The sequence below is a fragment of the Flavobacterium sp. W21_SRS_FM3 genome (assembly GCF_052113625.1).
Taxonomy (GTDB): Bacteria; Bacteroidota; Bacteroidia; order Flavobacteriales; family Flavobacteriaceae; genus Flavobacterium.
The window spans coordinates 115,343-158,508 of sequence record NZ_JBGQOD010000008.1 but is presented as its reverse complement, the minus strand read 5'-3'; the positions used below and the strand labels follow the sequence as shown (position 1 = coordinate 158,508).

General features: G+C 32.7%; 48 protein-coding genes (1 of these 48 cut by a window edge). 17 read left to right on the top strand and 31 right to left on the bottom strand.

Annotation, left to right across the window (positions count from 1 at the left end; all coding sequences use genetic code 11):
• Together ACEN2K_RS12745 and ACEN2K_RS12740 are read left to right on the top strand one after the other, a co-directional pair.
• The coding region (locus ACEN2K_RS12745; protein ID WP_441759711.1) for a beta strand repeat-containing protein at nt 1–1,512 on the top strand (1,512 nt) is incomplete at its 5' end.
• 111 nt (nt 1,513–1,623) lie between these two features.
• On the top strand, nt 1,624–2,301 hold the full coding sequence (locus ACEN2K_RS12740; protein ID WP_441759710.1) for a hypothetical protein: 678 nt from the start codon (nt 1,624–1,626) through the stop codon (nt 2,299–2,301).
• 182 nt (nt 2,302–2,483) lie between these two features.
• Here the strand turns inward: ACEN2K_RS12740 and ACEN2K_RS12735 are convergent, their stop codons facing one another.
• The 3 genes from ACEN2K_RS12735 to ACEN2K_RS12725 all read right to left on the bottom strand — a co-directional run bounded on the left by ACEN2K_RS12735 (nt 2,484) and on the right by ACEN2K_RS12725 (nt 4,931).
• Nucleotides 2,484–3,428 (bottom strand): tRNA dihydrouridine synthase, encoded by a 945-nt coding sequence (locus tag ACEN2K_RS12735; protein WP_441759709.1) that lies wholly within the window; start codon nt 3,426–3,428, stop codon nt 2,484–2,486.
• A gap of 181 nt (nt 3,429–3,609) precedes the next feature.
• Entirely contained in the window at nt 3,610–4,401 is a 792-nt protein-coding gene (locus tag ACEN2K_RS12730) for an anti-sigma factor (protein ID WP_441759708.1), read from the bottom strand.
• Entirely contained in the window at nt 4,401–4,931 is a 531-nt protein-coding gene (locus ACEN2K_RS12725; protein WP_441759707.1) for an RNA polymerase sigma factor, read from the bottom strand. Before ACEN2K_RS12725 ends, ACEN2K_RS12730 begins: the two co-directional genes overlap by 1 nt.
• A gap of 231 nt (nt 4,932–5,162) precedes the next feature.
• Between ACEN2K_RS12725 and ACEN2K_RS12720 the strand changes: the two genes are divergently transcribed.
• From ACEN2K_RS12720 to ACEN2K_RS12700, 5 genes are all read left to right on the top strand, one after another.
• Nucleotides 5,163–5,816 (top strand): DUF4331 family protein, encoded by a 654-nt coding sequence (locus ACEN2K_RS12720; RefSeq protein WP_441759706.1) that lies wholly within the window; start codon nt 5,163–5,165, stop codon nt 5,814–5,816.
• 73 nt (nt 5,817–5,889) lie between these two features.
• Nucleotides 5,890–6,441 (top strand): DUF4331 family protein, encoded by a 552-nt coding sequence (locus ACEN2K_RS12715; RefSeq protein ID WP_441759705.1) that lies wholly within the window; start codon nt 5,890–5,892, stop codon nt 6,439–6,441.
• 84 nt (nt 6,442–6,525) lie between these two features.
• The gene (locus ACEN2K_RS12710) at nt 6,526–7,821 is read left to right on the top strand and encodes a tetratricopeptide repeat protein (RefSeq protein WP_441759704.1); all 1,296 of its coding nucleotides are present in this window, start codon (nt 6,526–6,528) and stop codon (nt 7,819–7,821) included.
• Nucleotides 7,822–7,826: 5 nt separating this feature from the next.
• Nucleotides 7,827–10,040 carry a TonB-dependent receptor gene (locus ACEN2K_RS12705; RefSeq protein ID WP_441759703.1) on the top strand — a complete coding sequence of 738 codons (2,214 nt, stop codon included), beginning with the start codon at nt 7,827–7,829 and terminating at the stop codon, nt 10,038–10,040.
• A gap of 152 nt (nt 10,041–10,192) precedes the next feature.
• Nucleotides 10,193–10,780 carry a glutathione peroxidase gene (locus ACEN2K_RS12700; RefSeq protein WP_441759702.1) on the top strand — a complete coding sequence of 196 codons (588 nt, stop codon included), beginning with the start codon at nt 10,193–10,195 and terminating at the stop codon, nt 10,778–10,780.
• A gap of 56 nt (nt 10,781–10,836) precedes the next feature.
• Here the strand turns inward: ACEN2K_RS12700 and ACEN2K_RS12695 are convergent, their stop codons facing one another.
• The gene (locus ACEN2K_RS12695; protein WP_441759701.1) at nt 10,837–11,334 is read right to left on the bottom strand and encodes a GNAT family N-acetyltransferase; all 498 of its coding nucleotides are present in this window, start codon (nt 11,332–11,334) and stop codon (nt 10,837–10,839) included.
• Nucleotides 11,335–11,472: 138 nt separating this feature from the next.
• On the opposite strand from ACEN2K_RS12695, the gene menD reads away from it, so the two are divergent.
• Both menD and ACEN2K_RS12685 read left to right on the top strand, forming a co-directional pair.
• Nucleotides 11,473–13,134: a 2-succinyl-5-enolpyruvyl-6-hydroxy-3-cyclohexene-1-carboxylic-acid synthase gene (gene menD / locus ACEN2K_RS12690; RefSeq protein WP_441759700.1), complete on the top strand. Its 1,662-nt coding sequence runs from the start codon at nt 11,473–11,475 to the stop codon at nt 13,132–13,134.
• Nucleotides 13,135–13,346: 212 nt separating this feature from the next.
• A complete protein-coding gene (locus ACEN2K_RS12685) occupies nt 13,347–13,688 on the top strand; it encodes a DUF2853 family protein (protein ID WP_441759699.1) in 342 nt (113 codons plus the stop codon).
• Nucleotides 13,689–13,755: 67 nt separating this feature from the next.
• Here the strand turns inward: ACEN2K_RS12685 and ACEN2K_RS12680 are convergent, their stop codons facing one another.
• Entirely contained in the window at nt 13,756–15,108 is a 1,353-nt protein-coding gene (locus ACEN2K_RS12680) for a M28 family metallopeptidase (RefSeq protein ID WP_441759698.1), read from the bottom strand.
• 369 nt (nt 15,109–15,477) lie between these two features.
• On the opposite strand from ACEN2K_RS12680, the gene ACEN2K_RS12675 reads away from it, so the two are divergent.
• The 8 genes from ACEN2K_RS12675 (at nt 15,478) to menC (ending at nt 23,997) form a co-directional block, all read left to right on the top strand.
• On the top strand, nt 15,478–16,332 hold the full coding sequence (locus ACEN2K_RS12675) for a CvfB family protein (RefSeq protein WP_441759697.1): 855 nt from the start codon (nt 15,478–15,480) through the stop codon (nt 16,330–16,332).
• Between the two features lie 599 nt (nt 16,333–16,931).
• Nucleotides 16,932–17,801: a 1,4-dihydroxy-2-naphthoyl-CoA synthase gene (locus ACEN2K_RS12670; RefSeq protein ID WP_441759696.1), complete on the top strand. Its 870-nt coding sequence runs from the start codon at nt 16,932–16,934 to the stop codon at nt 17,799–17,801.
• Nucleotides 17,802–17,879: 78 nt separating this feature from the next.
• On the top strand, nt 17,880–18,395 hold the full coding sequence (locus ACEN2K_RS12665; protein WP_441759695.1) for a PH domain-containing protein: 516 nt from the start codon (nt 17,880–17,882) through the stop codon (nt 18,393–18,395).
• Complete coding sequence (locus tag ACEN2K_RS12660) at nt 18,395–19,897, top strand: PH domain-containing protein (RefSeq protein WP_441759694.1); 1,503 nt, start codon at nt 18,395–18,397, stop codon at nt 19,895–19,897. The genes ACEN2K_RS12665 and ACEN2K_RS12660 overlap by 1 nt, the downstream gene beginning before the upstream one ends.
• Nucleotides 19,898–19,944: 47 nt before the next feature.
• Entirely contained in the window at nt 19,945–20,907 is a 963-nt protein-coding gene (menA, locus tag ACEN2K_RS12655) for a 1,4-dihydroxy-2-naphthoate octaprenyltransferase (protein ID WP_441759693.1), read from the top strand.
• 13 nt (nt 20,908–20,920) lie between these two features.
• Nucleotides 20,921–21,598, top strand: a complete 678-nt coding sequence (locus tag ACEN2K_RS12650) for a metal-dependent hydrolase (RefSeq protein ID WP_441759692.1) — start codon at nt 20,921–20,923, stop codon at nt 21,596–21,598.
• Between the two features lie 115 nt (nt 21,599–21,713).
• Nucleotides 21,714–22,916: a tetratricopeptide repeat protein gene (locus ACEN2K_RS12645; RefSeq protein ID WP_441759691.1), complete on the top strand. Its 1,203-nt coding sequence runs from the start codon at nt 21,714–21,716 to the stop codon at nt 22,914–22,916.
• Between the two features lie 37 nt (nt 22,917–22,953).
• Nucleotides 22,954–23,997 (top strand): o-succinylbenzoate synthase, encoded by a 1,044-nt coding sequence (menC, locus tag ACEN2K_RS12640; protein WP_441759690.1) that lies wholly within the window; start codon nt 22,954–22,956, stop codon nt 23,995–23,997.
• A gap of 316 nt (nt 23,998–24,313) precedes the next feature.
• Here the strand turns inward: menC and ACEN2K_RS12635 are convergent, their stop codons facing one another.
• The 26 genes from ACEN2K_RS12635 to ACEN2K_RS12510 form a co-directional block, all read right to left on the bottom strand.
• Nucleotides 24,314–25,543, bottom strand: coding sequence for a cation:proton antiporter (locus ACEN2K_RS12635; protein WP_441759689.1), 1,230 nt, complete (start codon nt 25,541–25,543; stop codon nt 24,314–24,316).
• Between the two features lie 3 nt (nt 25,544–25,546).
• The gene (locus ACEN2K_RS12630) at nt 25,547–26,446 is read right to left on the bottom strand and encodes a mechanosensitive ion channel family protein (RefSeq protein ID WP_441759688.1); all 900 of its coding nucleotides are present in this window, start codon (nt 26,444–26,446) and stop codon (nt 25,547–25,549) included.
• A gap of 9 nt (nt 26,447–26,455) precedes the next feature.
• On the bottom strand, nt 26,456–27,265 hold the full coding sequence (locus ACEN2K_RS12625) for a mechanosensitive ion channel family protein (protein WP_441759687.1): 810 nt from the start codon (nt 27,263–27,265) through the stop codon (nt 26,456–26,458).
• A 39-nt stretch (nt 27,266–27,304) separates the two neighbouring features.
• Nucleotides 27,305–29,047, bottom strand: coding sequence for an APC family permease (locus tag ACEN2K_RS12620; RefSeq protein ID WP_441759686.1), 1,743 nt, complete (start codon nt 29,045–29,047; stop codon nt 27,305–27,307).
• A 241-nt stretch (nt 29,048–29,288) separates the two neighbouring features.
• Nucleotides 29,289–29,732: a DUF1572 family protein gene (locus ACEN2K_RS12615; protein WP_441759685.1), complete on the bottom strand. Its 444-nt coding sequence runs from the start codon at nt 29,730–29,732 to the stop codon at nt 29,289–29,291.
• The gene (locus tag ACEN2K_RS12610; RefSeq protein WP_441759684.1) at nt 29,726–30,202 is read right to left on the bottom strand and encodes a nuclear transport factor 2 family protein; all 477 of its coding nucleotides are present in this window, start codon (nt 30,200–30,202) and stop codon (nt 29,726–29,728) included. Before ACEN2K_RS12610 ends, ACEN2K_RS12615 begins: the two co-directional genes overlap by 7 nt.
• Nucleotides 30,203–30,408: 206 nt before the next feature.
• A complete protein-coding gene (locus ACEN2K_RS12605) occupies nt 30,409–30,753 on the bottom strand; it encodes a hypothetical protein (RefSeq protein ID WP_441759683.1) in 345 nt (114 codons plus the stop codon).
• Nucleotides 30,743–31,102, bottom strand: coding sequence for a hypothetical protein (locus ACEN2K_RS12600; protein ID WP_441759682.1), 360 nt, complete (start codon nt 31,100–31,102; stop codon nt 30,743–30,745). Before ACEN2K_RS12600 ends, ACEN2K_RS12605 begins: the two co-directional genes overlap by 11 nt.
• 33 nt (nt 31,103–31,135) lie before the next feature.
• Complete coding sequence (locus tag ACEN2K_RS12595; RefSeq protein ID WP_441759681.1) at nt 31,136–31,444, bottom strand: YtxH domain-containing protein; 309 nt, start codon at nt 31,442–31,444, stop codon at nt 31,136–31,138.
• A 44-nt stretch (nt 31,445–31,488) separates the two neighbouring features.
• On the bottom strand, nt 31,489–31,641 hold the full coding sequence (locus tag ACEN2K_RS12590) for a lmo0937 family membrane protein (protein ID WP_441759680.1): 153 nt from the start codon (nt 31,639–31,641) through the stop codon (nt 31,489–31,491).
• A gap of 49 nt (nt 31,642–31,690) precedes the next feature.
• Complete coding sequence (locus ACEN2K_RS12585) at nt 31,691–32,338, bottom strand: porin family protein (RefSeq protein ID WP_441759679.1); 648 nt, start codon at nt 32,336–32,338, stop codon at nt 31,691–31,693.
• Nucleotides 32,339–32,443: 105 nt separating this feature from the next.
• A complete protein-coding gene (locus tag ACEN2K_RS12580) occupies nt 32,444–32,881 on the bottom strand; it encodes a hypothetical protein (protein WP_441759678.1) in 438 nt (145 codons plus the stop codon).
• A 218-nt stretch (nt 32,882–33,099) separates the two neighbouring features.
• Entirely contained in the window at nt 33,100–33,846 is a 747-nt protein-coding gene (locus ACEN2K_RS12575) for an MlaD family protein (RefSeq protein WP_441759677.1), read from the bottom strand.
• A 21-nt stretch (nt 33,847–33,867) separates the two neighbouring features.
• Nucleotides 33,868–34,644, bottom strand: a complete 777-nt coding sequence (locus ACEN2K_RS12570) for an ABC transporter ATP-binding protein (RefSeq protein WP_441759676.1) — start codon at nt 34,642–34,644, stop codon at nt 33,868–33,870.
• 4 nt (nt 34,645–34,648) lie between these two features.
• Nucleotides 34,649–35,407 carry an MlaE family ABC transporter permease gene (locus ACEN2K_RS12565; protein WP_441759675.1) on the bottom strand — a complete coding sequence of 253 codons (759 nt, stop codon included), beginning with the start codon at nt 35,405–35,407 and terminating at the stop codon, nt 34,649–34,651.
• Between the two features lie 118 nt (nt 35,408–35,525).
• Entirely contained in the window at nt 35,526–35,990 is a 465-nt protein-coding gene (locus ACEN2K_RS12560; protein ID WP_441759674.1) for a PA2169 family four-helix-bundle protein, read from the bottom strand.
• Between the two features lie 201 nt (nt 35,991–36,191).
• The gene (locus ACEN2K_RS12555) at nt 36,192–36,575 is read right to left on the bottom strand and encodes a hypothetical protein (protein WP_441759673.1); all 384 of its coding nucleotides are present in this window, start codon (nt 36,573–36,575) and stop codon (nt 36,192–36,194) included.
• 189 nt (nt 36,576–36,764) lie between these two features.
• Nucleotides 36,765–37,664 carry a YihY/virulence factor BrkB family protein gene (locus ACEN2K_RS12550; protein ID WP_441759672.1) on the bottom strand — a complete coding sequence of 300 codons (900 nt, stop codon included), beginning with the start codon at nt 37,662–37,664 and terminating at the stop codon, nt 36,765–36,767.
• A gap of 234 nt (nt 37,665–37,898) precedes the next feature.
• Nucleotides 37,899–38,372 carry a Dps family protein gene (locus tag ACEN2K_RS12545; protein WP_441759671.1) on the bottom strand — a complete coding sequence of 158 codons (474 nt, stop codon included), beginning with the start codon at nt 38,370–38,372 and terminating at the stop codon, nt 37,899–37,901.
• A gap of 105 nt (nt 38,373–38,477) precedes the next feature.
• Entirely contained in the window at nt 38,478–38,693 is a 216-nt protein-coding gene (locus ACEN2K_RS12540; RefSeq protein WP_441759670.1) for a hypothetical protein, read from the bottom strand.
• Nucleotides 38,694–38,813: 120 nt separating this feature from the next.
• Nucleotides 38,814–39,008 carry a hypothetical protein gene (locus ACEN2K_RS12535; protein ID WP_441759669.1) on the bottom strand — a complete coding sequence of 65 codons (195 nt, stop codon included), beginning with the start codon at nt 39,006–39,008 and terminating at the stop codon, nt 38,814–38,816.
• 315 nt (nt 39,009–39,323) lie between these two features.
• Complete coding sequence (locus ACEN2K_RS12530; RefSeq protein ID WP_441759668.1) at nt 39,324–40,688, bottom strand: NAD-dependent succinate-semialdehyde dehydrogenase; 1,365 nt, start codon at nt 40,686–40,688, stop codon at nt 39,324–39,326.
• Nucleotides 40,689–41,156: 468 nt separating this feature from the next.
• The gene (locus tag ACEN2K_RS12525) at nt 41,157–41,633 is read right to left on the bottom strand and encodes a hypothetical protein (protein ID WP_441759667.1); all 477 of its coding nucleotides are present in this window, start codon (nt 41,631–41,633) and stop codon (nt 41,157–41,159) included.
• Nucleotides 41,634–41,645: 12 nt separating this feature from the next.
• Nucleotides 41,646–42,326: a peptidoglycan DD-metalloendopeptidase family protein gene (locus tag ACEN2K_RS12520; RefSeq protein WP_441759666.1), complete on the bottom strand. Its 681-nt coding sequence runs from the start codon at nt 42,324–42,326 to the stop codon at nt 41,646–41,648.
• A 91-nt stretch (nt 42,327–42,417) separates the two neighbouring features.
• The gene (locus ACEN2K_RS12515) at nt 42,418–42,678 is read right to left on the bottom strand and encodes a hypothetical protein (RefSeq protein WP_441759665.1); all 261 of its coding nucleotides are present in this window, start codon (nt 42,676–42,678) and stop codon (nt 42,418–42,420) included.
• Between the two features lie 163 nt (nt 42,679–42,841).
• Nucleotides 42,842–43,166, bottom strand: the 3' end of a protein-coding gene (locus ACEN2K_RS12510) for an alpha-ketoacid dehydrogenase subunit alpha/beta (RefSeq protein ID WP_441759664.1). Its footprint extends 2,084 nt past the window's final position; 325 of the gene's 2,409 nt are visible here — the last part of the coding sequence; its start codon lies beyond the right edge, outside the window; its stop codon occupies nt 42,842–42,844.

Genomic DNA, 43,166 nt, shown 5'->3' with positions numbered 1-43,166 from the left:
TATTCATTGGCAGAGAAAACAAAGCTAGCAGCCATTTCAGGCACTAACACAGGAGATCAAGATTTGAGCAGCTATGCAACAACAGCAAATTTAGAGGCAAAAGCCAATTTAGCGTCACCGACTTTTACTGGTACAGTTACTGGTATAACAGCGACGATGGTTGGTTTAGCAAATGTAGACAATACCACAGATGCAAATAAACCAGTTTCTACTGCCACACAAACTGCTCTAGATTTAAAAGTAGACAAAGCAGCAGGAAAAGGACTTTCGACAGAAGATTATTCATTGGCAGAGAAAACAAAGCTAGCAGCCATTTCAGGCACTAACACAGGAGATCAAGATTTGAGCAGCTATGCTACAACAGCAAATTTAGAGGCAAAAGCCAATTTAGCGTCACCGACTTTTACTGGTACAGTTACCGGTATAACAGCGTCAATGGTTGGTTTAGCAAATGTAGACAATACAACAGATGCAAATAAACCAGTTTCTACTGCCACTCAAACTGCTTTAGATTTAAAAGCGTCTCTGGCATCTCCAGTTTTAACCGGAACGCCTGCTGCACCAACCGCACCAACTGAAACCAATACTACCCAAATTGCGACTACAGCCTTTGTAAATAGCTTTGTAAGTTCAGCTACATCGGGAGTTTTTGTTGATGTTACAACAGCTCAAGTCATAGCTGGCGTAAAATCATTTTCTTCTGACGTTATTGCTAACGGAATTAAAGTTGGTAAAGGTGTCGGGAACGGAGATTCTAACGTTGCTTTAGGAACGGATTTAGGTAGCGGTACAGGATATAGAAATACCGGTATTGGTTCAGGAGCTTTAAATTCGTATTCAGGAACTTCCTTTGGTAATAATACAGGAGTCGGATATAATAGTATGGTAGGTTTAACCTCTGGCTACGGAAATACATCGATTGGTGCGGAAACAATGTTTAACATTGCAGGGAATGATAATAATACTGCTATTGGTAACCAAACTTTAATGAATTCTGCTGCTTCTAATAACACTGCTATAGGAGCGAATGCAGGGGGATCAACAACAGGTTCTGGAAATACATTCGTAGGCCAGGGAGCTACGGTTTCTGATGGAACTTTTTCTAATACGACGGCAGTTGGTTACCAAGCTAGTGTAACCGCTAATAATACTATACAACTGGGTAATTTATCGGTAACCGATGTCAAAACTAGTGGTAATATTACGGCGGCTTCCTATATAAAGTCTGGCGGTACATCATTACAATATTTGATGGCAGATGGGTCGGTTTCTTCTGGAAGTGGGCAGGTGAGAGATGTAACTGATGAATTTTTAGCAACGGCTTCTCAAACGACTTTTACTTTAGCGCAAGCGCCATCATCTAATAGTAAGGTAAAAATGTATGTTAATGGAATTAGAATTAGTAACACCGCTTATTCTGTTTCTAATACTACTTTAACTTATAACCCTACTAATAATGGGTCGTATGCATTATCGTTAAACGATAGAATTCAATTTGATTATTTTTATTAAATCATTTATAACCACATTTAATTAAGAAGCTAGGACGTAGCTAAAAGGTCTAGTTTTATTAACAACAGATTTACTGATAACAAAAGGTTTGGCTTTTTAAAGTATGATACAATGATAAAACGCACATATATCAATATATTTTTAGGATTATTACTCACAAAAGTTTGCTATTCACAATCTTTAAATAAACATGGTAGTTTAATAACAACTACATCAGAATATGTGAGTACAAATGGTAATATAGGTACTACTGAGAACCTAAATAGCAATGGGAAAATTAGTGTTATACCCGAAGGTTTGTTGGTTTTTGATAATCTTGCTCCTGCTGGTACAGCGACATTTGTAAACTATCCCAATATACGAGCTTGGGGTCAACAATTTACTCCTACTACTGGTGGCTTCCTTACTAACGTGAAAATAAATCTTTACAGAACAAATTATCAAGATGGAATTTTTATAATAGAGCTATGGAGTGATAATGGGAGTTCAGGGATTTCCGCTTTACCAAACACTAAGCTAGCCACTCTTTATACATCTAATTGGAACAACTTAGAATTAAACAACACTAGTGCAATAACAAATGTAAATTCATTCACAGAAAATTATAACTTAGTTAACGGTACATCTTACTGGTTAGTCGTAAACCAAGATAGAAATGGACCCGCTGCTAGAAGATGGGCAACAACTGGATCAGGCCTTGGGCAAACAGCAAATATTAATTCAAATGGAGTATGGGTCAATAGTGGTTCTAATCCAAATTTAGGAGCGCAAATAAGTGTGGAGCAGTAATGCCTATTGATCAACATCATACTTAGTACGCCTAAGCTATTATTAGAGGAGTACTATAAATTTGAATATCTTTAGAGAAAATGAATTTCAGAACTAAATATGGTAAGTTAAGTTTTAAGTAGAAACTGTTCTAAATAAATTCATAATGTAACAACACGTATAGTGGAAAATGATGCATTTAACTACCCCGCTTTAATAATCTCTGCCACGGCAGCTTCATAATTCCTGATACTATTGGCTTTCTTTATCTTTTTGTGCACCTTGTGTGGATTTGAAAAAATAACCGAAAAGTACTCCCATAAATGGTGCATTTTTAGCAAAATATGTGTTGTTCCTGATAAAGATTCGCTATAACCAGCATATAAAGTATTGTGGAATTCACTAAATAATTCCATTTTATTTTTAGGATATTCCGTGCTATTGTTCTTAATCATGCTTGGTAAAAAAGGATCAGCAATCAAACCACGACCGATCATCCAGTGATCAATGGTAGGAAAACGAGCCTGCATCTCATGAAACTTAGCAACTGATGTGATATCTCCATTATAATATAGCTTTACCTTGCTTTGATCTACGCATGTTTGAAAAGCATCTAAATGCACTCCGCCTTTGTACAATTGTTTTCCTAGTCGTGCGTGTACAGCCACATTTTTTACGGCATATTTTTCTAAAATGGGTAATACATCCAAGATCTCCTCAGTGGTATCATAACCTAAGCGCATTTTCATCGATACAATAATATCCGATTCGTTTTGCACTTTATGCAAGATCTGCTCTATTTTTTCGGTGTTACTAATTAATCCAGATCCCATACCACATTTAGTAACCATAGGGTAGGGACAACCTAAATTCCAGTTTAACTCTTTATAACCTAGTTCCTGAACATATTTAGATACAAATAAAAATTCATCGGCATCGTTAGTAATAATTTGCGGAATAACTTCCAACTCTGAATTGTTCTCTGGCAATAAATCACGCTGATAAGAATTCTTAATAATCAATTTTCCGTTCAAACGAATGTATGGGGCGTAAAAAGTATCAATCCCGCCAAAAATTTTGTTCTGTGCATTTCTAAAACGGAAATCAGTAAATCCTTGTAAAGGAGAAGATAGTAAGGTATAGTTCATGTATGATTTAAAAGTGCAAAGATAATATTCTTTATTGCTTTATAGATTTCATTTAACAGTATTGTTTAAAACTTCAAAAAATGCTGGTTTGCCTTTATAAAAATCATTATTAAATGTCAAAAAAAAAGCAGACTTTCATCAGAAAGTCTGCTCTGTATGACCGATAATTAATCGCAGTAAATTATACTTTTCCTAATGTATACAACTGCTCCATTGTAGGTGTTAGACTTCCACCAGCAGGTTCTAATGTAATTCCAAACGCCTCAGCATCTCCTATATTATTGACAGCAAACATTCTTTGATTATTTGCATCAAAATCATCTAGTAAACCGATACTTGTAGGAGTCAATGGGTTTAATTTTAATGCCCATACTTGATATACCATTCCCTTAGGCGGTTCTGGTAGACCAGCTGCATCTACATAGACAACCTGCGTGTCTTTATTCCAATACACTTTAGCAGATGACTCTGGGGCTACTGCTTGCCCTCCAAGTGCAACTACGGTATTATTAGTATCTCTAATTACAGCAAGACTCGTTTCGGCTGCCGCATTTTTAATAGTCAGTGTATTGAGTTCTTTTTCAATCTTAGCTTTCTCTACCGTTGTCGTTACCACCTGATCATTGGTTACATTTAACTGATTGTATTGGTAACCTAAACCAATTAGCAACAATACAGCTGCAGCCCAGCCCAAATACTGAGATTTATTGCTGCGTGGTTCCATTTCTATGACTTTAGCGTGTTTTAACTCAAGCTTAGCCTTTATTTTCTCATAATTAGCTACGGAGTGAAAAGGTGAAAAGCTAGAAGATAAAGCAACAATAGCTTTTTCTATAGCAATAATTTCATCATTAATCGCTGGGTTTTCTTTCGCTAGTTTAGCCACTTCCTCATTCTCGGCTTCACTAAGTAAACCGTAAACATAAAGTTCTAAAATTCCAGAGTCTATATATTCTTTATTTTCGTTTTCCATTATACTTTCAAATAGTTTCTTAAATCATTGATACAATTTCGATTGTGTGTTTTAACAGTTCCTAAAGGAATTTCCAGCTCATCTGAAGCTTCTTGCTGAGTGTATCCTTTAAAAAACAATAAATCTATTATTTGTATACACTTGGGTTTTAGTCTTTTTACAAATTCTTGAATTCCTATAGTATCTACTTTATTGGTCAGTTTATTACTGTCATCCAATAGATATACGAAATTATCTGAAGATAGGTTTTTCTGACTATTGTTATAATTTTTAGAACGGAGTTTGTCAATAGAGGTATTGCGAGCAATATTAAGTATCCAAGTATAAAATCGCCCTTTACTCTCATGGTAAGAATCAATATTTTTCCAGATTTTCACAAACACATCTTGCAAGACATCCTCGGCTTCTTCTCTATTTTTTACTAAAACATTGATTACCGAAAACAAACTTTTTGAATACATATCGTAAAGATGTGTAAATGCTTTTTCGTCCTTCTTATATATTAAGACTAATAAATCTTCTTGAGTCATATATTTTATCTTTTGCTGTTACAAACTTATACAAACTTACTTACAAATGAATTAATTACAATATTCTAACTTATAAAAAAAGTGAGTACCATAAATTTTGTATTTTTTTTAATAATTTAAAACACTGTTAATCAGTTTATTGTATTTTTTATTATGTTTTTTTTAATTTTTTTAAAACCAAAAGGAATCTAATCGCGTAAATGCTTTTATAACCTTTTAAATTATAATAAAATGAAAAAAACAAAAATGATATTAGGCCTATCGCTAGTGGCGATTTCGGGTTTGATTTTAGTAGCAGCGGATCACGTAGACGCTCCATCAGTAACAGGTAATGCAGCAGACATTACAGATATGTATACTTTTCAAGGACAAGATACTAACAATTTAGTATTTGCTGTAAATACGCAAGGCTTACTTAGCCCTGGTGCAACAGCTGCAGCTTCCTTCAATGAAAATGTAATGATTGAAGTAAATATTGATAATACTGGAGACAATGTTGAAGATTTAGTTATCCAGGCAATTAGAAAAGGCGACAAAATGTACTTCTTTGGGCCTTATGCTCCGGCATCTAAAGGAACTTCAAGTACAATCAAAACCAGTGAAGCTTCAGGAAGTGTTCTTATTTCTAAATATGGAGAAACTCCTACCGTTTCTACTGAAAATGGTATGAAGTTTTTTGCAGGTCCTAGAGACGATCCTTTTTTCTTTGACTTAGGTCAGTTCCAAAAAATATTAGGAGGAACAGCTCCAAATGGATTTAATAATCCTGGTACAGATACTTTTGCAGGAACAAATGTTTTAGCTGTGGTAATTGAAGTCCCTAAATCTAAATTGGGTACTGCAGCAACATTAAATGTATGGTCAGAAACTAAGAAAAAACAATAATTACTAATAATTAAGGAAGGAATAAAATGAAACCAAGAGTTCATGAATTCCCAACAAATTAAATATAAATATCATGAAATCAAACAAATTTAAAATTATAGCTCTAGCACTAGTTGGTGCAGTAGCTTCAGTAAGTTGTAACAACGACGACGATAACAATGATGCAATGGCTAGTGCTGATTTTTCAGGAACTTATGTTCAACAAGATCAGATGGCAAGACCAGCAATAAATACAGTTTTTATTGCATCAGGACAACCAAAAGACGATTTTAATGCAACCGTGCCTTCTGCAATGGGAGCTAAATACCAAGTTGTATTTCAATCTAGATTATTGGCTTTAAATTCTGGATTCACTACAAATGCTTTAGGGCAAACAGCGGCTCAGTTTACAGGATTGTTAGCAACAGATGTGCTGAATGTAAAAACTTCAGGTAAAACGACTTTTTTTGATGGGACAAATGTTTTAACAGGAAGAGCTTTGGCAGATGATGTTATAGATGTAGAATTACTATTAATATTTGGTGGTTCAGATGGAATGGCTAACGCTGCATTAACCTCTGACCATGTTGATAAAAATGATAAAGATTTTACTACTGCTTTCCCTTACTTAGCAGCAGCCTGGTAGAATAAGTATATAATAAACAGAGTGTGGAACTAGTAAAGCACTCTGTTTTTTTAACAAACAAACAAACAAACAAAAAACTTGATTATGAAACAGTATAAAATAATTCCGTTACTGGTTTTCACGATTGTATTTATTTTCGGTTGCGAAACGAAAACAGAACAAATTACAAATGCTTCCGATTACGAACAATACCTCAATATAAAAAGCAATGAGTCTTTAGATTTTGCTAATGAAGAAATAGTTTTCTGGCAGGCGAAGTACGATAAAGCACCCAATCAAAATAGTTACTTAGGAATCATCGCATCTAAATATGCTACCTTATTTGAATATACTGGAAACATCTCCTTCTTATATAAAACAGAAAAATTGCTGACGCAGTCTAATGAAGAAAACAACTATTCAAAAGTTTCCACTATACGTTCTTTAGGAAGAAATTATATCGCCCAGCACCGTTTTAGAGAAGCTTTAGTTTTAGCTAATAAAGCATTGGCTATAGGTGAAGGAAAAAAGGAAACGCAAAAACTATTATTTGATGTCCAAATGGAATTAGGTGATTTTGCAGCAGCAGAAAAAAATCTAAATGATTTAAAAGACATGAAAGACTATGATTATTTAATTCGTTTAGCAAAATGGAATGATCATAAAGGAGATTTAGACACTGCCATAAGTTTTATGGAAAAGGCAAGAGACATTGCCGAAAAAGAAGATAACAAAGTATTAAAAATATGGTCTTATTCTAATCTTGGTGACTTTTATGGCCATGCAGGAAGAGTACAAGATTCGTACGATAGCTACTTAAAAACATTAAAAATAGATCCTAATTATTCCTATGCTTTAAAAGGAATTGCTTGGATTGTGTTTTCTTACGAAAAGAACACAAAAGAAGCAAAGAGAATTGTGGAAGCTATTGAAATTACGCATAATACGCCCGACTTTTATTTATTGAAGTATCAAATGGCTCAATATGAAGGAAACCTTAGCGAGGCAGATAAAAACGAAAAGGCATATTTTAAAATGCTTGACGAAAATAACTATGGTGCCATGTATAACAAATACAATGTTTTAGTATTTGCAGACGAAAAACAAAATGCAACCAAAGCTTTAGAAATTGCTAAAATAGAAGTAGATCACAGACCGACACCTGATTCTTACGATTTATTGGCTTGGTCTTATTTGAATGTTGGTCAAAAGGAAAAAGCACTAGCTATAGCAAAACAGTATGTAGTTGGGCAATCATTCGAACCAAAAGTGCAATACCATTTGGCTATGATTTATAAAGCTAATAATGACTTCGAAAAAGTGAAACCCATCAAGAAAGAATTGTTAGGTAGTATATATGAATTAGGGCCTAATTATGAGGACAAAGTAAATAAACTGTAAGTTATATGAAATATTTTTTCACCTTAATAGGCAGTTTATTAGCCATTTTATCTCACGGTCAAAATCAAAATGGAAGTGTTATTGACCAGTTTGGGAATCCTATAGAAAACGCCTATATAACGAATATGCAGTCAAATAGTCATGCGCATACTAATGAGTTAGGAACTTTTAGCATTGATAAAACGGAGCTTGGAAATGTTTTAAAAATAAGTGCTCTAGGGTTTAAAAAATACAATTATACCGTTACATCTAATACAGTAAGTATCGTTCTCGAAGATGATATTTTTAGATTGAATGAAATTGTAATTCAGCCGAAGTTATCAGCTATGAATGTAATTTCGAAAATAGACTTACAAACAGTACCAGTTAATTCGTCTCAGGAAATTTTACGAAAAGTTCCAGGATTATTTATAGGACAACATGCTGGAGGTGGTAAGGCTGAACAGATATTTTTAAGAGGATTTGATATTGATCACGGTACAGATATCGCTATTGCTGTAGACGGAATGCCTGTAAATATGGTTTCGCATGCACATGGACAAGGCTATGCTGATTTACACTTTGTAATACCTGAAACAGTAGAAAAAATAGATTTTGGAAAAGGGACGTATTATGCCAGCAAAGGGGATTTTGCAACGGCAGGATACGTTACCTTCCAAACTAAAGAAAAATTAGATAAAAATAGAATAAGTATTGAGGCTGGACAGTTTAACACTTTAAGAACGGTAGCGTTGTTTGACCTTTTGGGTAAACAAAATAAGCAGTCAGCATACATTGCTTCTGAATATATTCTAACAGATGGTCCATTTGATTCTCCCCAAAATTTTAATAGGGTTAATCTGTTAGGAAAATATTCGGCGCTAATGGAAGATAATACTAAGATTTCCATTTCTGCTTCCCGTTTTTCCAGTAAGTGGGACGCTTCTGGACAAATACCACAACGGTTAGTAGACAATGGTTCTCTATCGAGATTTGGAGCTGTAGATGACACAGAGGGCGGAACTACATCTCGGACTAACCTCAACGCTACAATTAGTAAACCTATCAATGAAAATAGCTTTTTAAAAGCCAATGTTTATTACTCTAAATATGATTTTGAATTGTATTCCAATTTTACTTTTTTTCTCGAAGATCCCATAATTGGTGATCAGATTAGGCAAAAAGACGACCGATCCATTTATGGTTTGAATGCAGAACTAAACAAAAAAGTTAAAAATAATACTCTAGATGCGCTATATCAAATAGGAGCAGGTATTAGAGCTGATGCGACAAAAGACACGGAGCTTTCACATACAGTCAATAGAACGACAACATTAGAAAAAATAAAATTAGGAGATATTGATGAAACAAATGCTTTCACCTATTTGAACGCTGAATTTACATTAGGAAAACTCATGATCAACCCAGCAGTTCGTTTGGATTATTTTAAATTCAATTATCAAGATAAACTCAGTACTAATTTTAATACGCAATCGGAATCGGAAGTTAAAGTTTCTCCAAAGCTGAATTTTATCTATTCTCAAAATAATGATTTACAGTTTTATTTAAAATCAGGTATGGGTTTCCATTCTAATGACACTAGGGTAGTGGTTCAAAATAATGGGCGGCAAATACTTCCTACGGCGATAGGGACTGATCTAGGGACTATCTGGAAGCCATTTCCTAAGGTTTTAATTAACGCTGCTTTGTGGTATTTATATTTAGAACAAGAATTTGTTTATGTAGGAGATGCAGGAATAATCGAGCCAAGTGGTCAAACAAATCGTATGGGAATCGATATAGGTTTGCGTTACCAGTTAAATGATTATTTGTATTTTGATGCTGATGCAAATTACACTTATGCCAGAAGTATAGACGATCCAAAAGGTCAAAACTACATTCCACTTGCACCAGATTTTACTTCTACAGGAGGTTTGAGCTTCCAAAAATGGTATGGATTATCAGGTGGTTTACGCTACCGATATTTAAATAGCCGTCCTGCCAATGAAGATAATTCAATTGTAGCAAAGGGATATGCAATTGCTGATTTTAATATAAATTACGAATATAAAAGTGTCACTTTCGGAATTTCGGTAGAAAATTTATTGGACACTAAATGGAATGAAACTCAGTTTGCTACTGAGTCAAGATTACAAAATGAGCCTGATAGTGTAGAGGAAATTCATTTTACTCCAGGTACTCCATTTTTTATGAAAGCTAAAGTGAGTTACGCGTTTTAACTAACTTAAAAATTTGTTTGTTTTTGTTACTAAGCCTAGTGTTTTTTGTTTGATACTAGGCTTTTTTATTTAACATCTGTTTAGGGAAAATAAAGTCTTAGCAATCGTTTTATTTATTTGTTAATTGTCTAATTTTATAAAAAAAAATAACCATGAAAAAAATGTTGTTTATAGCTTGCAGCGCACTCTTTCTTTTTAGTTGCCAAAATCAAGCTCAGAATAAGAAAACAGTAACTAATAAAAGTGAAGTAGCGATGACAAAACAAACCATTTATCAATTTAAAGTAGAAGATTTATCGGGTAACGAATTTGATTTTGCTAGCTTGAAAGGTAAAAAAGTGATGATTGTAAATACGGCTTCAAAATGTGGATTAACACCACAATACAAAGATCTTGAAGCTATTTACAAAGAATATAAAGACAAGGATTTTGTAATCGTAGGTTTTCCAGCTAACAATTTTGCTTCTCAGGAGCCAGGAACTAATGAAGAAATTGCAACATTTTGTCAAATGAATTATGGTGTGACTTTCCCCATGATGGACAAAGTATCTGTAAAAGGAGATGATATGTGCGCTATTTACCAATTTTTGACTCAGAAATCTAAAAATGGTTTGCAAGACTCTAATGTAGAGTGGAATTTTCAAAAGTACCTTATCAATGAAAATGGAGAATTAGAAAAAGTAATTTCTCCAAAAACATTACCTACAGATCCATCAGTAATTGACTGGATTAAAGCGTAATTTGCAAAATAAACTTTAAAAAAAAAGCGATTTTCACTTGAGAAAATCGCTTTTTTTTATTCTAAAATCAACTGCATAAATACAGAATGCAGCCAACGATCAAATTTCCAACCGGAATCTTTAATAACGCCTACTGTTTTAAAGCCAAACTTCTCATGGAAATCAACACTGCTTTGGTTTTCAGAATCTATTACGGCAATCATAGTATGTAAGCCCTGTTTCTTAGCTAAATTAATAAGTTCTTGTAATAGCATTTTACCAATTCCTTTCCCATGAAAATCATTATTTACATATACTGAATGCTCCACAGTAAATTTATAGGCTTCTCTAAATCGAAAATCACTATACATACCAAAACCTGTTAGCATGTCCTCTGACTCAGCCACAATTACAGGAAAGCCTTTAGTTACTTTGTCTTCTAAAATACTTAACTGTTGCTCGTAAGTGCGGGTATTATAATCATACAAAGCAGTCGAATTAATAATGTTATAATTAATAATATCTAATATTGCCTGTGTGTCTGAAGTTTGATACGGTCTTAACTTGATTTCCATTACGTAAATATTTGTTTTCAAAATTAAGAAAAATCAGCTAAAATGAGTTAAAAAGAAAGAGCAAGTTTGTAACTTTGCTTCTGTTGAGGTTTTGAACAACTTTGAACTCTTAAACCTTACACTTTAAAATAAACTTTAATGATTTACCCCAAAATACCTTTAGCGCAAAGCATCATCGAAATTTGTTTAGCCAAGGGAATCACTACGATAATAATATCTCCAGGTTCAAGAAACGCACCATTGACCATGGGTTTTACTAATAATCCAGCTTTTACTTGTTATAGTATTGTAGATGAAAGATGTGCTGCTTTTTTTGGCTTAGGTATTGCACAGCAAACAAAAGTGCCAGTTGCTTTGATTTGTAGTTCTGGTTCAGCTTTACTCAATTATTATCCAGCCGTAGCTGAAGCATTTTATAGTCAAATTCCTTTAGTAGTTTTATCAGCTGATAGGCCTCAAAATAAGATTGATATAGGAGATGGGCAAACTATTCGTCAAGAGAATGTTTTTCTTAATCACTCCTTGTTTAACGCTAATTTACGAGAAGAAGCCTCTTTAGAAAACGATGCCAAAATCAATGAAGCATTAGATATTGCTCTATTACAAAAAGGACCAGTGCATATTAATGCTCCCTTTGAAGAGCCTTTATATGAAACCAGCACGAGCCTTTCAGTAAATCCAATTTTTTCCGCTTCCGCAAAAGTACCTACGTCAATTTCGATTAATAATGTCACTGAATTTGCTGAGCGCTGGAACAAATCTGTGAAGAAGATGGTTTTAGTTGGCGTAAATGAACCTAATAGCATTGAAGAAAAAAATATCCAAGCCTTAGCGGATGATGATTCAGTGATTGTTTTAACTGAAACAACTTCTAATCTACACCATCCCACTTTTATAAATAATATAGATACTATAATTACGCCATTTAGCGAAGAGGATTTTGAGAAGTTTCGACCTGAAATTTTAGTAACCTTTGGTGGAATGATTGTTTCTAAACGAATCAAAGCTTTTTTGAGAAAATACCCGCCTAAAGAACATTGGCATATTGATTCCTTGAGAGCCTATGACACCTTTGGTGCATTATCAAAACATTTTGTAACAGAACCAGACGTTTTTTTTGATTTGTTTTTACCGCTGACAACGGAGGTAAAAAGTGATTATTTTCTTGAAATGCAGCAGCTAGTGGAAACAAGGAAAGAGAGAAGTGATGCGTATGTAGCTAAAATTCCCTTCACAGACTTTAAAGTTTTTGAAAAAGTAATTCATTCTTTACCTAAGGATTCTCAACTGCAAATTAGTAATAGCTCGGCTATCCGTTATGCACAATTGGTTGCAATTGATCCGTCAATTGAAGTATTTTGTAATAGAGGAACCAGTGGTATTGATGGTAGTACATCAACAGCAATAGGAGCTGCTGTAGGAAGCAATAAACCAACGGTCTTTATAACGGGTGATATAAGTTTCTTGTATGATAGCAATGCGCTGTGGAATAATTACATTCCCCAAGATTTCAAAATAATTCTTATAAATAACGGTGGAGGTGGGATCTTTAGAATTTTGCCAGGTCATGAAGAAACGCCTGTTTTCAATACGTATTTTGAAACAAATCATCATTTAACTGCCGAGCATTTAGCCAAAATGTATGGTTTAGCTTACCAAGTAGCAAAAGAGGAAGGAGAGCTACTAACTGAATTAGATATTTTTTATCAAAACAATACTAAACCTGCAATTTTAGAAATTTTTACACCAACATTTGAAAACGATACTGTTTTGCTCCAGTATTTTAAAAATTTAATTTAATTTTTGAGATAAATAAGGATAAAACAAAATAATAGCGTAGAATGTATTTATAATGTAAAAGTTGTTTTTATTAGCTTTTAAAGTAAATTATGGATTAATTTCACCCCTTTTTGCCCTTATTTTTACAATTTACTACTAAAATAGGTCCGACTTATAAATAAATGTTTAAATTTGAGAATACCAAAAAACTATTAACTTAAATATTAAATTTTATGAGTAAAAGAGACGAATTAATTGCGAAGTATGCTGCTGATTTAAAAGATAAATGCGGTGTAACTCCAGATATGGACCTACTGACCAAGGTTACTATTGGTTGTGGACCTTCTATCTATAACGCAGATGCTGCAACAGTTGCAGGTAGTCAACAGGCGGAATTAGATACCGTAAAAAACAACTTTTTAATTAAAAAATTAGGTCTGGCAGATGGAGCAAATCTGGATGCTGGAATTGATGCAGTGATGGAAAAGTATGGTCGCTCTAACAAAAATAAACACAGAGCTGTAGTTTATTATTTATTAGCAGTTCACTTTAAAAAAGAAAGCGTTTATAATTAATTATAAACCCACTTAAATATAAAAAGCGCCTAATAGGCGCTTTTTTTGTGTACAATTATAATCCTAATTAACGAATTGGAGTGGGAAAAACCGGCAAGCTAGCGTGTCCTAATTCATCTATAGACTGTACCGCAAATAAGAAGTTGTCTTTAGAATAAGGAATCGTTGTTTTTGTATCAGTAACAAAAATGGCTTTTTGCCAGTTGGTATCCGAAGTTTCTCTGATCAATACTTGGTAGCCATACACTTTCTTCCCTTCTGGCGCTTTCCATTGCAAAGTGGAGAAGTTAGTTAAGTCTTTTACTTCTATGCCCACGTTTGTTGGCGCTTTGGGTGACCAAGCCAAATTAGCCAAGGTAGCTAGATTAGATGCTGATACTTTTCTTAGGTATTCAAAATCCATAAATTCAGGAAGATCCCCATACTTAATATTATTTTCAGTTCTTAAATCTTGGTGCTGATGATCGTGATTTTCATTCATTTCACAATAGCGAATTGCAGTAAATCCATTTTGACTAAAGGGAGTGTGATCACCACCACGTAAAAAGCGGTCATTTCTATAAACAAGGTTTATCTCTAACTGATCCACATACTGATCTGTTGTAGTCTTAATATAGCGAGCCAATAATCTTGACGGACTATCATTGTCTCTGTTAATTAATTTTCGCATTTTAGCCTCATCCTCGGTTTCAAGATACGGAGTAGCTTCGCTAAATACTCGCACTTTAGTATTGTCTCTTAAATTGGTACCACTAGACAAACTATTCCCGATCATGTCATTGTTTAACATGGCAACAATATTCCAATTTTCTTTCTTAGCTAATTCAGCTAAATGTCTCGCACCATATAAACCTTGCTCTTCTCCAGTTACAGCTACAAAAATAATGGTATAAGGAAAAGAACGCTTACTCATTATCTTTGCTAATTCCATCATAGCTGCTACGCCAGAACCGTCGTCATTAGCGCCTGGAGCATCTGATTTTGCGTCCATAACATCAGTAACTCTTGAATCTAAATGACCGCTTATGATCAAAACACGATCATCACTGGAATCCGTGCCTTTTAAAGTTGCCATTACATTTCCTAACTGACTGTCAACCGCAATACGTCGTCCATCCGCTTTAATAGTGAAATAATCAATGTTTGATGTCAGTCTTCCGCCTGATTCTAAAGCATATTTGTCAAATTCTGATTTTACCCACTGTTGTGCAGCTCCTATTCCTCTTGTTTTACTTTTAGTGTCGCTTAAGGTATGTCTGGTTCCAAAAGAAACTAGTTTTTTTACAGTGTTTTCAAGGCTCTCGGCTTTAATTTCGGTAATCATCTTTTTGATTTCTGGATCAGCATTGGTGATTTGTCCAATACTAATTTGTGAAAATAACAGCAATGCAAGCAGGTAGAGAAAAGGATTAGGTTTCATTTGTTTTTTGATTATTCATTTTTAGACTTTAAAATTAAATAAAAAAAGAATGAATCTAACAACGAAATACAGTTTTAAGATTTGTTTACTTCGCATTATGTCAACCTAAGATAGTGTAGGTATAATTTTAAGAGTTACTAGTAAATTGGAAAGTTTTTTAAATCAAAGTACATTCTAGTCTAGTCCCGATGGGAGCATGTATCCTTTTTTGGCTGGTGTTCAGCCAAAAAGATACTGCATACAGCGGGACAAAATGTGATTGAAAAACGGACTATAATGCTGCCATAACTAAAAAATAGGGGAATTGTTTAAAGTGTAGGTTTACTATTTTCAAACTTCGTACCTTTGCGCCTTAGAAAATTGAATAAAATGATTGAAATAGGAAAATACAATACGCTTACAATACTTCGTGATACTAAAGTTGGTTTGTTTTTGGGAAGCCCAGAAACTGATCCTGAAGGAATTCACGACATCCTTTTACCTAACAAATATGTACCTAATGAATTTGAAATAGGGGAGGAACTTATTGTTTTTGTTTACTTAGATCATGAAGAACGTCCTGTTGCTACAACATTAGAGCCTTATATTTTACTAAATGAATTTGCACTTTTACGTGTAAATTATGTGAATCAGATAGGTGCATTTATGGATTGGGGAATGGAGAAAGATATTTTAGTTCCATTTAAAGAGCAGGCGCGTCCTATGGAAAAAGGAAAACGTTACTTGGTTTACCTTTATATGGATGAAAAAACCAATCGTTTAGTAGCTTCGAGTAAAACAAACCAATTCTTAAAGAATGATGAATTGACTGTTGAAAAAGGGGAAGAAGTGGAGCTTATTGTTTCACATATTACTGAAATTGGTATCAATGTAATTATCAATGAACGTCACAAAGGACTTTTGTATAAAGACGAGGTGTACGACGATGCGATTCGTACGGGAGACCGTATGAGAGGATATATTAAAAACATACGTCCTGATAATAAAATTGATGTGGCTTTGCAAGTACAAGGTTACCAGAGTATCGAGCCTAATGCTGATAAGATAATGGATGAGTTACGAGCTAGTCGTGGTTTTTTACGCTTAACAGATAGTTCGCATCCTGAAGATATTAAGACCGTTTTGAAGATGAGTAAAAAAACTTTCAAAAAAGCTATTGGTGCTTTGTATAGAGAGAAATTGATTGAAATTAAAGAAGACGGTATTTACTTGATCACAGAGTAAAATATATAAAATAGCATAAAAAAAAGAAAGACTAATCGGAACCGGTTAGTCTTTCTATTTTATAACCTTCCATAATTACGGACTGTTATAGATAATCATGTAAAGTTTTACTATCAATGATACTTTACTTTTTGATCTTTACCTTTTTTTAACAATTAAAGGAAATACAGACACAACTTCACGATTAAGCCATTTGGTTTGTATTATTATAGGTAGATTTTACTTCTTCATTTTAATGATTAATTCCTAATCAAGTATAGTAATCTACAAGTTAACCTTAGGTGTTACAATTGAAATATTCTGATTTCATTTAATGTTTTCCCACTGGGCTCTTTCTCTCCGATTTTTAATTTGAGCACCGTACAAAAAAGAGTGGTAAAGCTTTTTAAATTTTTCAAATCATTCCTTTTTTAGGTTAATAAATCAGTGAAACGTTATCAATAATAGGTATGCTATTGATTAACAGTGATAAAGTTAATAAAAAATTAAAATTAAAAGTGTTAACGTCTATGATTTTTTTTGATTTTTTTTTTGAACACCAGTAATAATTTAGATTTCCATAGGCTTTAGCCAAGACCTAATGATGGAAAGTGTAAAAAATGATTTATTTTTACACTATAAAATTTAAAACTCACATAATGGATTGGATAACTGCAAGAGAATTTGAAGACATAACATATAAAAAGTGCAACGGTGTAGCGCGCATTGCCTTTAATAGACCTGATGTACGAAATGCTTTCAGACCTAAAACAACAGCCGAATTGTACCAAGCATTTTATGATGCTCAGGAAGACACTTCAATTGGAGTGGTTTTACTATCTGCTGAAGGTCCTTCTTCAAAAGACGGTGTTTATTCATTCTGTAGTGGTGGTGATCAAAATGCAAGAGGACATCAAGGCTATGTAGGGGACGATGGGCAGCATCGATTGAATATATTAGAAGTACAACGATTGATTCGTTTTATGCCAAAAGTGGTTATCGCTGTAGTTCCAGGTTGGGCTGTAGGTGGAGGACATAGCTTACATGTGGTGTGTGATATGACTTTAGCTAGTAAAGAACACGCTATTTTTAAACAAACAGATGCTGATGTGACTAGTTTTGATGGTGGATATGGATCGGCTTATTTGGCTAAAATGGTTGGTCAGAAGAAAGCTAGAGAAATCTTTTTCTTAGGTCGCAATTACTCAGCTCAGGAAGCAATGGATATGGGGATGGTAAATGCTGTTATACCACATGCTGAACTAGAAGATACTGCTTATGAGTGGGCACAAGAGATTTTAGGAAAATCACCTATGGCTATTAAAATGCTAAAATTTGCCATGAACCTTACAGATGATGGTATGGTAGGACAGCAAGTTTTTGCTGGTGAAGCCACTCGTTTAGCGTACATGACTGAAGAAGCTAAGGAAGGGAGAAATGCTTTTCTAGAAAAACGTAAGCCTAATTTTGAAAAAAAGTGGTTACCCTAAAAAAAAAGTTTTAATGAACAAATTTAAATTGGTTTCTACCACTTTAAACTTTAAACCTGGAACTTTAAAACTAACAAAATGGAAAATTTTTCAAACGCAACAATTGATATAACGCAGCTTCCAAAATTTGAAGAAGTGCAATTTTCAGTATTGGATACAAACTATTGGAAAGTTATCTTATTTAATATCACTATTCTATTCGTCATACTAGGCGTTGGACTTGGATTAGTGTTGTATTATAATGCCGGTTTAAATGTATTTATGTTTCCACTTTGGACAGCTTTTCTAGTATTGTTGACGCTTGTTCTTACGTTATCAAGGCTAGGTTATAAAAAGAAAGGATTTGCATTTAGAGAGCATGATGTATTGTTTAGACACGGTATTATTGCGACAAATACCATTGTAATACCATATAATAGAGTGCAACATGTTGCTTTACATGAAGGATTTATTGCGCGTTATTTTAAATTAGCTAAAATTGAGATTTTTACCGCTGGAGGAAGTTCTAGTGATTTAAAAATTCCAGGAATAGCTATTGATCAAGCTGAAAGTATCAAGCAACTGTTAATGGTGAAAATTCAAAAACAGCTGTAATGGAGCAAAATTTTAATCATGCTCAAAGACAATCTGGACTCGGCGTGCTGATTCTTTTTTTTGATACACTACAAAAATGGGTGCGCGGTCTGTTGCCGATTATTTTTGTCTATATTGTAAAGTTTGATCAATTGAATAAGCTATACCTCTTTCTAGGAATCCTAACTTTTCTAGTTTTAATAGGATTAATGGCTTATTTAAGATATTTGAATTTTACCTTTTATTTAGATGATGAAACGGATGAGTTTATAATTAATGAAGGTGTTTTTAATAAGAAGAAAACAATAATTCAGCTAGATAAAATTCAACAAGTTGATATTAATCAGTCGGTTTTAAAACGCCTCATTGGCGTTTATGAACTGAATGTGGATACTGCTGGAAGTGCTAAAAAAGAAGGAAGTATTAAAGCAATATCTCACTCTTTAGCGCTAGCTTTAAAAGCTAGGTTGTTAGATCAAGATGCGCATACTTCGGCTTCCTTGTTAAAAGAAGAGTACGTTAATAATGAAATAGGAGCTGATGATTCCTTAGTGAAAATTAGTTTTGTAAGTTTGTTAAAAGTGGGTATTACCTCTAACTATGTCAAGACATTAGGTTTAATTCTAGCCTTTTTTGTAACCATTTTCGAAAACGCAAAGAATTATTTAGGTGAAATTGATGTCGATGAAGAACAGCTAGAAGCATTTGTCGCTGAACGTTCCATAGTACAGACATTGGTAGTGTTTCTAATTTTTATGTTTACTATAGTGTTGCTGTTTAATTTAGTACGAGTGGTTTTTAAATACTTTGACTATAAAGTAGCGAGACAAAACGGTTCTTTATTACTTACCTATGGTTTGTTAAGTACTAAGAGTACTATTGTGAAGCCAGAAAAAGTACAGATTACGACTATCACACGCAATTACTTCCAGAAAAAAATGAATATTCTGGAAATAAAGATAAAGCAAGCTACGAGTAGTGATAAGGAAGATAGAAAATCCATGATTGAAATTCCTGGTTGTAATGATTTAGAAAAAGAGGCTATATTAAAATTGCTGTTTGAAAAAACTCCTGAAAAAGGAATTAAACTAACACCCAATTACCGTAAACTGGTTTTTGCTATTTTTTTATCAATGGTAATTCCTGTTTGTGTATTTATAGCTTTTGCAATCTATATTCAGCCACAATTTTTTGAATATTCGTTTGCGATACCGCTATATTTGTTGTTTGTAGGATTGGTGGTGTATTTTGGATTTAAAAACAATAGATTATTCATCACAGATGATTTTATAATAAAACAAAGCGGAGCCTGGGACATTGATAATAAAATTATTGAAACAAAGAAGATTCAAGCCATCACTACTTCGCAGTTATTTTGGCATAAAAAAGCAGACATTGGATCAATAACGATACATACTGCTGGAGGCAACTTGGTTTTTCAGTTGGGTAATTTTACAACAATAAAACAGTATGTTAATCTTTGGCTGTATAGGATAGAAACCTCAAATAATAATTGGATGTAAGCTAGGTGAGCTTAATAGAAGTTTAAAAAATAATAAAACAAAATAAAATGAAACATTGGATTGAAGCAGCAAGACTAAGAACGTTACCCTTATCTGTTTCTGGAATTATAGTAGGGAGTATGTATGCTTTAGCTAACCCCACAGATTCCATATTAACGCCTACCGAGGTTTTCAACTGGAGAATTTTTGGTTTTGCTATACTAACAACGCTTGGTTTGCAAATTTTGTCCAATTTTGCCAATGATTACGGTGATGGTGTGAAAGGTACTGATAATGCAGATCGAGTAGGACCTATGCGTGCTATTCAAAGCGGTGCCATCTCCCCGCAGGCAATGAAAAGAGCTATAATCATCACTTCGCTATTAACCTTGCTTTCGGCAGTATTACTAATTTTTTATGCCTTTGCAGATACTAATATTTACTATTCTTTATTTTATTTAGTACTGGGTATTTTAGCTATTGCCTCCGCAATACGCTACACAATAGGAAGTTCAGCTTATGGATACAAAGGCTTTGGTGATTTATTTGTATTCGTATTTTTTGGATTAGTAAGTACACTAGGTGTTAACTTCCTATACTCACAACAATTAGATTTAGAGCTTTTCTTACCAGCAACCGCTATTGGTTTGTTGAGTGTAGGAGTACTGAATTTAAATAACATGCGCGACGAAGAATCAGATAAAAAAGTGGGTAAAAACACTTTGGTGGTGCAAATAGGAGGAAAGAAAGCAAAACTGTACCATTATTTTCTAGTTATGATGGCTATGGGATTAGTATTGGTTTTTGCTTTACTAAATAATTTTCAACTAGACCAGTACCTCTTTTTACTAGCTTATATTCCGTTAACTAAACATTTGGTTAATGTGTATAAAAACAAAAATGCTAAATTGTTAGATCCAGAATTAAAAAAATTAGCACTAAGTACCTTTGCACTTTCAATATTGCTCGCTTTGTGTATGATTTATTTTTTCTCAGATATTATTGTAAATACCCTTTTAGGAGGACGATAAATAACTATATATTATGAAAATTACTTTTTATGGACACGCTTCCCTTGGAATTGAAGTAGGAGGAAAGCATATTTTAGTGGATCCGTTTATTTCAGGAAATCCACAAGCATCACATATTGATATCAACACATTACAAGCAGATTATATTTTGCTTACGCATGCTCATGGTGATCATGTATTAGATGTAGAAGCTATTGCTAAACGTACAAATGCAGTGATTGTATCTAATGCTGAGATTGCAGGTTATTATGCAGCGAAAGATTTTCAAGCGCACCCAATGAATCATGGCGGGAGCTGGAACTTCGATTTCGGGAAAGTCAAATATGTGAATGCGATTCATTCTAGTTCGTTCCCTGATGGAGCTTACGGAGGAAATCCTGGAGGTTTTGTAATTGAAGGCGAGCATAAGAACATTTATATCGCAGGAGACACAGCGCTTACTATGGATATGAAATTGATTCCTATGCGCACTAATCTTGATCTTGCGATACTTCCTATAGGAGATAATTTTACGATGGATATCGAAGACGCTATCTTAGCATCTGATTTTGTAGCATGTGATAAAATATTAGGCTATCATTACGATACTTTTGGATACATTGAAATCGACCATAAACAGGCGATTCAAAAGTTCTTTGATAAAGGAAAAGATTTGATGCTGCTTAATATTGGTGAGAGCATTGAGTTGTAAATTTTATAAGGAGCTATTTCCAGCTGTTTGTTACAATCTTTACTGCCAAAACCTGGCAGTAAAGATTGTAACAAACAGCTGGGCTAGTTGTATTCAGTTAATAACAGTTATATCAGTGAATAAAATAATTTTTCTGCTTTTGGGCAGTATGTTTTGTCAGTCCGTTTGTGCACAACAAGATGGTTACTGGGATAAAGATCGCGCTACAACAAAAGAAATTGTAGTAACAGCAAGAGATCGTATTGTGGTCAAAACAGATGATTTTCCTGTTGGAACTACTGAGTTGATTTATCGCATCACTATTTTAGATGATAATCAGCAACTAGCAGGTAGTTTAGTCTCAGTTCTGAAAGCTATTCCTGATCCTACAGGTATTAGTCAAGGCTCAGCGGGAGCTGTCTTTCTTCTCTCAAAAATTTCAGGAGATGATAAGTCTAAGTATGCTATCTTTTCTTCTAACGAACTGGCTTTGGATTATCAAAAACATAGAACAGTAGATAAAGCTTGCCTGGTGCAGGATAAGCCACTTAGTAAAGATGCACAAAGACTTTCTATTGAGAAGTCGGCTTGTATAAAACCTACTACAACAAATCTATGGTTTGCATTCGAAAGCACTAATTGGTTAATGAAACAAAAAATTGTTTTAGAAGTGGTTCCGTGGGTGGATTTAAAATTAAGTCGAGGGTGGACTGTTGCTAATAGAAAAGATGTCATCGATCAATGTAAAACTTCAGCATTAGCCCGAAAAATGGCTAACTCAGACGATTTTTGTATTTGTGTTGAAGAAAAAATCCAAAAACAATATAAATTTCAGGACTTTAAAAGTAGATTAGCTATTGAACAAGCTAAAATTTATAAAGATTATGGGAATGCTTGTTTTAATGAAACGGGTGCTTCTAAAGCAGCTTATGACGGTTTACGAGCAAAAGCTATCGGCTTTGAGAAAAAAGCAGACTATGGTAATGCTATTGCACAATACGCAGCGATTATAAAAGACGGTAAAGGGACGGCTTTAGATTATGCAGCCATTGCTTACGATTACCTGCTGACTAAACAGTTTGGAAAAGCAATACAATATTTAAAAGAAGGAGAAAAATTAGATCAGGCAGAGCTGTTAGTGAAACTTAATTTAGCTCACGCTTATTTATTGGATAATGATTATCAAAAAGCCAAAACAATTTATAAAGAATACCAAGCTCAAAATGTCAATGATTCTTTAAGTTGGAATAATAAGATAAAAATAGATTTTCAACATTTCCAAGACTTGGGAATTCAACATGATGATTTTAAGAGAATACTAAAAATGATCGATAATTAATTCCGAGCGTATTATTGGATGTAAAGGATAAACAAAATTGAAAGCAACTTATCACAAATATATTCTAGATTTTAAACGTCCATCGGGAACTTCTAGAGGTGTACTCACTCAAAAAGAAACTTGGTTTATCGTTCTTGAAAAAGACGGTAAAAAGGGAATAGGAGAGTGCGGAATTTTGCGTGGACTGAGTATTGACGATAGAGTTGATTATGAGTCAAAATTAAAGTGGACCTGCGAGAATATTCATCTTGGTGAAGAGCAACTTTGGGAGGCACTTCTAGAGTTTCCATCGATACAGTTTGGCGTGGAAATGGCGTTCCTGTCTTTGGTTAGTACAAGCCCTTTTTTATTGTTCCCTTCTGACTTTACGAATGGTAGTAAATCAATACCAATTAATGGATTGGTGTGGATGGGTGAACCTGCTTATATGAAGGAACAAATTGAAGAAAAATTAGCTCAGGGTTTTAAGTGTATTAAACTCAAAATTGGTGCTATTGATTTTGATAAAGAACTACAATTATTAAGCCATATACGGGAGAATTTCAGCCCTGAACAAATTGAGATTAGAGTAGATGCTAATGGTGCTTTTGGTGCAAATGAAGCTTTAGTTAAAATAACTCAACTATCTGAATTTAAAATACATAGCATTGAGCAGCCTATTCAAAAAAACAACACTGACAGGATGGCAGAGCTCTGTGAAACTACTCCTTTTCCTATTGCATTGGATGAAGAGCTGATAGGAGTGTTTTCATATGCAGAAAAGGAACAATTACTACAAAAAATTAGTCCGCAATATATTATTTTAAAACCCAGTTTTATAGGTGGTTTTAGAGGTACACAAGAGTGGATTAATTTGGCAAATAAATACAAAATTGGTTGGTGGATTACCTCTGCTTTGGAGAGTAATATTGGTTTAAATGCGATTGCTCAGTGGACTTTTTTACAGCCAAATTTAATGCCGCAGGGCTTAGGTACTGGGGCGCTATATACGAACAATTTCGACTGTCCGTTGACTGTTGCAGGAGGCCAACTTTGGTATGAAAAAAATCAAGAATGGCGGTTTGATTTTGATACTATTTAATTGCTTTTTACTACATAAAATCACTTGAAATAAAATGGGTAGACAAAGTAGATTCTAGTGCTTATAAACAGCGATTTGAATACTTATATTGTATGTTGGTGTTCTTACTTACACGCCAAATAACTTGAATAATCTTAGTATCATCAGGAGAAGTATTTGATACTGTTCTATATGAAAATATGCATATAAGGTGACAAATCGTTTTAAATAGTTTCATAATATTTCTTTATTATTAAAGAATTCATTCCATAAAAAAAGCCGTTTTAATTTTAAAACGGCTTTTTTATACTATCTGTCGAACTTAAGTTTTAAAAAATTATTGCATTTTCTTTGCAAACTTACCTATCGTCATCCCTTGTACTAAAATAGAGAAACATACGATTACGTAGGTAATAGTTACCCAAATGTCTTTATTATATTCTGGTGCTATAGATAAAGCTAGAGCTATTGAAATACCACCTCTTAATCCACCCCAAGTCAAAATAAGGATTGTTTTTTGCGTAATTTTTTCTTTTAAACGTACCGCTATAGAAGGAATATAAACAGAAATGTATCTCGTCACAAGAGTAATAAACAATAAAATTACCGCAGCGATAAGAATTTTTTTATTGGTTTGAATGATTAGTAATTCTAAACCTATTAAAACAAATAAAACCGCATTTAATATTTCGTCTATCAGTTCCCAGAATTTATCAATATATTCAGCAGTAACATCAGACATACCTAATCTTTTTCCTTGGTTTCCAGTTATCAACCCTGCAGCTACCATCGCCAAAGGTCCTGATACGTGGGTGTAGTGGGCTAGGGTATACCCTCCCATAACGATGGCTAACGTAATTAAAACTTCCACTTGGTAATTATCAATACTAGCAATCAATTTGTAGCCTATATAGCCTATAATGATCCCTAGGAACAATCCTCCCACAGCTTCTTGTCCAAATAAAAGGAGAATACTACTGATGTCTAAATTAGATCCTGGTTTGGCTAACTTTAAAATGGTAATAAAAACCACTACTGCAACACCATCATTAAATAACGACTCACCTGCAATCTTAGTTTCCAATGATTTTGTTACTCCTGCACTTTTTAAGATGCTCAATACAGCAATGGGGTCAGTAGGGGATATCAATGCTCCAAAAAGCATCGCATGAATCAGTTCTACTTTAACACCCATGAAATTCAACAAATAAAAACTTGCAAAACCAATGATAAAAGTACTGATCAATACACTAAAAGTTGAAAAAAGAAGAATACTTAATTTCTCATTATTTAAATCTTTAAACTTTATGTGTATAGCTCCTGCAAACAGCATGAAACTTAGCATTCCCTCTAATAGTAATTCGCTAAAATTGATATTCTCCATTTTAATAGCGACGCTTTCTTTGAAAGTAGGGAAATAGTAGCCGAGAATAAGTATAAAAAAAGAAAAGATTAGAGAAACAAACATTAAACCTATGGCATTGGGTAATTTTAATACTCTAAAGTTGATGTACGCAAATCCTGCTGACAATACGATGAGTATTGAAAAAAGATGAAAAAAATCCATTTGTTATTTTTTAATATTAATGTTGAAATCTGGTGCTTGAACCAGTTGAAATGTAGCCGAAGCCATTTTTACAGCTCCATTAGTAGCTTCAATTTCGGTCATGATTTTGGAGAATAAGATTGTTTTTGTAGTTCTCCTTTTTTTATATCCCACAACATATCGGAGTGTGTATTCGGCCCAGTTGTCGTTAGCAATAAGTGATAACATAGGTTCTGTTTGAGCATCTTCTAAACGGTACTTATTTTGTAACGAATGCCACTTTTCTTTGGATTTAATCGATAGATCACCAGCTACAGCAATTCCGGCATTTAAAATAATTTCCTGTGCTTGTTCGTAATTACTTCCAAACTGAATTGGGATTTTTATTTCGTCCCATAAAAACGGAAATTCACCAGAGTAATTAAAAACAGGTTCTTTAAATACGTAGCTATTGGCTATAAGAACAATTCGGCCATTGTACAAGTCACCATCTACCCATTGACCTGTTTCCATGATGGTGGTTCGTAAAACTCCAATATCCATAACATCTCCTCTAATACCACCTAGTTGTACTCGATCTCCCGTATTATAGAATCCTCCAAACATAATGGCTAACCAGCCCGCAAAGGAAGCAATCACTTCTTGTAGTGCGAAGGCAATACCAGCACCTGCGACTCCTAAAGCAACAGTTAAGCTTCCTAATTTATCACTAAAAATTAGTGTCAATAATATTAGGCTCAAAAAGTACCCTATAAAACTACTGAACTTTTTAGCTTTATATCGGTTATTGTTATCTTTGATTTTTGAAAACAAATTCTTTTGAATGGTTTTGATTAACAACCAAATGACAGCGATACCTATGAAAAGCGTCACAATTTTTCCTACTGTTGGGTTGTAAAGGTATTCTTGAATTTGCTCTTCCATTTATTTTTTTTATTTGTTTATATGGACAACACGCTGCGGGAAAGGAATAGTAATATTGTTTGTTTTAAATAGCTCAAAAATACGTACTCTAAGTTCGCTCTTTCTGTTTTCAACTCTAAATACATCTTCTGACCAAAAGTAGATAGCAAAATCTAAAGAAGAGTCTCCAAAGTCGTTAAAGCGTACAAAGGGTTTAGGTTCTTTTAAAATTCCCTCCTGTTCATCTATAGCTTGTTTTAATATTTGCATCACCTGATTGACATCAGATGAGTAATCAACACCTACTGAAACATCAAATCTTGACGTTAAATCGCTGTGAGTCCAGTTGATCAACTGGTTTCTAGTCAAATCAGTATTAGGTAGAATGATGTATTTATCATCTCTTGTAAGTACCGTAGTAGTTCTTAAATTGATTTCTTTTACAATACATACCAATCCATTTGATTCTAAAACATCATTCACTTTTACAGAAGAGTCTACTAAAAGAATAATACCAGAAATAAAGTCACTAAATAAATTTTGTAAACCTAATCCAATACCCACTAACAAAGCTGCAGAACCCGCAACTAATACAGAAAGATTAAAGCCAAACATCTCCAGACCCAGAATTAAGGCCACAACAATGATTAAATACTTAGCTAAACTGTAAATAGAATATTTTTTGCCAATATCTATTTTATCAATTTTATAAATAGTTTTTCGAATTACTTTTAATACAATAAGAACTATTAATATGAACGCAATTAGTTTAAGAATACTTATGATTTTTAAGTCATAAGTACCTATTTGCAATAGCGTAAAATCTAATATATCTTTCATAATTTGTTGTAGGTTAATGGACATTATTATGCTTGTTGATTACATAATCAATCGTACCCCACCAAGTTCAGATACTCGGTATGAGAATCGGTTACCTGGTGAACCTATAAACATGAAGTTTTTAGGAATATTCCATTTTGTTGATAATTCATCAATAATTTGTGGACCAAATACACCTTCTAATTCTATGAATTCAATATCAATTTCAGGATAAGCACGGTCTAATACTTTTAAATCAATAATCAAAAGGTCATTGTTTTCACCTTCCGCTTTAACGTTGACAATTTTTAATTTTTTTGTAGTCTCATTATTTTGAACATATTGCATTACTTTGTTGATAATGGCGACATCATCTCCTTTTGTAAAAAAGACAAATTCTTGAGAATTTATTTTTAAATTCATTTTCATCAAGTAACGGTTACTAAATATGACCATTTTACGCATTGGTTTGTAAAAATATTCTAATGCACTAATCATCACTTGGATTAAAAATGATCTATTTAACATGATGGCAATAAATACCACTGCCGGAACTAAATATTTAATAAAGGTAAAGAACGAACCTATGTTTAATTGCATATTCCCAACAAACGCTACAATGATTAAGGCAACTGCTAAAACAACTGCAATTCCCCTTGCTTTTTCTGGTCTTGGTAATTTTTTACGTTTGAACTTTAAAAGTAAATTTCCAATTCCAAATAGCCCCATTACTGCTAAAAACGAAAAAGTATATACTCCAGCTAATTCAAGTAAATTACCTTTAGTAACAAGTAATACAGATACACATAAGATTAAAAAGCTAATAATAATTCTATAATTAGATCCTCTCTTATTTTGCTTAAGAAAAAAGTTAGGTAAAATACGGTCTAAAGTCATACGATTCAATAAACCTGATACCCCTACAAACGAAGTTAATACAGCTCCACAAAGCACTAAAACGGCATCAACAGATATTAATGTTGCAAGCCAAGACCCTCCAGTTGTTTTACCTAAAAAGGCTAATAAAGATTCCTGATGTTCTCCAACCTCTGCAAGTGGAATGATACAAATTAAAAGTAAAGCAATCATTGGGTTGAAAAAACTTACGATTGCCCACATATTACGTAATGTTTTCGGAAATACGCCCTGTTTTTGCTCTTCTACAAAATTTGCGGAACTCTCAAAACCAGATATACCAAGCATCGCAGCCGAAAAACCTAAAAATAAAGCATTGACAATCCCTCCAGACGATATGGGTAATTCCCAGTTAATATGAAAGGTCTGAAGACCGTGATTAAATATAAACCATCCGGATGCAAAAACTAATAAACTAAGCGTGGTTAAATGAATAATAAATATAACTACAGCAACAAAGGCTGATTCTCCTATCCCTAAAATTGCTAGCCCAGTAAAAGCGATTAATACAATAACGGTTGCAATACCAACATCAATTCCTGAAAATATTCCATGTAAGTAATGCATTCCTTCTGAGGCAGATATTACTGCAGTTGCCATATAAGACAACACAGTTAAAGTGGCAGCAAGTGAAGCTAATCTTTTTGAAGATGTATTTAAAAGTACGTTGTAAGCACCACCATTTAAAGGGATAGCTCCAACAACCTCTCCATAGATTTTCCTGAATAAAAAAAGTACAACTGCTACGAATAATAACGAAATCCACGCAAATTGTCCTGCATACATTATGGTTAGCGCAGATACGTATAAACAAGAAGAGCTAATGTCATTTCCACAAATAGCTGTAGCTTGTAATTCATTCAATTTTTTATGCACAATTTCCTTCATTTTAATATATTGATTTGTATGATTTTAACATTTTTTTAGCATTGCAAGATAATGATTTGAAAACAATTTAGCAAAATAGACAAACGGATTATCTGTATAATTACGCCCAACTCCATATGCTTTAAAACAATAGTGATTATTATGATACTGCTAATTGTTTGAAATACAATTGATTGTTTTACTAGTGGATTAAGTTACTGCTTTTTAAAATTGTCTTACCGATGAAAACTAGAGTAGAAAATTATGCTAATAATCTTCTATGGTAATTAATTTGGCCTAAGTGATAATTGAGATGAGAGGCTAAATGAGTCAACATGTAAGCAGTTGAAGTAGGTTTTTCGAATACAAAAATAGGATATTCGGCTATTAATTGCGGTTCAGTAATATGATCAAGAACAGTATTTATTTCTTGTATTACTTCATCAATTTGCTTAATGATTGAATCTCTTGCAATATTCTTTAACGAGAATTCTTCAGGCCGATTCCTAGTGTATTTTTGACCGCCTAAGGCTGCACCAATATAGGTTTTTAGATTACCAATGAGGTGTAAAGATAAGTTGCCACCAGAATTTGAGATATGTTTACCTATTAACCATAAATCTACTTCATTAGTATAGGCGTTTAATTCTTCCTTTAATTTATTAAGGTCTCTTGCGTATATTTCTTTTAAAATTGATGTTAACATGACTGTGCTTGTTGGTATTTCTTAAATGATTGTAAAGCTTTATTTTGAATTATCTTTTGCATATAGCCAGTCCATCCAAAGAGAAAGCCCTTTAATCCAAAAGCCTGTTTAGACCATTTCCAAATATCAAAATTGTCAGTATGTTTGATAATTAAACCATCTTTAAATTGAAATTGCGAATAGATTATATTTGTAACTTTTCTATTTGTTTTACTAAATTGGTAATCAGCTATCCATTTTGCAGTTCCAATAAATTCATTTGATTTTACGTCTGAATACTGAATTTTTAAATTTCCATTACTGCCTTTAAGTAACATTTTCCACATTTGGCACACTTCCTTACCCTTTAATGAATCAAAAATAGGATCACTAAATTTAACTTCTGGATGGTAGCAAGCGCACATATCTTCAGGTTTGGCATTTGCAATAGCAGTGTAAAACCTTATAATTAAATTTTCGTTATCGTTCATAATTGATAAAGGTGAAATGTAAAGTTAAGAATTTTTTAGGCAAGTTTTTTTATACTTGTTTACGGGAATATTTGTTCAGTTACTGGTTTAAGCAATTATTATAATTTTTGACATAAAAAAAATCGAGACAGTAAAGCCTCGATTTAAATATATAACTTATCCTATGATGATAAATTATATTATATTTTCTGTCAAAAATTTGTATACTATAACTTACTGGTTATGTTGTCTGAATGCTTAGAAACAAAATTAGTTATCAAGAATTGAACAACAGTACCTATTACTTTTTTGACAGGACTATGACTAGAACCTAACATTATTTTTTTTGATAAGTAACCTGTAGACAAACCGATTGCATTATTAAGAAAATTATGTCGGATTTCAGGAGTGTTAACCATTTCGTTGAATGTGTTTTTAATCAGATTCATCGGTTTTACACTTTCATAAACAATATGAAATTGTTGATTTAATTCCAAAAATTCTTCAGCTTGTTTTCTTTTTAATATAGCAATTGTTTCAATTAAATTCTCTGTTTCATTTCTACTTTTCATGCTCTTTATTTTTTAAAATTTTTGCAATAATGAGATTGCTTACTGGCATCTTAATCCACGCATCTTTATTAACGTGTAATAATATAGATACGATAAGGTAAAAAGCAGCTACGATAAAAAATCCGTAGTACGTGCTGCCGAGTAATTCTCCTATCCAAAAAGACAAACCAAAGTTTAATAGTAACATAAACATAACAACAACAATAGAAACTGTTACTCTAGATATTAGCGATGATAGTACATCTGCAGATTTATCTACAGCACTCAACTTTGTTAACTCTATAGTTGTTTTAGTATAATCTTCAATCTTATCAAATAGCACTTCTATTGTTGTTGCTTTACTGCTCATAATATAAATTTTTAAACGTATGGGAATTCAAAATTATAAGTTCGCATTTAGATTTTGCGCTTCTTTATGAACTTCGCTTTGAATATCTTTTTTTGCATCTTCTACTTTAGATTTACCTTTAGCATATAGGTCTTGACCTTCGCTTTTTAAATCCTCATATTTTTTTGAAATAGTCTCCATTACAGTGTCGATTTTCCCCTTCAGGTCTTCACTATAATCTGTGCTTTTATCTTTAATTTTTTTTCTAGTTGCAGTTCCTTTATCTGGAGCAAATAATACTCCTAAAATTGCACCTGCTGCTATTCCGCCTAAAAGTCCTAAAATTACTTTATCTGTTTTCATATCTATTATTTTTTAAATTATTTGTGATTTTTATTCAATTATGTTTATAAACTCTTTCCTTGGATCAATCTTAATAAGATAGCGATAATTGCTATTACTAATAAGACGTGGATTATAGCTCCTGCACTATATGCAAAGAATCCGATTGCCCAAAAAATGATTAAAATTACTGCTAGGGTATAAAGTAGATTACTCATGATTTCTATTTTTTAATGGTTATATTATTTATTTTAATTATGTTATTTATTAATTAAGTGCAAATCCTACATAAACGTTTAATACGCTATTTTTCGCATCAGGGTAAGTGTAACTTGTACCAGAATAATCTCTTTCCTTACCAACTTTAGTTAAACCGTAGTTATATCTAACTCCGAAACTTAGCACTTCTAAATCAACTCCTAAACCAGCTGCAATACCAGCATCAAATTTGTTAAAGTCGTTAGTATCCAGTTCGTCATTTGATGTAAAAAGATTGTTATCATTTTCTGTCTTACCGCTTACCATATAGGCTGCATATGGTCCTGCATGGATGTTAAATTTATCGGTAAGATTAACTACTAAAAGAACAGGTACTTCTACATAATTAACATTGAATTTTGCAGTTCCATTAGCAAAAGCGTTGTTATATGTAACTTCAGCTCCTTTAGTTGTGTAATAAATCTCTGGCTGAATTGCAACTGTATTAGATACTGGTAACTTTGCAAAAAGTCCAGCATTAAATCCAGTTAGAACATTATTGTCATCTACATTATCTGTATATAAATTAGAGAAATTAACCCCTCCTTTAAATCCAAATGTTGGTGCTTTTAACATCTTGTCCTGTGCATTTGCTCCTGAGAATGCAAAGCAGCTAAATAAAAAGCTAGCTAGTGCTATTTTGCTTGATTTTTTCATTTTTATTATGTTTTATTGTGATTGATTTAATATATTTCAAAGATCTAACTCTTTAAGGTGGTTTGTGTTACATAACTTTATGTAAAAGTTATAGTATTTGCATTTCTATTTTTTATTGTCAACCGTAATATCTTTTAGAGCATCTCCTAACTCACTCATATCATGATTGAATTCGCGTTTAAATGATTCCCAATTTTCACTAGCATCAACTTTATAATTGTCTAGTTTCATTTTCATATCTTGGTTTTTTCGTTCTAATTGATCTATTTTTTTTTGATAAGTAGAATCGATTGAATTACCAGTTTCTTTCATCTTCACTTTCAATTCGCCTATGCGAACTTCATTTTTATTGATAGCACTGTCTGTTTTCATTTTAAACTCTTCCCATTCTTTATTTTTAGTGGTACTGTTAACCATAACCGTGTTACCTTCATCGTCTTTAGTAACTTCTACAGTTTCTTCATTGCTTGATTGTTTACACGAAACTAAAGTTGTTCCTGTAATAAGTAAAGCAAAGGCTAGTGTATAAATTGATCTTTTCATGTTGTTTGAATTTAAGTTTATTACTTCATTTTGTTATTACAAATATCAGAAGAAAGTGGAAGAGGAGTGTTATAGGAATTTAATCATAAGTTGTGTGATTTACACATCTCCATTTAAAGAATACATTTAAGATAATGGAGAACTATTTTTTATATAAAAAATAACCCCCACTTGCTTAAGTGGGGGTCATGAATTAGTTTGATTCTAAATTAAATAAACTATTTCTTTTTATCATCTTCTTTTTCTTCTAAAGCTTCCTTCTTTGCTTTTTCCAATTCCTCTTTCTTTTTAGCTTCTGCTCTTTTCTTTTTATTAAAATAACCTCTTAAAAGTATATTGTGTTTTGCCGCTTCCATATTTTCGCTTAGACCTTTAGTTCCTGTTTGCAAATTGGTCATTGTTTTAGATAAACTATTAGCAAATTTTTCATCGGTCATTAATTTTGATAGTGCTCCTTTACCATGATTCATATCATAACTAAATTGCGCTAACTCTTCAGTGATTATACTAGCATTATCCATACTCGTTTTTACACTTTGCATAATTTCATCCATTTCAACAGCTTTAGTTGATCCTATTCTACTATTATTTTGGACCATTTTATTTGAATGGGTTCCTGGGGAGATTGTTAATACTTTGTCTCCCATTAATCCATCCGATCCAATACTTGCCATTGCATCTGTTTTGATGAACTTCTGTACTTCTTGTTTGATTGTCATACTTACAACTACAGCAGAATCAGATATTAACTGTATTTCATCAACAGTACCGATTGTTATACCTGAGAAACGAACATTATTTCCAACTTCTAAACCACTAACGTTTTTAAAGTTAGAATGGATACGAAATGTATCTCCAAATAGATTTTTTTGCTTGCCTACTAAATAGATTGTCGCTCCAAAGGCAACAATTGCTATAAGAACAAACATTCCTAATTTCCAAGTAAACCCAGACTCCTTATTCATAATTGATTATTTAATTTGTTTTTATATAAAGAAAGAGCGAACCCATTCATCATCGCTATTTTCTAATTCATCGTAACTACCTTCGGTATGTATTACACCATCCTTTAAAATCATTACCCGATCAGCTGTCAGTTTAGCACAAGCCATATCATGGGTGATTATTATAGAAGTAGTTTTTCTTTTTCGTTGTATTTCTAAGATTAGTTCACTTATTTCTTTAGAAGTTATAGTGTCTAATCCTGTTGTGGGTTCATCATATAAAATGATTTCCGGTTTCAAAATTAATGTCCGAGCCAATCCAATCCTCTTACGCATTCCTCCAGATAACTCCGATGGCATTTTATCTATAGCATCAACTAATCCTACATTTTCTAAAACTTCATGTACTTCAGTAGCAACCTCTTCAGCAGTTAATTCCTCAAAATGACGTTTTAAAGTAAATTCTAAATTTTCTCTTACCGACATTGAATCATAAAGTGCAGCATTTTGGAAAAGAAAACCAACTTTTACTCTAATCTTATTGAGCTCGTTTGTGTTTAGTTTAGTAATGTCATCTCCGAAAATTTTTATTTCACCTTTATCGGCTTTTATTAAACCAACCAGACATTTAATGGTTATGGATTTTCCAGTTCCAGACTTACCCAGGATAACTAAATCCTCACCTTTATTGACACTGAGATTTACTCCTCTTAAAACATGATTATTTTCACCAAAGGTTTTATGAAGATTATTAATCTCAATAACAGGACTTTGTGAATCGTTAAATATTTTCTTTATTGTATTAGAATCTTCTTGCATCACTTTATAATAATAAATCTGTTAATTGAACTGCTAACATATCAATGATGAATATGGTTAAAGAAGCTGTCACAACAGCTGAATTAGCTGCTTTTCCTACGCTCTCAGTACCGTTTTCTGCAGTGAACCCCTTGTAGCAACCTATCATTCCAACGAAAAATCCAAAGAAAAACGTCTTAATAGTCGCAGGGAAAATATCGGTAAAAGTCAGTATTTCAAATACTTTTGCTATATATCTTGATAAACTCACATCACCGTGAATATTAACTCCGATGTACCCACCTAAGATGCCAATCCCATCTGCCAGTACCACTAATAAAGGGATCATCAAAGTAGTGGCTAATATTCTAGTTACTACTAAAAACTTAAAGGGATTAATAGCCGCAACTTCCATAGCGTCAATTTGCTCGGTCACTTTCATTGAACCTAATTCTGCTCCTATTCCAGATGAAACTTTTCCAGCACAAATTAAAGCAGTTATCACCGGACCTATTTCCCTTATTAAAGAAAGTGCTACCATACCTGGTAACCAGGATTCCGCACCAAAATTAGCTAAAGTTGGTCGCGACTGTAAGGTTAAAACTAACCCCATGATAAAACCGGTTATAGCTACTAAGGGTATTGATTTATAGCCAATAATATAACACTGTTTAATGAATTCCTTAAATTCATATCTAGGCGTAAATACTTCTTTAAAAAACTTTGCGGAAAATAAGGTTACCTTACCCACGTCGTTAAACACATTTTTTAAATACGTTGTCAAAATTATATGTTTTTTAAAGATTGATAAATGAGTGAAATTTTTTTATTTTAATGCTTAAAAAAACTTTCACTAAAATAAATACTAGTAAAAGTTTCAATGAATGTTTTTAAGTAATGTTCTAATTAGTAACAGCTAGAAGACTATTTTTTAATGATTTAATTTCATAATGGTCAGTGTTGATAGAAAAGTATTGCTCACTTAACATAATTTGTTGGTTATCATTTAAAAGTCCCAAGTTATTATAAATTGTATCATAATATTTTTGCATTACTTTATCTTCGTTACGCTCACAATTAATGATAATATCAGTTAAGTCTTTATAGATTAAACTGTTTTTTATAGTGCTCCATAAAGTAAGAATTGTATTCGAAAAACCTTTATCTTCAACTGGAGTACCACCCAATTTTATAATCTCCTTACTTAGTTCTAGCTTGCATTGCTGACTGGTCTTTTGAAAGTCAGTAAAAGCTTTTTTAAGGCTGTAGTTTTTAATGTCTTGCGCTGCGGCTTTATATTTTATAATTCTATCATTATTAATTATAATGAAGGAATTTAATACGTCTATTGCTGTGATTTTATTCATTTTATGGCAATATTTAAAAGTTAATTTTTGCTTTTATTTAACAGTATAAAGGTCTTTTAAAACTACCTGATATTTGTTGTGATAATTCCAAATTAAATTATAATATTCACACTTTTTAAAGCTTAATAATAAATCTAAAAAAGGATAGTAATTTTCATGAGCTCTACTAGTCTCATTTCAAAAATATGGTAGTAAACTGTTTTACTTATTAGCAAAATGTTCTCTTATAAACTCATGCTGCTGTCTAGCATTCATTTTGTCTGTCTCCTTGATTTCTACTCTCATTTTATGAAAGCGCACATCTTCACTCAATACATCAAAAAACTCCATTTTTGCATCGGTAGGACCAAAAAGAATAATCTGTTTATAATTCTTTATTGCATTACTCAACGTATTATAGTAATTGAAAAGAGTCTTTTTTTCTTTTATTTTAGCCTTTTTTGAGACATTTCGATTTTTACTGTCGTTGGTTGCTGCTGGAATTTTTGATTCGATGGTTTGAATTTCAAAAGGGTTAGTGGTGAACTCCATTAAATAAGCAATGGAATGATCCATCCAAATTCCTAATTTTTTTACTGTTTTCATGGTATTTTTTTTAATAGTTGAAACTTCAATATTAATTTCTGTTTCGCTAAAATTAGAGCATATAAAAACAGTAGGTGTTATATAACTTTAGAGTATGTTTATAAGATTCACATATTCAATATAATACGAATAAAAAGCCAGCAAAAATGATCGAAAATAAGTAAAAGCTAGTGTTACTAAATGTATCAATTATAACGAGGTGTCTTGATTATTCTTTTTAGCAAGTTCGGTAGGAGGTACCGTCCCAGAATATGTTTTAGCATAGGTTGCCGTAAACTCAGCTCCAAAAAATAATATCATTGAAGAGTAAGAAACCCACAGCAAAATCAAAATCACTGAACCAGCTACACCATAAGCAGATGCGGGTTCAGCAGTACTAAAATAGTAAGCTAGTAATGTTTTTCCAATGGTAAATAAGACACCAGTAACAGCAGCACCAAGCCATACATGACGCCACTTTATTTTAGCATCAGGTAAAATTTTGAACATAAGTGCAAAGAGAACTGATATAACTCCTAAAGAAAAAACAAAATTAATGGTATTGTAAAAAAATATCAAAGAATCATGCGTGTACACTTTCATCCATTTTCCCATACTTGAAAGGAACGTAGAAACTACTAATGAAACCATTAGTAAAAATGCTATTGCTAATATCAATCCAAAAGAAAACAATCTCGCTTTCAAAATTGACCAAATACCTTTTTGAGGCTTTACTTCGACATCCCAAATTAAATTTAACGTTTTTTGTAATTCTACAAACACAGCAGTGGAACCAAATAATAGAATAACTACTCCTAAAATTGTACTTAAAACTGTGGATTTACTTTCAGTTGATTTTGCTAATATCTGGGAAATTTGCACTGCTGTTTCTTTCCCCATAGTACCAGCTATTTGTTCCATAATATTCGCATTGACGGACTCCATTCCAAAAAAATAACCCGCTACCGAAATAACCAATACAAGTAGACCTGGTATGCTAAATATTGCATAGTATGCGATTACTGCACTTTGTCTAAAGGGATCTTTGTCATTCCAGCCATCAAAAGTGGTTTTTAAAAGCTTTGTTGTATGTCGTATCTTGAACTGCATTATTTGTCAATTTATTAATGTTATAAAGGTGTATAGATTTTTTTTGTTTGTGTTATGAGAATTAAAATGATTTTTATACAATTATCATGCAGTGTTTTAAGTATAAATCATAAAAAAAGGGCTGCTTTATAAAAGCAGCCCCTAACCAAACCAAAAAACTCAACTTAAATAATACATTGTTTACTTAATTACGGGTACCAGTGACAATCCCCGCAATTCAATGTACTTTATTATCTAGCTCAAATACCTTCTTAGTATCCAAGCTATTGTTTCATGTTCCTGCAATAGTCCTGTTAAGAAATCAGCAGTACCTACATCTTCATTTTCTTCTTCAGCGGTATCAATATCTTTGCGTAGTTGAACGATAACTGCTTCATGGTCATCTAACAACTCTTTAAGCATTTCTTTCTGTGACGGATACTTATTTGGAGATTCTTTAAGTCTAGCAAGTTCAGTGAACTCCGCCATAGTACCTATAGTTTTTCCACCTAATTTATTAATACGTTCTGCTATTTCATCAATACTAACTTCTAATTGTTTGTATTGGTTTTCAAATAATTTATGGATTTCCATAAAGCTTTCTCCAGATACGTTCCAATGAAATTTTCTCGTTTTTACATAAAGAGTCATTGCATCTGACAGTACAGCTGAAAGTAAGGTTATACTGCTTTTTAAATTTTTATCTGTAATTCCAATATGTGGTTTCATAATGTATTTTAATTTTATAATTAATTTCAATTTTATTGTGTGGATAACAGGCGGTTCGAATTTTTCAATATTGAGTAATCTTATCCAAAGAGTAATTATTTATCCTTATTTTTTCTTATCAGTTACTACTAATAATACGCCACCTACAAGCAATACAACTCCAATAATTGGTGACCATTGTACTGGATGGTTTTCTTCTTTATTGATTTCTATCGGACCAATATCTACTACTTTTTCTTTAGTAACATAATTAAATCCCGTATAAAAGATCATTATAGCTCCGATAATTATAACTGCAATTCCTAGTGTCTTCGTCTTCATGTTTTCAATATTTAGGTTATTTATGCTGGTACATATTATTTTTAATGATGTACATTGGTCTTGTTAGCTGCAAATTATAAATCATTCTAAATATTTTTAGATGATTATGAAATACATTTTCTAAGCTTCGTCTTTAGTAGTACGAACTAGACTAATTCCTGCCGAAAAGAAAATTAAACCTAAAATACCATATATAATCAATGATTTAATATCTTGTGTTCCGCCTGAAGTATTACTAAATACTACTGCATCATAAATAAGAGCTCCTATTCCAAGGGCTGTTAATAATGCTCCAAAAATTCTTTTAAGATTCATAACGTTTATTTTTAAGTTTATAACTTTAGTTTTTATTTTGAATGTTTTATATTCTTTATAATCGAGAATAAATTTCTGTCTTTACTATTATTTTAAGACCGTTTTTATGTTTGATTATTATAATATCAAAGGTAAATAACTTAATTCCAGTACATTTTATGGTATTTCTTTAAAAAGTTACAGCATTTACTGATTTCAACTAAATGCTTGTAAAAACGAAAGAGCAGTACCCGCTTTCACGAATACTGCTCTTTACACCAATCAATTTATTATAAAGTATTTAGAATGTAATTTGTCCTGTCGAGATCAAATTACTTAAGTAACCCTAATTAATTTTTTATTTACAAATTCTGAAATACCTAACTCAGAAAGTTCTCTACCATAACCAGAGCGTTTAGTTCCTCCAAATGGTAAATCAGGTTGAGAAGATGTAGGCTGATTAATAAAAACCATTCCGGAATCTATTTGGTCAGCGACCTTAATAGCATGTTTAATGTCCTGAGTATAAATAGAGCCACCTAATCCAAATGGAGAATCATTAGCTAAATCAATCGCTTCTTGTTCGTTCTTCACTTTATAAAAGGATGCGACAGGTCCAAATAGTTCTTCATAAAAGACTGCTTCACCTCTTTTCAAATTCGATAATAGTGTAGGCTGCATGTATGCTCCAGTATCAAATGCTCGCTTTCCTCCTGTTACAATTGTAGCACCTGCTTTTTCAAATCGTTCTACTTGGTCAAGAAGGTTTTGTAAAGCCTCTTCGCTGCTTAATGGTCCTACTTGAGTATCTGGATCCATAGGGTCACCAACTTTAAGTGCAGCAATTTTGGCAGTAAATTTTTCTAAGAATTCGTCAGCAATTGGTTCAACAGCTATAAATCTCTTCGAGGCTACACAGCTTTGGCCGTTATTATTCATTCTCCCTACAATTGCCATTTCAACTGCTTTGTCAATATCGGCATCTTCTAAGACAATAAACGCATCACTACCTCCAAGTTCTAGAACAGATCTTTTTAAATTTTTACCTGCCGCACTAGCTATACTAGCTCCAGCAGCTTCACTTCCTGTTAAAGAAACACCTTTAATACGGGTATCACTTACTAATGCTGTACTTCTTTTCCCAGAAATCATCAAATTAGTGTATAATCCTTCAGGAGCTCCAGCTTCAATAAAAATTTCCTCAATTGCGATAGCACATTGTGGTACTATCGATGCATGTTTTAATAATATGGTATTCCCAACCATAATATTAGGCGCTGCAAAACGAGCTACTTGATAGAATGGGAAATTCCATGGCATAACACCAAATAATATTCCAATAGGGCTGCTTCTAATAAAGGCTTCTCCAGAGTCAGGACTTAATTTTTCATCTGCTAGAAATGCTTCTCCGTTCTCTGCATAATAATCGAGAATATTTGCGCTCAAATCAATTTCACTTTGGGCCTGTGAAAATATTTTTCCCATTTCTAAGGTAATCAATGACGCTAATTCGTCTTTGCGTTTCCTCATAATGCTAGCCGCTTTATTGAGCACTTTTGATCGAGTAGAATAATCAGTTGTTTTCCACTCTTTAAAAGTAGCGTGCGACTTCTCTATAGCGCTTTCTACTTCTTTATCTGTCATTTCATCAAATGACTTTACTATTTTATTTGTTGCGGGATTTGTTGTCTGAATAGGCATAAATTAATTTTTTAATTATAAAACATTATTTAATCTCCCATCATCAAAGATTTAGATCAGCTACTGTCACTGATAATAAATATTAAACAGAAGACACTAGCGTATGCGAATCAATATAAAAGTAATGTGATGGAGATTAAATTTCTTTCTATAAAATTAACAGCTTGTGCTTTAAACGTTTTGGAATTAAACGTTAAATAAAGCAGATAGAGCATATTAATTAAAGCTTAAAAATTAACAAGTTACGTAAAAATAGTAGCGTGCAATAGAGATGAATTTTATTATGCAGTTGAAAATCAAATAGTTAATTAATTTTTGAACTGTAATGCAAACGTTAATTTGTTGTAAACTCTATTTTAACCATTAATGTTTAAAACTGTTATTAATGAAAAATCCACCTAGTACAACATTTATTAAGTACTAGGTGGATTTTTTACATGGGAATCATTTTGATAACTTATTAGAAAGTTATTTCTTCCTTTGATAGGTTTCTTCCCAATCCATTGATTTAATGCCAGAAACCTTATTTTCATTATTCATATAAACACGGAGCTCTTTATTAGCCACTTTTTTTGTATAAAGTGCTTTGTATCTAAAAATGGTGGTAGCATCTTCCTTATCTAAGTAGATTTCAGTCAGCTGAATGTCTTTGAAATCCCCATAAAATTGTCGGTATCTTTTGCAGGTTTTTGATAGTTTATCTAAAGTTATATTATTAATAACAGACTGCGTAGCTTCACTAGTAGTAAAAGGTTTGAACTTAGAAGTATTACAAGTCATTAAAATTCTTTTTCCTAGTTCATACGCTCTGTTTTTTTGAAAATTATTTACATCTGATAATGCTAATTTTACGATTTTTACTTCTTCTGGTATCGGAGCATCAATTTTTTTAGATTTACAGCCAGCGAGTACAATTAAACTTAGGATAATAATAACTTTCTTCATTTCAATTTTAATTTATGCTTTAATTTTTAATAATATATTAGGGTCAGGGCAATTTTCTAAATAAAACGGCAAGTCTTTCTTACTGCAAACCCCTGGATAGTCTCCAGTTTTATCACCGATCTTATTTATAATTTGAAAATGTAAATGCGGAGAATAGTCCCCGTTGACAGATGCATTTCCTAAAGTTGCTAATTCTTGTCCTTTTTTAAAAAACTGACCAATTTCAATATTTTCGATACTTTCTAACGACAAATGACCATATAAAGTATAAAAAATTTCATTTTCTATCTGATGTTCTAAAATAATAGTTGGACCATAATCTCCCCAACCTGAATTATAATTAAAACTATGTACCTTTCCATCTAGTGCTGATAGGATAGGAGTACCTGCTTTTATCCACAAATCTAAACCAATGTGCATATTGCGTTCCTCAGTTTCAACATCTTTAAATATAGTACTGCGTTTGTAAAGATTACGTTCTTCATTATAACCACCATAAGCCACTTTTGAATTATTAGTTGCCAAGTGTTTTTCGATGAACAACTCAAAGTCAGTTGCGTTACCTAATGATTCATTAGCTAATGCTGTATTACTAACTGATAAATCTAGGGGAGTATATTGATTTAAAGAAATGGATTCAGGTATTAAAACTACATCAAAGGTTTGTTTTAATATTGTTTCTAAACTAGTCATTAATTATTTTTTTTTAATGCTCACAAAATAAAATAAAAAAGCCAACATAGAAAATTTATGTTGGCTTTATAACTTTTAATTAAGAAATAAATTATTTTTTTACTTCCACTTTAGCATCGCCGTTTTCTACTTTGACGTTCGTTTCTTTAGCTCCATTTTTTGTACTGATATCTACACCGTCCGTACCTACGCTAATTGAGGTGCCATCTTGTTCTTCCTCAGTAGCAGGTGGAGCAACTTCAGTAGTTGGTTCCGCTACAGGAGTAGTAGTGATTGTAGTTTCTTCTTTTTTCTTACATGAAACGATTGCCATAACTGCCATCATTCCTATTATCATTGTTGCTTTTTTCATAATGAATTTATTTAATTTGGAACTAATTAATTCCCAATTTACTACTTTTAAAGTTATTAAAGAAATAGTTTTAATTTTATATATACTAATTATCGGATTTTGTCTAAAAGAAAAATCCCAAACTTCTAATAGTTTGGGATTCTCCCTTATTTTTCAAACTTTTTTAATATAAGCTTGGAAATTTTGAAGGGTTTACTTCGTTCATCATTTCATAAACCTTTTCATAAATGTCTTCTGTAGAAGGTTTAGAGAAATAATCTCCATCAGTACCATAGGAAGGTCTGTGTGCTTTAGCTGTCAAGGTTTGCGGTTTACTATCTAGATAATTATAACCATCTTGCTGTTCAATTATTTGTTGTAAGATATAAGCTGAAGCTCCACCTGGAACATCTTCGTCAATTACTAATAAACGATTCGTTTTTATGATACTTTTCACTAAATCCTTGTTGATGTCAAAAGGTAGCAGAGATTGCAAATCGATAACTTCA

Bases quoted from the DNA above. Each gene is read 5' to 3' on its own strand.
- ACEN2K_RS12740 (WP_441759710.1), top strand. From the start codon at position 1,624: ATGATAAAACGCACATATATCAATATATTTTTAGGATTATTACTCACA.
- ACEN2K_RS12735 (WP_441759709.1), bottom strand. From the start codon at position 3,428: ATGAACTATACCTTACTATCTTCTCCTTTACAAGGATTTACTGATTTC.
- ACEN2K_RS12730 (WP_441759708.1), bottom strand. From the start codon at position 4,401: ATGGAAAACGAAAATAAAGAATATATAGACTCTGGAATTTTAGAACTT.
- ACEN2K_RS12725 (WP_441759707.1), bottom strand. From the start codon at position 4,931: ATGACTCAAGAAGATTTATTAGTCTTAATATATAAGAAGGACGAAAAA.
- ACEN2K_RS12720 (WP_441759706.1), top strand. From the start codon at position 5,163: ATGAAAAAAACAAAAATGATATTAGGCCTATCGCTAGTGGCGATTTCG.
- ACEN2K_RS12715 (WP_441759705.1), top strand. From the start codon at position 5,890: ATGAAATCAAACAAATTTAAAATTATAGCTCTAGCACTAGTTGGTGCA.
- ACEN2K_RS12710 (WP_441759704.1), top strand. From the start codon at position 6,526: ATGAAACAGTATAAAATAATTCCGTTACTGGTTTTCACGATTGTATTT.
- ACEN2K_RS12705 (WP_441759703.1), top strand. From the start codon at position 7,827: ATGAAATATTTTTTCACCTTAATAGGCAGTTTATTAGCCATTTTATCT.
- ACEN2K_RS12700 (WP_441759702.1), top strand. From the start codon at position 10,193: ATGAAAAAAATGTTGTTTATAGCTTGCAGCGCACTCTTTCTTTTTAGT.
- ACEN2K_RS12695 (WP_441759701.1), bottom strand. From the start codon at position 11,334: ATGGAAATCAAGTTAAGACCGTATCAAACTTCAGACACACAGGCAATA.
- menD (WP_441759700.1), top strand. From the start codon at position 11,473: ATGATTTACCCCAAAATACCTTTAGCGCAAAGCATCATCGAAATTTGT.
- ACEN2K_RS12685 (WP_441759699.1), top strand. From the start codon at position 13,347: ATGAGTAAAAGAGACGAATTAATTGCGAAGTATGCTGCTGATTTAAAA.
- ACEN2K_RS12680 (WP_441759698.1), bottom strand. From the start codon at position 15,108: ATGAAACCTAATCCTTTTCTCTACCTGCTTGCATTGCTGTTATTTTCA.
- ACEN2K_RS12675 (WP_441759697.1), top strand. From the start codon at position 15,478: ATGATTGAAATAGGAAAATACAATACGCTTACAATACTTCGTGATACT.
- ACEN2K_RS12670 (WP_441759696.1), top strand. From the start codon at position 16,932: ATGATTTATTTTTACACTATAAAATTTAAAACTCACATAATGGATTGG.
- ACEN2K_RS12665 (WP_441759695.1), top strand. From the start codon at position 17,880: ATGGAAAATTTTTCAAACGCAACAATTGATATAACGCAGCTTCCAAAA.
- ACEN2K_RS12660 (WP_441759694.1), top strand. From the start codon at position 18,395: ATGGAGCAAAATTTTAATCATGCTCAAAGACAATCTGGACTCGGCGTG.
- menA (WP_441759693.1), top strand. From the start codon at position 19,945: ATGAAACATTGGATTGAAGCAGCAAGACTAAGAACGTTACCCTTATCT.
- ACEN2K_RS12650 (WP_441759692.1), top strand. From the start codon at position 20,921: ATGAAAATTACTTTTTATGGACACGCTTCCCTTGGAATTGAAGTAGGA.
- ACEN2K_RS12635 (WP_441759689.1), bottom strand. From the start codon at position 25,543: ATGGATTTTTTTCATCTTTTTTCAATACTCATCGTATTGTCAGCAGGA.
- ACEN2K_RS12630 (WP_441759688.1), bottom strand. From the start codon at position 26,446: ATGGAAGAGCAAATTCAAGAATACCTTTACAACCCAACAGTAGGAAAA.
- ACEN2K_RS12625 (WP_441759687.1), bottom strand. From the start codon at position 27,265: ATGAAAGATATATTAGATTTTACGCTATTGCAAATAGGTACTTATGAC.
- ACEN2K_RS12620 (WP_441759686.1), bottom strand. From the start codon at position 29,047: ATGAAGGAAATTGTGCATAAAAAATTGAATGAATTACAAGCTACAGCT.
- ACEN2K_RS12615 (WP_441759685.1), bottom strand. From the start codon at position 29,732: ATGTTAACATCAATTTTAAAAGAAATATACGCAAGAGACCTTAATAAA.
- ACEN2K_RS12610 (WP_441759684.1), bottom strand. From the start codon at position 30,202: ATGAACGATAACGAAAATTTAATTATAAGGTTTTACACTGCTATTGCA.
- ACEN2K_RS12605 (WP_441759683.1), bottom strand. From the start codon at position 30,753: ATGAAAAGTAGAAATGAAACAGAGAATTTAATTGAAACAATTGCTATA.
- ACEN2K_RS12600 (WP_441759682.1), bottom strand. From the start codon at position 31,102: ATGAGCAGTAAAGCAACAACAATAGAAGTGCTATTTGATAAGATTGAA.
- ACEN2K_RS12595 (WP_441759681.1), bottom strand. From the start codon at position 31,444: ATGAAAACAGATAAAGTAATTTTAGGACTTTTAGGCGGAATAGCAGCA.
- ACEN2K_RS12590 (WP_441759680.1), bottom strand. From the start codon at position 31,641: ATGAGTAATCTACTTTATACCCTAGCAGTAATTTTAATCATTTTTTGG.
- ACEN2K_RS12585 (WP_441759679.1), bottom strand. From the start codon at position 32,338: ATGAAAAAATCAAGCAAAATAGCACTAGCTAGCTTTTTATTTAGCTGC.
- ACEN2K_RS12580 (WP_441759678.1), bottom strand. From the start codon at position 32,881: ATGAAAAGATCAATTTATACACTAGCCTTTGCTTTACTTATTACAGGA.
- ACEN2K_RS12575 (WP_441759677.1), bottom strand. From the start codon at position 33,846: ATGAATAAGGAGTCTGGGTTTACTTGGAAATTAGGAATGTTTGTTCTT.
- ACEN2K_RS12570 (WP_441759676.1), bottom strand. From the start codon at position 34,644: ATGCAAGAAGATTCTAATACAATAAAGAAAATATTTAACGATTCACAA.
- ACEN2K_RS12560 (WP_441759674.1), bottom strand. From the start codon at position 35,990: ATGAATAAAATCACAGCAATAGACGTATTAAATTCCTTCATTATAATT.
- ACEN2K_RS12555 (WP_441759673.1), bottom strand. From the start codon at position 36,575: ATGAAAACAGTAAAAAAATTAGGAATTTGGATGGATCATTCCATTGCT.
- ACEN2K_RS12550 (WP_441759672.1), bottom strand. From the start codon at position 37,664: ATGCAGTTCAAGATACGACATACAACAAAGCTTTTAAAAACCACTTTT.
- ACEN2K_RS12545 (WP_441759671.1), bottom strand. From the start codon at position 38,372: ATGAAACCACATATTGGAATTACAGATAAAAATTTAAAAAGCAGTATA.
- ACEN2K_RS12540 (WP_441759670.1), bottom strand. From the start codon at position 38,693: ATGAAGACGAAGACACTAGGAATTGCAGTTATAATTATCGGAGCTATA.
- ACEN2K_RS12535 (WP_441759669.1), bottom strand. From the start codon at position 39,008: ATGAATCTTAAAAGAATTTTTGGAGCATTATTAACAGCCCTTGGAATA.
- ACEN2K_RS12530 (WP_441759668.1), bottom strand. From the start codon at position 40,688: ATGCCTATTCAGACAACAAATCCCGCAACAAATAAAATAGTAAAGTCA.
- ACEN2K_RS12525 (WP_441759667.1), bottom strand. From the start codon at position 41,633: ATGAAGAAAGTTATTATTATCCTAAGTTTAATTGTACTCGCTGGCTGT.
- ACEN2K_RS12520 (WP_441759666.1), bottom strand. From the start codon at position 42,326: ATGACTAGTTTAGAAACAATATTAAAACAAACCTTTGATGTAGTTTTA.
- ACEN2K_RS12515 (WP_441759665.1), bottom strand. From the start codon at position 42,678: ATGAAAAAAGCAACAATGATAATAGGAATGATGGCAGTTATGGCAATC.